A 57,671-nucleotide genomic window follows, 5' to 3' on the forward strand; every position below is an offset into this window, starting at 1 on the left:
CAGGCTGCCAGCGGCCCAAGCGCCAAGCAGCACGCAGGGCACCCACACAATCATGATGAAAACGGGGTGCAGTACGACCGGTACCTTAAAGCTGTTCGCGCTCTTGGCGGTCAGCCAATGCTGAAACAAATGGGGAAACATGCCGACTGAAAGTGGTACAAACAGGTAGGTGGTGAACTTCAGTTTGGAAATATCCACCCGAGTGGCTTTGTTCTCCGGGATGCTCTCGCCCAGAGCTTGCAGGTTGGCAAGAAATCCATCCTGCCCGCCAAGCTTGTTGGCCAGTACATAGAACGTGAGAATGCCAAGCACCATGAAAATGCAGGTCTGCAGCGCGTTGGCCCAGGCAGTGCCACGCATGCCACCAAAGAACACGTAGGTCAGCACGACGCCGCAAATGGCGAGCGACGCAAGTTGCTTGGGTACGCCCCCAGCCGAACCGGCGGCGAAAGTTTGTTCGCCGGACTGGCTCTCGCCGAGTTCCAGGAAGTCGGGGAATGTGCCTCGCGCGAAGGTGACCGTCTCGTCCACGACCTGGCCCTTGTCGATGCGTCCGGCGGTTACCTTGTTGATCACCGTGCCCGAGGCCATGACGCCAATCAGCAGGTACGGAATCACCAACGCCACCAGCACCGGGAAGAGCACCAGGCCGATGGAGTTGCTCTCCAGGCGATCGCGGAAGAACTGGATCTGCGTGCGGTAATGGTACTTGCGACCAAACTGCCACAGCTTCACGCCGAGGACGAAGAAACAGAGCGAGTGAATGATGCCACTACTGGAAGCAAGCATGCCGTAGACACCAATGCCGCGGGCAAAGGCTTCGCCCGTCGAACCCACCAGGGCGAAGGCGGTCATCGTGGTGCCGAACAACGACATCAATAACAGGAACGGGCCGATGGAGTGGCTCGCCAGCATGTAGTCGCTGGATGTTCCTCGGAACATGCGACTGGCAAACAGACCGAGCGAAAGGACGATACAAAGGTAGATCGCGATGATCACAAGCTGCGTCATTGCTGCGGACCTCCCTCGGTTCCTTCAAGCTCCGCAGGCCAGCTGTAGATGGTGGCCAGGTACCAGGTGATAGCCGCTGCCAGCGAAATGCACGCCTGATAGAACAAGCCGATCGGCATGAAGCCGAAAACCAGGTAGCCGTCGTCCCACCACCAGAAGTCCTGGTGCAGAATCAGCAGCGCAACGATCGTTATCCAAACCGCTTGCTTCATGTGGTAGTCACACTCCCGAATCGAGTTGCGGACGCAGGGGGCTGGCGAGCGCGCCAGTAGCGTGCGAGTGTACCACACCCGACAGCCGCGCTAAACAGCGTCGCCCGAATTCGATTCGGCGATCTGCTGCTGCAGCCAGGGATCGAGGTCGTCGAACATCGTCGCGACGCCTGGCTTGAAGATACGACCAATCAACAGATCGGTCAGATTCCCGTGATGATGTGGGTGCTCCGAAACGAACTTGCCCACGCGGAACTCGCCCGAATAGAAGGCGTGTACGAGCTTCCGTACCGAATTGGTGGCCGCTTTGAACTCAGGCTCCCATTTGCCCAGTTGTGCGGCGGACGTATCTCCCTGCTGCAAACCTTCGCTCACGGCGTCGGCGGCCAGGCAGGCAGACTGCAGGGCGAAATACACGCCGGAAGAATAGACCGGGTCGATAAAGCCCCATGCGTCGCCCACCAGCACCCAACCATCGCCGGCCGATTGTTCGGTCATGTAAGAGAATTCCTTGGCGACGCGCAAGTCGTCCATCGCCTCGGCGTCGGCAACTCGCTCAAGCACGCCACTGCACTTGGCAAGTTCTTCCTGGAAAGTCTGTTCGGGTTTGCCGCGACCCTTGAGCAGGTAATCGTTGTCGGCCACGCAGCCAACGCTCACCAGGTCGTCCGACTGCGGGATATACCAGAACCAGGCCTTTTTGTCGCTGGTGTGCAGAATGATGGTTTTTACACCACCGCCCGACTCGTCTCGTTGGGCACCGCGGTAATGTCGCCAGACGGCGGCCTTTTTCAGTTCGGGGTTTACGCGGCGAATTCCCAGCTTGCCAGCCAGCAAGGTTTGCTGCCCCGAGGCGTCGATAACCACCTTGGTGGAAACGCGGTGTTCGGTGCCACCCTCATGCGCCAAGTGTACGCCGGTCGCGCGGCCATCTTCCATCACGATGTCGACCGCCCGCACCTCGTCGCGGGTATGGGCGCCCTTGGTCGCGGCGTTGTCGAACAGCATCTTGTCGAACTCCGCCCGGTCGACGTGCCAAGTCTCGCTGCAGGGGCGGGGATCGTGCGAGCGAAAGAAGAAGGGTTGCGACTCGCGGCCTGTATTGTTGACGAACTGCACCCCCACTTTGCGTGAAAATCGCGAAGCGGTGAGTTGTTCGAGGACTCCCAGACGTTCGAACACCCAGTAGCTTTCGGGCATCAGCGATTCGCCCACGTGCTCGCGGGGCATCTTTTCGCGTTCTACCAACAGCACCGAGTGTCCCGCCTCGGCCACCAGGGCTGCAGCAGTTGAGCCAGCAGGACCACCGCCAATGACAACGCAGTCGTAACTTGGATTTATGTCTTGCATCTCGGATGTATCAAGGCGATTCGGCTGGCGGGACCGTGGGCTGGTCGGTAACGATCTCCAGCAAATCGACGGCCCGTGCACCCGACAGGTGGATGGCGGCCGAGCGACCGTAGACCACCCGTCCGGCCGGCACACCAAGGTTCCTGGCGAGTTCTTCGCCCGCGACGATGTGCCACAAAGCCAGCAATTCCACGTCCCGCAGCAAGTTGTTTTTAATCAGTACCCGGCCCAGCGGACCGCTGGCCGTTTCGATCGCCTGACGTACGCGGGGAGGCAGGTCCGTCAGGTCGATGCTCATAATGCCATATTGTACGACCGCACCATCAGAATGACGAGCAAGAAGGCTCTGACGGGCGTAGACAGCCCCGTCCAGTCGCTCCTGGACCACCCTCACGGCCACCAACGATTCCCAGTACGCCTCCAGCGTGACGGTCATGTGGTTGTGGTGCGCCAGCAGCGAGGCGTACGATTCTGGCAGGTCGTCTTCGCCCACGGGAGTAAACTTGCCAAGCTGGGCAAGATCGGTGGAAAAAATCGCCGCCCGCGCGGTGAGCTCCGCGGTGCGAGACTGGCTAATCTCGTGGGTGATACCAGTCGACTCCGCCATCGGTAGGTGCCTCGCTCGCGCGGCGGTTGTTCAAGATGCGTCCGGCCAGCTTCCGTCGCCGCGGACTTCGGCGAACAGGTACTCGACACCTCGCCGCACGATGGGATGCTTGGTTTGGCCAATGCTTGCCAGACTCATCAGCACCATGCCGGTAACCGGGACGCTGCGCGAAAAACTGCCGTCGTCCAATTGTGTCTGGTTGAGCCAATCGATCGCCCGACTCGCCGCACGCGATCGCCGCCAGTAGGTGATCGGATTGACCGGCTTGTTGAGATGGAAGCTGGCCAGACCCAGGGCCACGATGGCGGGCAGCACCGGTTCGCGGCCGGTCCAGAATTCGACTCGCGAATTCGTAGTCTCGAAGTTGGCCGATTCGATGGGGATCGAGGGCAACTGTCTCCAGTCCACCACTTCGGCCAGGGCGCTCGCGCCGCGGGCCAGTAGAGTACCGCTATGCAGCGGGCCCAACTGCAACTTCAGTTTCTCGACACCGCCCTGCTTCTTGATGAAGTTGTCCATGCGGGTGCCCAACTCGGCATAGGCCGCCGGAGCGCCCGTGAGCTGGAAGGCAGCGCGGACGATCATGGAGGTCATCAAGTCTGAGGGGTAGTTGAGCTCGGGGGCGTGACTCGTCCAGCCTCCGTCGTTGCGTTGGCGGCGGGCCAGCCAGTGCATGCTGCTGACGATCAGTTCGCTGAGGTCGCCCTGATAGGCCGAGTCGATGTCGGCCGGCTGGGTGATGTCGCCCAGTTGACCACCGTGCTGTTCGGAGAGCACCAGCGCACCAACTGCCACCGCGGTGGAGACCACGCGACCGTTCCACTCCTGCAGCCAGTCACTGGGCGCGGGCAGTGCCTTGGCGCCAAGCGCCGTAGCCACGCGGAAGGAAGGCCGCTCGGCGGAACCGCTCTTAGCGGCGACCGCTGATTGGTTGGTAGTGAACATAAACGTTCGACAGGCAGGGGAGACACGCTACGTGCCGCGTGTCGGGGGGCCGGCTCAACCGAGAGCCAGGCGGGTGGACCGCTATTTCCTTAACAGAGGTAGAGCATAGGCAGCCGCGCGGGGGCTGTCGAGGGGCAAGCTAGCCGACGCCACGGGCAGGGGAGGGGGCGTTTGCCGTGGCGCCGGCAGCTCACATTGCTCTGTAAGTGCTTATGTGCAAAGCACTTCTACAAGGCGGGAAATTACACGTGTGGACGCAAATTACCCAAATTTTTCCCATTGAGGCCGTTGGACCTCTCCTATCAGGCGTCGACGAACCCAGCAGCCACGCAGGCACGGGTCAGTTCGGCCACCGACTGTACGCCCATCGTCTTGTAGATTCGGCTGCGACGAGCCTCGACAGTGCGGATACAGACGTTCAGTTCGCGTGCGATTTGCTTATTCGGCACGCCGTCCAGAACGCGAGTCAGGACATCCCGCTCGCTGGGGGTAAGCTGATCCAGACGCGTGGCAGCTTCGCGGCGATTTGCCGAACGACGCAGCTGCTTGCGGTGTTCCGAAAGAGCCAGGCCAATGGCGTCACGCAGCTCGTTTTCGCAGCAAGGCTTGTCCAGCACGTTGACCGCACCCATCCGCATGGCGTCGACCGTCATGGGAGTCGTGGCGTACGCGGTAACGAATACGGCGGGGACCGGAACTCCTTCGCTGCGAAGCTGGCGGAGCAGCTCACAACCGCTGATTCCGGGCAGGCGCTGGTCGAGCAGCAGACAGCTCGGGTTGCGGGGTTCGTACGATTTCAGGAAGTCTTCCGCCGAGCGAAAGGCCTCGACGCGAGCTCCAGTGGGACGAATTAGCTCGCCAAGTGCTTCGCGGGTGCTGTCGTCGTCTTCGACGATGTACACGGTGTCCACTTGCGTCTGGTTTGCAACACCAGTGCCGCCGCCATTTTCCATGCCGATGAATGCCATCTTTCCGGTCTCCGAATTAGGGGTCTTTGCCAGCGCTACTGACAATTCACTACTTGTGTGGCATGCGTGCCATAATCTCACGCCCGCTCGTTCTTCAGCGAATTCCGTACGGACGTAACAGGGAGTCACCAGCGATGGCCAGAAGTTTTCTTCGGTCCACCGCGTGCTGACTGTATTAAGAATACGGGGCGGTTTTCGGCAAAAAAGATAGGGAATGCCGCGTAATACAGAGGGTTGCCGAAATGAGGATGTGGGCACCCACAAGTGGGCGGCGGCAGTCTGCAGATTTTACGATGAGTTTTTGGTTTTCATCACAATTTTGACCAATTCTGCGAGGGAATCCGCTTTCAACTTCGAGAAGACGTGTTGGCGTCTCACCTCGACGGTTCGCACGCTAATATCCAGCCGCGAAGCGATGGTCTTGTTAGGGATCCCGTCGACGATCATGTCCAGCACTTCGCTCTCGGCGGGAGTCAGTGAATCTATACGAGATTGTAGCTCCCGGAGCTCCAATTCTTGCTCGTAGTTTTCGACGTCCTTCGCCAGGCCTTCGCGGATGGCGTCCCACAATTCGTGATTGCGGGCGGGCTTCTGCAGCAAAGTGACGGCGCCGGCCTTGATGGCTCGCACGATAACCGGGGTGTCCGCGTAGCCCGTCACTACCACCACCGACAGGGTAACGCCACGGCGCTGCAGCTCCTCCTGCAGTTCCAGCCCACTCATCTCCAGCATCCGGACATCGGTCACCAGGCAACCAGGACGCTCTCCCTGGTAGCTTTCGAGAAACGCTTCGGCCGATTCGAACGATTGGTAAGCGACCTTCATCTCCGCCAGCAGCATTTCGACCGACTCGCGCGACGCGTCGTCATCGTCCACGATGTACACGGTGGGGGTGTCATTCATGCGAAGCATCCTTCTCGACGGGAAGTAGGACGGAAAAGGTCATGCCGTGATCTTTGTTCGCACTGCCATAAATCTTTCCGTGATGACTCGAGATAATCGAACGGCAAATTGCCAATCCGATGCCCATGCCGTCTTCCTTGGTGGTGGTAAACGCGTCGAACAGCGATTCGATTCCCACGTCGGCCGGCAGTCCCGTACCGTTGTCCACCACCTGCAGCAGGGCGTTGCCTTGATCCAAGGAGGTGGTCACACACACTCTCCGCGGTCGCGCCTGCGACGCATCTACGGCGTCGAAGGCATTGCGGAGCAGATTGACAATCACTTGTTGAATCTGCACGCGGTCACCAATGACCTTGGGCAGGAACTCATCCAAGCGAAATTCCACGCGGATGCTCTTGCGACGGGAAACGAATCCGAGCATCTCGGCCGTCTCCCGAACCAGCGTGTTCAGATCGAATCTCGCCATACGCACCGGCTGCGGTCGGGTAAATTCTCGCAGTCGCCGGATGATGTCGGCGGCGCGGTTAATCTGCGAGGAGATCTTCCGCCCCATTACCGTGACGCGTTCTTCGTAGCCTGGTTCCTTGTTTTCCAGGGCGGTCGACATGGCGTTGGCGAAAGTGGCCGCCGCGTGCAGCGGTTGGTTCACTTCGTGTGCGATGCCGCCGACCACTTCGCCCATGGTGGCCACACGAGCCAAATGAGCCAGGCGGGCGTCGGCTTCTTCCAGACGCTGCCGTCGCTCGACCTCTTGGGTGATGTCTCGGTCGATGCCCACCATCCGCAGGGGGGCGCCCGATTCGTCCCGCTCAATTACCCGCCCGCGGTCGAGCATCCACCGCTCGGAACCGTCCTGCAGCACCACGCGGTACTCGCACTCGAACACGCTGGTAAGGCCCGCCAGGTGTTCATTGGCTTGTTCGGAGACTTCCACGAGGTCTTCAGGGTGGATCGAGTCTTTCCACTCCTCCATGTCGCGGGTGTTATCACCCAGCGGCAGTTGTCGGCTGGCCAACCAGTTATTGCTCACGTAAACCTGGCCACTTGAAATGTCCCAGTCGTAGAAGCCGTCGGCCACGGCGTCGATGGTCAAGCTTAGCCGTTCTTCGCTGGCGGCCAAGGCTTCCAGGGCGGCCTTGCGGGCCAGGGCGTTGACGAACACTTCGCCCAGCAGGCGAAGGATGGCGGCCGTCTCTTTCGACCACTCTCGGCCCCGCTCCTTGCTGGAGATGCCCATGCAAGCGAACAGTCGATTTTCGAAAAACGTCGGCACCACAATGAAAGACTGGACGCCAATCATTTCCATGTTGCGGCGTAGGGCCTCGCTGCTGGCGGGCAACTCTTCCAGGCTGGAGAGCGTTACTGGATGACCTTGCTGCAGCGTCGGCATGCCCCAGGGATGATCGACGAATGATATTCGCTTCAACTCGGGCGGTGGACCGGCGGTATCAGGAGCCAACCACTCATAGGCCAGTTCGACCTGGCCTGCTTCCTCGTTGATCATGTAGATGTAGGAGCGTTCGCCACCAACAAACTCGCCCACTTGCCGGAGGGCATCGACGATCTTGTTGTCGAGTTCGTCTGGCTCCAGATTGATAAACCTGGATGTCAGATTCAGGATCAACGACTCGAGCTGTTGCCGGTAGATTAGTTCTTCCCGGTCTCGTTTCTGAGCCGTGATATCGCGGCCCACGGATTGGATTTCAACGACATTGCCATCGCAGTCGAACAGCGCCCGGTCCGACCATTCGTGCCACATCACCCGTCCGTTGGGCAGCAAAATACGGTGCTCGTCGACCATGGCGGGCCGATCGGCCGTGAGCGCGCCGATCTTGGCCTTCAGTCGATCGATGTCGTCGGGATGGATCAAAGTCCACACGTTCATGCCCAGAAGTTCTTCGGTGGTCATTCCGAAGTATCGGCACACTGCATCATTCACAAACGTCTGCGAGCCATCCGGTTTCCAGCGGGCGATGAATTCCGATTGGTCTTCGACAACCGACCGGTAGCGCTCGCGACTTGCTTCGAGTTCGCGAATGGTATTTTGCCGATCCATCGAGTTGACCACGATCTCGCCCACCATCTTCAGCAGGGCCATGCTCTTGTGGGACCATTCTTTCTTGTGTCCCACGCAGGAGAATCCCAGCATGCCGGTATCGCCATGCTCGAAGAACAGCGGCAGATAGAAGGCCGATCGGATGCCGTACTTGTCAAATAGCTGTTTGAGCAGAGCGGCTTCGGGCGGCAGTTTGTCCGCGTCGGGGATATGGACCGTCTGGTTATTGGCCAGTTGATCGGTTACCCAAGACAGGGGCGTCACATCCAGATCCTGCAGGTGATCTTTGAGGTTCGGGATGCCCTCGGCACACCACTCGTGGGTGAGCCGGGCTATCTTTGCACGCCGATCCGTGTATCGGTAGACAAAGCAGCGATCGACATTCGTATAGGTGCCCACCCGACCGAGGGCCTCCACAAGGCCTTCGTCGATCGACTCGATGGGAAGGTTGATGAACCGGGTGCTCAGCGAGGTGATCAGCTGCTCGAACGACGAACGGTAGTCCGTGGGGCGAAGCGTTTCGGCGGCGTCGATTTCGAGCGACATAGGGCAACAACCAGATTGACGCGAGGACCAGGGCTTGCCGAACCGAGGTTTCGGCTAACCGCACAGACTGGTGATAGTGTAACGTCAGGTGCCCAAGATTGGCAACTTGAAGTCACACGCGGGTGAACAGCGAACGGTAGATGGGAAGTCCATCCTTCCGTTTACGCCGTTCAAAGTGCGTAAGGTAGTCTAGGTCGTGCTCGGGCGATTTTTCTTCCACCGGCTCTGGCCCACGCAGCGAGGACACTTCGGCGAGCAGGTCGAGCGTGGTGAGGAAGTACTCCTCGACATCGGTCCAGAAGTGAAATAGTCCGCCCACCCGTAAGGTGCGCGATACATCGATCAGGAATTCGGGCGTAAGCACGCGCCGTTTGCGATGCCGCTTTTTCCACCACGGGTCGGGGAAATAGACGTGAACTGCCTCGAGGCTGCCCTCGGGCAGCAACTCGCGAAACAGCCGCAAGCCATCGCCTGAGACCATTACCGCATTGGCCAATTGACGCTTGGCGAGTCGAGAGGCAGCGAACCGGGCGTACTTGTGAGCGACCTCGATTCCCAAGAAGTTGTGCTCCGGCGTCGCTCGGGCGGCGTTCTGCAGGAAGAGTCCCTTGCCGCTGCCAACTTCCACCTCCAGCGGAGCCTGCCGTTCGAACAGTGCAACGGGGTCCCAGGGCTCGGGTAACTCGTCGTACATTTTGAGATGACGACTGAGGCTCAGCGAGGGATCAATGGAAGGAACGGCACGGCGGCCCATAGCAGATTTCGGTGCTTGATCGGAGGAAGGGAATGACTGGCAAAGGCGAATCGGTTTCGGATGGTCGAGGCGGTATGCCGCCAGGGTAGCCATGCGGTGCTCAAGGTTCGCGACAGTCTGGGAAAGCGCGACGATTTGGGCAGATTGCCTTGTGACCTCTGCGATCACCGCAGCGTGCTAGTGGACGGCGACGAAATGGTGGTGCGTCGTAGAGTGGTAGCATGGCATGTGCGTGAAGGCGGCTGGCTGCCCCGCTTCGTCCTTCTCGCGGCGTGGCCTACCGGTGGCTAGCGCTTGTTCGAATCCAAACCGTGGATGGCTTCGACCGGGATCGACACGCCTACCAGTTCGCCCTCGCCTACCAGGGCCTCGCCGACGAAGGCTTGAAACGCGCACCGAATCATGGCACGCGGCCGCAGTGCCAATCGCTTGCATACCAGCAGCAGCCGGTCTCCAGGGCGAACAATACCTCGGAATCGAACCTTGTCCAGTCCTCCGAATCCCATCATGTTCACATCCATCGACCCATGCTTCTGTACCTGGAAGGTGCAGAGTTGGGCGGCTGCCTCGCAAATCAGCACGCCAGGCAATAATGGCATCCCCGGCATGTGACCACGGATCCAGAACTCCTGGTCCGTCAGGTCTTTATAGCCAGCAATGACGCCAATCTCGGGGTCGTCATACAGCACCGCGGAGATTTGCTCCATCTCGTGGCGCTGTGGGATGTACTTGCGTATTTCCTCCATGTCCGCAAGTACGCGGTCCATGTCGAGTTCCGCCGGATTGAGAATCAAGTCCTTTTCGGGCACGCCAAATTCTCGGAGAGGAGGGGCAATTACCGGGTCGCAATGGTGCGATCGACCCCAATTGTTCACCGCCTGGGGGCGCATGCGCCGGGGGGGGGCGACTAGGTCTTCACCTTCTGGCGACGCTCTTTCCGCGGGCGGCTGCATGCCGGACGGGCACCGTGATTTGCTTTCTTTACTTTTCTTCCTGGCTTGGCCATCGAACTATCTCGCACATTTATCAGGGGTAAATCAGCAAGGCTTGCCACCAGCGACAGCCGCTGGCGCAGCGTAAGCCCCGCAATATAACACGTTGTCCGCTCTGGAGAAAGCGTCAATTACGCCTGCGGCGGACTGCCTCTACTTGGCTCGCAAGTCCCAGGCGTCCAGCCAGGTGAGCTCCACCGGCTTGAGGCCGAAGTCCTTCTCCAGCCGCTTTCCCATGTCGTCCAGGTGACCTGCACCATAGAAAACGCCCAGCTTCGTCTTGCCAGCGTCGATTTGCTCACGAAGTACCTCGAGGGCCGCTTTGTTACGCTCGGTGATCAGCGTCGAGCCTTCCTCGCCACCGAAAGCCGTGAGCAGAGACTCCATTTCGGCAAGCTGGCCGGCCATCGCGATTTTCAATCGGCGGGGCCGATCCTTGGCGAACAGGGCCTCCATCAAGTCGATATCCGGGGTGGCCCCTTCGGCTGCCATCGCATTCTGCTGGGCAATGGACTGACCCATCATGCGGAAATACATCTTCAGGAAGCTCTCCTCCCGGTTCTTCATGCTCTCGAAGAACTCGTCGGGCGACATGTCGGCGTGGACGAAGTTTGCCTTGGTGTAGTCGACCTTTTCCAACTGGTGCTCCAGCTCCAGCATCGACTTCATGCCGTTCTGCATGGCGCCCAGGGCGTGGCGATTCGACGCCTTGGTGCCGGGTTGGATGACCGTTCCCTCGGGAGCGACCAGTTCGTAAAGCAAGGCGTCATACTGCTCGAACTGCTTGTTCAGCTTGTCGTAATAGGCAATATCGCCCACGTGCACGGCCCCGATCAAATCGACCACTACCGTTGGCTTACCCTCCGCTGGAGCGGATTGATAGCGGATTATGGCCGTTTGCATGGCCTGGGGGGTCCCCTTGTCGTCCTTTTTTACACGCACCCACTCGGTGCCCAGTTTCTCGGTATCGGCTACCTCGGATTCGGCGGGGGCGGGGGCAACCGCAGGCTGCGAGTGGGCCAAGCTAGCGGCTAGCCATACGCTAGCGGCAAGTACGCCAATCGCAGGCGGAAGAGCGGAAAACTGTATGAAGCGGGCGGCTGGCTGTTTCATGCTGGTGGCTCGCGAACCGGGCTAATTGGCGAAAACTTGCCCTAAGTATACGTTCGCTACCCGTTGGGCGGCAATTCGCAGCCCCCGGCCGGATTATCGGGGACTCTGGCGCAGAATGGTCTCCCAGCGCCTGAAACTCGCGATTTTCGTTACTCCTTACCAAAGTTACTCAACTCCTACGACCGGCGGTTCCGATACTACCCACACAGACAAACTCCAATTCAGGGACGGCGCGGTAGCCACGCGCCGTCCTGCCGCGCCTCAGCAAAAGGGTAGTTAACGCACATGTCTGCCTCTTCACTCAAAACCACTTTATTGGCAGTGCTGATTGCGACAGGGCTCGCGTCACGTGCCGCCGCCCAGGTCGACTGCGCCTGCAGTCCGTTCTACTGTCCGTCGAACGACATGCGGTTCTTTGAACCCGTGGACCTGGACCTCGATTGCCGCGGCTGCGACTGCCACTGCGGCTTCTACTTCAACTATGACAAGTTGGCCTGGGCCACCACCGGTGAGCGATTCCAGGTCGGCGACCCGGACACCGTGCAACGATCGTTCGGTGCATGGGGCGGGGTGCCGCTCGATCCGGAGACTGGCGATCCCATTGTGCCGCCGCTGATTCGCAACAGCATCCAGTCGGCCGTGCCTCGCGCCGTATTCGACACGGGTGACCGCTATGAATTCGGTTACTGGAGCGAGGATGGCAAAGGTTGGCAGATGAGCGTGCTGAACGGCCCCGACAACATTCAGGGCATGAACCTGGGCCTCTTCCAGACGGTTCGTGGAACCGCCACGAATCCCGACAACGACGATGACGACGATCCGGATCTTCCCATCAACGATGGCAATCCCCTCGACGACGACGGACCACCCTACTCGCCGCTCGGATCCGTGTTCGTATCCTTCCGCACTGACCCGGGGTTCCTGGCTGGGTTCCTCGACATCGACGAAGGTGAAATCGGCAGCGACGTCCTGGATGACGATGACGTTGGGGATGGCTGGCTGGACGGCAACAACGAGGCCGACGACCGCAACAACAACGGCCAGCATGGTGCCCAGGGTTTTGATACCGACGGCGATGGCGAAGTGGATACCATTATCTTCGTTCCGCCAGACTACGGTGACCTGGTGACCTTGACCACCGACTATAACATTGTCACCACACGCAACACCCTAAAGATCAATGGCTTCGAATTGATGCGGAGCTACCGATTGAGCAACGACCACTTCCTGGTGCGGAATCAGAACAACCACTTCGAAGTGAGCTTTGGTGCCCGATACCTGCAATTCAAGGACGACTTCCTGTTCGAAGGCCAGGACGGATTCATCATGGGCGATGGCCGTTGGGACACCTTGATCGTGAATAACATCGTGGGTCCCCAGGTTGGCTTCGACTGGAAGCACGTGTTGGGACGCTGGACACTGCAGACCGACGGTAAGTTCATGTGCGGCTACAACATCCAGGATTGGTCGCAGGACGGCTACATCATGGAAGGTGCTGTGCCGGGCCGGAACAACCATCCTCTGTACGCTCGTGGCTATTCGTTCTCCTACGGGCGGAACGAGGACGACTTCTCGCCGGTGGGCGAACTGCGTTTGAACGCCAAGTACCGGCTGACGGACAACATTAACCTGAAGTTGGGCTGGACCGGCACCTACGCCGGTGCCGTCCGCCGGGCCAGCACCAGTGTGGATTATGCCCTGTTTGAGGACGGTAACGTCATGGGCTTCCGGACCGATGGCGAACAGAATCTGTTCACCAATGGTGTAAATGTGGGTGTCGAAATTCGTCAGTAAGCCAGCGGGGTGTGCAAAAACCTGCAGAAACGGCAAGCTTATCCTAGGGGCCGCTAGCTACCCATGTGTTGCTAGCGGCCCCTTCTTTGGTAACAATGTTGCTCTAACTGGTCATTTCCATAATGGTTGGCTGGCGATTAGGGCGGCCTGGCCGGAATGGCCGCTGAAGTTACCGTGATGTTTGCGACCCTTAGAGCCGTTTCAATAGGGCGAAAGTCCAACGATCGCCGCTGGAGGGCGTTAGTTGGACGATGATGGGAGAGCACGCGCTATGTCGGTGTGTTACGTCCCTCCCGTCAGTAATCGCCAAGCCCCCTGATTCAGTATGAACCTCTCCTCCGCCCCCAGTGCGGCTCGATCGCCCCGCGTGGCACTCCCCAGTTGGGGTAGCGGTCGGCCTATCGTCGATCGTCACGCCGCGGACTCCACGCAAGCCGCCATGCCGCATGAACTCGACCTGTCGTCCAGCACTCTGGTTGAATTGTTGCGTAACCGGGCCGCCCACCTCGGCGACCAGCGCGCGTTCAGCTACGCCGTGGATGGCGACCAAAAGCTCGAGCACCTTTCGTACAGCAAGCTCGACAAGCAGGCCCGGGCTATTGCCGCCCGCCTGCAGCAAGCGGGCCTTACCGGTGGGCGAGCCTTGCTGCTCTATCCTTCGGGCCTCGATTTCGTTGCGGCGTTCTTTGGCTGTCTGTACGCCGGCGTGGTAGCCGTGCCCGCCTATCCGCCCCGTCGGAACCGCAATGCCGATCGCATCGACCGCGTGGTCCAGGACGCGGACGCTTCGGTGGTGTTGTCGACCGAGCACGCCCTGTTGCGAACCGACGGCATGTTGGATTCCGAAGCCGTGTTGCGGCAGCTGCCATGGTGGGCGACGGACAAAATTCCTTCCGCCGAGGCCAGCAGTTGGAAGCCGGCCATGGGCGATGCCGACGATTTGGCCTTCCTGCAGTACACGTCCGGCTCGACGGGCGATCCCAAAGGCGTGATGCTCACGCACCGCAATCTCATCGCCAATGCCGCGGTAATTCTCCAAGGGTTCCGGACTTCGCGTAACGACCGTGCCGTTTTCTGGTTGCCCCTGTACCACGACATGGGCCTGATTGGTGGAGTAATCGAGCCGCTGTATGCAGGCACTTCCTGCATGCTGATGTCGCCCGCTCACTTCCTGCAGCAACCCATTCGCTGGTTGCAGATGATTTCGAGTGTTGGCGCCACGATCAGTGGTGGTCCGAATTTCGCTTACGACTTGTGCGTGGAGCGAATAACGGACGAGCAGGCCGCGGAGCTCGAACTCAGCAGTTGGAGCGTGGCGTTCAACGGCGCCGAGCCCATTCGTGCTGAAACGCTCGACCGCTTCGCCGAGAAATTTGCACCCTACGGCTTCCGCCGCGAGGCATTCTATCCCTGCTACGGTCTAGCCGAATCAACACTGTTGGTGGCCGGTGGCGAGCGGATGACCCCGCCGCGGACCAGCACGGTGGACGCCGCGGCGCTGCAAGCCGGGCGGTTGGAGACCGCCAATGCGGAGGAAGATACTCGCACCATGCAAACGCTGGTGGCTTGTGGAGACGGTCTGCTGGATCAGGAGGTCCGCATCGTTAACCCCGACACCGGGCGCGAGTGCCAGAGTGGCGAGGTCGGCGAAATCTGGGTGGCTGGCAGCAGCGTGTCGCAGGGCTATTGGAACCGCCAGCAACTCTCTGCCGACGTGTTCGCCGCCAAGCTAGCCGGCAGCGACAAGCGATATCTGCGCACCGGCGACTTGGGCGTGTTCGATAGCGCTGGGTTGTTCGTGGTCGGGCGCCGGAAGGATCTGGTGATCATTCGGGGCGTTAACTATTACCCGCACGACATCGAGCAGACGGCCCGTTCGGTGGACCCCCGCCTGGCGAGCACTCGTTCTGCGGCCTTCGCCGTGGATGGGGAAGCTGGCGAGCAATTGGTGGTAGTGCAGGAACTCGCGCGGCGGCAGAAGCAGCAAGCGGGCGAGTTAGCCCAGGAGATCTGCCGCCAGGTATCCGACGTGCACGAGGTATCTTGTGCCGATGTGGTGATGGTTGCACCGAACTCACTTCCCAAGACCTCCAGTGGCAAATTGCAGCGATACGCTTGCCGCCAGCAGTATCTCGCTGGCGAGTTAAGCATCGTCGCAACGGCCGCCGGAGCCACCGCCGTGGAGTTGGAAATGCACAAAGAGCCCACGTCTGGTGAGACTGCCGAATTGGTGCTGCAGGCTATCCGCGACGTGGCCGGCGACCGCGCCCGTCGGCTGGGTCTCGACACCGAGCTGATAACATTGGGCATGGATTCGCTGGAGCGCATGGAAATCGTCGCGGCACTGGAGGAAAAGACCGGTGGCCGCTTCTCCGAAGAGGCTGTACTCAGCATGCAGACACCCGCCGACATTGTCCATGCGATCGAATCGGAGTTTGGTGGCATTACCGAAAACCCCCGGCAGACTCGCGAGCTGCAACCCGGCGACTACGACTTTGCCCAGTCGCCCGAGTACCAGTCGTTGCAGAAGTCGCTGGCTCTGACCGAGCAAGTCGGACTTCCCAACCCATACTTTACGGTCCACGAGAGCGTGACCAACGACCGCACGACCATCAATGGCCGCCGACTGGTCAACTTTTGCAGTTACAACTATCTGGGCATGTCGGGCGATCCGTTGGTCGTGGCTGCTGCCCAGCACGCCACGGCACGCTACGGCACCAGTGTTTCGGCCAGCCGGTTGGTGTCGGGCGAGAAGCCGTTGCACGGTCAGCTCGAGATGGCCATTGCCGAATTTCTGGGAGCCGAAGCGGCAATCACGATGGTGGGTGGTCACTCCACGAACGAAACGACCATTGGTCATCTGTTTGGCCCCGGCGATCTCATCCTGCACGATGCTCTGTCGCATAACAGTATTGTGCAAGGCTGCAAACTTTCGGGTGCACGCCGCCGTGCCTTCCCGCACAACGACCCCACCGCCTGTCGTGAGTTGCTGGCCCAGTGCCGTAACGAATATCGTCGAGTGCTGATCGTCATTGAAGGCGTTTACAGCATGGATGGCGACATCGCGCCGCTGCCCGAGTTCGTGGAAATTAAAGACGAATTCAAGGCATATCTAATGGTCGACGAAGCCCATTCGCTGGGCACCATCGGCTCGGGTGGTCGTGGTATCACGGCGCATTTCGGGATTGATGCCCGTCGCGTGGATATCTTGATGGGCACCATGAGCAAGTCGCTTGGTAGTTGTGGTGGGTACATTGCTGCTCGCCGCGAGATCGTCGAGTACCTGAAGTACACCGCACCGGGCTTTGTCTACAGCGTAGGACTTTCACCTGCCAATACGGCCGCCGCTTTGGCGTCGCTCAAGCAAATCGAGCAACATCCCGAGCGAGTGACAAGGCTGCAGGAGAATTCGTCCTTGTTCCTGTCGCTCGCCAACGAAGCGGAACTCGATACGGGCGCAAGTCGTGGCACCCCGATAATTCCGGTCATCACCGGTAACTCGGCGGCTGCATTGCGGTTGTCCGATCGACTGTTCCGTGCAGGCATCAACGTGCAACCGATTCTGCATCCAGCTGTGGAGGAAGAAGCCGCCCGACTGCGGTTCTTCATCACCAGCGATCATACTCCCGAGCAGATTCGCACGACCGTGGCGCTGACAGTCAAGCATGCACGTGATCTGGCGACCGGCAATTCGGCGGCCTGATCGCCTCGGCAAGAGCCTTGAGCGAGATCGCCGAGGGAATGCGTGCAATGTTCCGGGTCGCAGGGCCAAATTTGCGGATGACTGTGCGGCTGCGCATTTGCTCGCTTGAGCTGCGCCACAGGGATATAATGGAATTCGCCCGTCTATTTCTACCATGCCGCGAGGTGCTGCCATGTCGCAAGCCATTGTCGATCCGAATGAACTGCGACGCTTTGCCGCGAACTTGAAGAAGTTCAATGCCGAACTCGAGGCGGGGCTCACCGCGCTGTCGGGGCAATTGCACTCGCTGAGCGCCACCTGGCGGGACCAGGAGCACAAAAAATTCGTCGAGGAGTTCGAGCAGCACATCAAGGCCATTGCCCGCACCATCGAAGCCACGAACGAACACGCCCCATTCCTGATTCGCAAAGCCGAGCGAATCGAGGACTACCTCACCCAGCGGTGACCTTCAGGCAGGATGATCGGGGGTTCTACCAACGGAGGCACGGAGCAACGTGGCCATGGTAGTCGGAGTGTTGTCCGATACGCACGATCAGCTTGACCGTACCCTGCGGGCGATATCGGTATTTCAGCGGTGCGAGGCAGAGGTCCTGGTGCATTGCGGAGACATCACTACCGGAGCGATTATTCAAGCTTGTTCGGCGATTCCCTGCCATTTTGTTTTCGGAAACCATGACAGCGATGTGGTGCCCGAATTGTTGCAAGCTGCTGAGCAGTGCGATGCGAACTGCCTGGAGTGGGGCGGCACTTTCGAGGTCAACAACACGGTCATTGGTGTGACCCACGGTCATCTCAGGTCGGATGTGCGGTCTGTTGTGGCCCGCAGTCCCCATTGGCTCCTCACCGGACACTTCCACGAGGGTGCCGATTGGATGGAAGGCCGTATTCACAGGATTTGTCCCGGGGCGCTGCACCGCGCTGAGATTTTTACCGTAGCGACAATAAACCTGGTGACAAACGCGGTAGAATTCCATCAGGTAGACTAAAGAACTCTTTCTTGCCCTTGGCGATGTAATCCTTATGTCCGGTCCAGCTTACGTCCACAACACGACAGCCATCGAGCAGGTGAAAGTGTCGCTGGCTAGCTTCGCCCACGAGATCGACGAGGGACTGACCGAGATTGCGGCCGAGAGCCGACGGCTGCTCGACTGGCTGGAACACGATCGTCCGCGGTACTGGAAGCACCAGGTTCGCCTGGCCTGGGACGCAGTGGAGCAGGCTAAAAAGGACCTACACCGCTGTTTGATGTACCCCGTGGGCGACCACCGGCCCAGTTGCACCGAGCAGCGAGCGGCTCTGAAAAAGGCCCAGGCCCATCTGGCCTACTGCGAACAAAAGACCGAACGGCTGAAGAATTGGTGTCGCGAAGTCCGCCACGAGTTGTTCGAATATGAAGGACGCGTAGCGCAGCTCAAGTCTTGCGGCGAGATCGACGTGCCTCAGGCGATGGCTGCTTTGGGGCGTCTATTGGCCAGGATCGAAGAGTACCACCAAATGGGCTCGGTCGGCGGAGGTGTACCGAAACTGGACCTGAATGCCGTGATGGGCGCAACAGAGGCCGATTCGGCCGATGAGGCGGATTCGCAGGACGAAGAGGCCTCCACCGAGCCCGAGAGCGAATAAACTGGAGTCGACTGAACGATGAAGTCATGTGATCTACAATCCGGCGCAGGTCGTATTCGACGTGCGCTGGAGCACTTGGAACTCGCTTGGGCCGAGGCCACCGACGAGTGGAACGACGAGGCGAGCCGCGCCTTCCAGGAACGTCATCTGGAGCCGTTGATCCCAGTGGTAAAGACTTCGTTGGACGCTATCGGTCGCATGGAGCTGTTGTTACGCGAGGCCCAGCGAGATTGCGAGCGATGAGTTGTTGATCGTGTTGTTTTGACGAGGCGTAGCCCGTCGGTTGTCGTTTACAGAGTGTCTTTAACCAGAACGCTGCATTGTTATCCACACGCCGCCAACTCGAATTGATGCGAGACCTGCAACGGCTCGCCAACCAGCGACAGCTCGAAGACGAACGCATTGCCCGCGAGCATCATCAGGCGAAGAAGGCAGCCACCGATCTTCACTCCAAACGCACAGAGCAAGCGGAGTCGCAATACCAGCAGCAGACCAAGGATCAAGAGTCGTCGCACAATGACCGCGTCGAAAGACTGCAGTCGGATTACGAGCAGAACCGCAGTCAGACACAGGCAGAATACAAGCAGATACGCGAGCAGACGGAGTCGAAGTACACCACCACCGTTCGCACCACCAAGGAAGACAAGAAGCAAGCGATCTGGCAATCGCTTGCCGTGTTCGACGCTTCAAAGAACAACCCGCGCGAAGCGCTGGCTGCCACGCAACAGGAACTCGCGGGCCAACAGGGCCATATCGATCAGTTGCACGCGGACGTGGAAGAGATCCTCGCCGCCCGGCGCCTGTGGCGACCGGAATTTACCTCCCTTGCACCGCCATCTCGGCCAGCACCAGAGGAGGTGGCAAAACCGAAGAACGTCGAGGTGGCCAAGGCGCTAATCGCCGAACGGATCGAATCCTCGCGGCAATTGGTGAGCGATCTGCAGAGTCACCGCAGCTCACAATTGTTTGAGGGGTTCACACCGTTTGCTCTCCCGTTTGTGGTGTGGTTGGTCCTGCTCGTTGCACTGGGATTTGTCGTGGGGTGGGCGAACTGGCCGGTCTGGTTGGTGGGCAGTCTGTTGGGCGCAGCGATCCTGTGTGGCTTGGGCGGTTTCATCCTGTACCGGCGGCTGCTCCATTGGGCCAAGCAGTCCTACGTGCAATTTGCTGACCAGACGTCGGGGGCCCGCGGAGCGATCGACCTGGCGGCCCTGGTGGCGCGCGATCAAAGCCGTCTCGAGGCGGCACAACTGATCGAAACACGCGACAACGAACTAGCCGAAGCCGAGACCACAGCTCGTACTACGCTGGCCGAAATCGAGAGCTGGAAGGACAGCACACTCGCGGAGGTGAATGACAAGTACCCAGCGCTGCTCACGCAACTGAAGGAAGATTACCAGAAAAACAATGCCGCCGCCGAAGCCGAGCACCGGACCAAGATGCTCGAACTTCGGGAGCAGCACGATGCCGTAGTTCAGGAAGCGAAGGTCGAACGTGACACCGCCTTGCAGGCGGCTCGCGAACGAAGAGATGCGGACTGGCAGGCAATGCGGGACGCCTGGTTCACCGGTTTCAAAGCGATTCGCAACGAACTGGACGAGATGCGCCAGCGGTGCGATGTTCTGTTCCCCAACTGGAACCATACCGACTACGCCTCCTGGCCGAAGCCGACCGATCCGACCGAAGCGATTCAATTTGGCCAGTCGGTTCTCGATCTGACCAAAGTTAAACACGCTGTTCCCAGCAATCCTGAGCTCCGTCCCGAAGTGACTCAGTTCGAGTTGCCCACCCTGGTCACGCTCCGCGAACAGCCCTCTTTGGTCGCCAGTGCCGACGGCGAGGGCAGGGCGGTGGCCGTGGAGTTGCTGCAGGCGCTCATGGTGCGTTTCCTCACGGCGATGCCCCCGGGTAAAGTCCGGTTCACAATCTGCGATCCCGTGAGCCTGGGCGAAAGCTTCTCGTCGTTCATGCATCTGGCGGATCATGACGAAGGGTTGATCAATGGGCGGATCTGGTCCGAATCGCGAGACATCGACGAGCAGCTCACCCGACTGACCGCCCACATGGAGACTATCCTGCAGAAGTACTTGAGGAACGAGTACGCCTCGATTCACGAGTACAACGACCAAGCGGGCGAGGTGGCCGAACCATTTCAGGTGCTTACGATCTCCAATTTTCCGCATGGTTTTACCGATACCGCAGCACGTCGCTTGTTGAGCTTGGTGGCGGGTGGTCCGCGTTGTGGCATCTACGTTCTGCTATCGCACGACCGTAAGCAGCGAATGCCGAACGACTTCGCGATGGACGACCTGATAGCGCCTTCGGTGTTCCTCGATTGGGTGGCGTCTGCTGGTCGTTTCGTGTGGCGTTATCCCGCGTTCGAGCAAATGCCGCTGACACTGCCCGAGCCAATGAAGAGCGAGGCCCTTGTCCGGCTGATCAAGCAAGCTGGCAAGGAGGCCAAGGACTCAATCCGTGTGGAGGTGCCGTTCGAGGTCGTGGCGCCAGAGCCGGAGAAGCTGTGGACCGGCACCTGCGATCGCGAACTGGCGATTCCCGTGGGCCGGGCGGGCGCCAATCGTCTGCAATACGTACGCCTTGGCAAAGGCACAGCACAGCACCTGCTGGTAGCGGGTAAAACCGGTTCGGGTAAGTCGACATTCCTGCACGCCCTGGTCACCAGCGGGGCGATGCACTTCAGCCCGGACGAGCTGCAGTTCTACCTGGTCGACTTCAAGAAGGGCGTGGAGTTCAAGTCGTACGCTACGCATAACCTGCCTCACGCCATGGTGATCGCGATCGAGAGCGAGCGCGAATTCGGGCTCAGCGTGCTGGAACGGCTCGACGAAGAACTGCGACGCCGCGGCGAGAAGTTCCGCGAAGCGGGGGTCCAGAGCCTGGCCGACTATCGCGCCGACCATCCGGGTGAGGCCATGCCGCGGGTGCTGCTGGTGGTCGACGAGTTTCAGGAGCTGTTCGTCGAGGACGACAAACTGGCTCAGGAGGCAGGCCTGCTGCTCGATCGACTGGTGCGGCAAGGTCGTGCGTTTGGCATGCACGTGCTGCTTGGCTCGCAAACCCTGTCCGGTGCCTACTCGCTGGCCCGTAGTACGCTGGGGCAGATGGCCGTGCGGGTGGCGTTGCAGTGCAGCGAAGCGGATGCGCATCTGATTTTGAGCGACGAACGCAACCAGGCCGCACGCTTCCTTAGCCGGCCGGGCGAAGCGATTTACAACGACCAGAATGGTTTGGTCTCCGGAAATCAGCCCTTCCAGGTGGTGTGGTTGCCCGACCGCGAACGTGCCCAGCATCTGGCCGAAGTTGATGAGGCCCGCAGCCGGCGCGGCTTGGCTGCGCACGAAGCCATTGTGTTCGAAGGCAACGCGCCGGCGAACCCGACCACCAATGTTGCGCTGGCGGGGCTGCTGGCGGGGGAAAAGTCAGACGCGGAGACCACCGCCGGTGGGCAACGTCCACCCACCGCGTGGTTGGGCTCGGCCGTGGCGATCAAGCCGCCCACCTCCGTGCTGTTTGCTCCGCACGGTGGCAGCAACTTACTGGTGGTTGGCCAACAACCGGCTGCTGCAATCGGCGTGATGAGCACCGCCGTCATCTCGCTGGCGGCCGCCGAGCCAAAAGCCAAGTTCTACGTCATGGACGGAACACGCCCAGGCGAGGTGGGCGAAGGTATTTGGCAGCGGGTGACCGACGCGGTCGGCGAGGCAGCCGAAATGGTCGAGCAGCGCAACGTGCCCGATATGCTGCAGCAAGTATCCAGCGAACTGACTCGCCGCGACGATGAAGGGGACGATTCGGCATCGCCGGTGTTCCTGGTGATTCACAATGCTTCACGATTTCGCGATTTGCGCAAAAGTGAAGATGATTTCAGCTTTTCGATGGACCGTGACAAGCCGCCTGCGGCGGACAAGCAGCTGGCGGAAATTTTGAAGAACGGGCCGCAGTGGGGCATTCATACGCTGGTGTGGTGCGATGGCTACAACGCGGTGACCCGACTGTTCGACCGACTTGCGCTCCGCGAGTTCGAAATGCGGGTGGTCTTTCAGATGTCGGCCGCGGACAGCAGCAACCTGCTCGACACGCCAGCCGCCAGCCGCCTCTCGCCACATCGGGCGCTGGTCTACAACGACGAGACAGGCGAGGCAGAGAAGTTTCGGCCTTACGGTCTACCGACCGATGAGTGGCTCGATTTGGCGTCCAGGGGGCTCCAGCAGCGGGAGCCGGTGGACAAAGCCTAGGCTCACCAGCGGCGCATGGAGGGGCTTCTACGGGGCCTGTGTGCAAGGCTGCTGCAAAGCCTGTTCTGCCATGGCCGCTACTCCAAATATGCGGGCTAGTAAAGGGCGGGAAATGGCACCAACTTTGTGGCCGGAAGTTTCGCCAACTAGATTGTCCCGCGGGGCGTAGCCGAACCAACAAAGCCGTGATACGCTAACAGTGCTGTCCACCCATCGGGGGGACGGACCTGCCGGCCTCGATTTTGCTGGCGGTGTGCGTGGGGAATAGCATACGCAGTCCGATTTACCACCACCCTGAAGTCGCGCCTGGGTTGAGTAGCCCCTGCCTGCTGTAAAAAATACATGTGAACAACTGCCGCTATGACCGCGACCAGCCGGTCCGATCACAAGGAGAAACATATGTCGACGCCAGCCAAACCATCCGCCCAAACCGCCGAACTGAGGATCGGCGACAAGTCGCTCGAACTTCCCGTCGTGGTAGGGACGGAGAACGAGGTGTCGGTCGATATCTCCGAATTGCGAGATAAGACGGGTGTCATCACGTTGGACGAAGGTTACCGCAACACGGGATCGGTGCGGTCTGACATCACCTTCATTAACGGCGAAGAAGGCATCCTTCGCTACCGCGGTATTCCCATTGAGCAGCTGGCCGAGAAGTCGACTTTCGTCGAGACCGCCATGCTGCTGATCTTCGGCGAACTGCCCAGCCAGGATCAGCTAGCCCACTTCCGCGAGTTGCTGTCGGAGCACGAGACCATTCACGAAGGAATGCGGAACTCGTTCCTCGGCTTTCCCTCCAGTGGCCACCCAATGCCGATACTGTCGGCGATGATCAACACGATGTCCTGCTACAACGATGACATCTGGGACATTGACGGCGACGCCGACGTCGAGAACGCGGCCGCTCGCCTCCTGTCGAAGATTCGCACCGTGGCGGCTTACGCGTACCGTACGTCGCTCGGCTTGCCGCTCATCTATCCAGAGCCCGACTATAGCTATTGCCGCAACTTCCTGCACTTGATGTTCTCGTCGCCGACGCACTCTAAGGAGTTCGATCCCGACATTCTGCGGGCGTTGTCTCTGTTCTTGATCCTGCACGCCGACCACGAGCAAAACTGCTCGACTTCCACCGTCCGCATGGTGGCCTCGGCCGGGGCGAATCTGTTTGCCTCGTGTGCTGCTGGCGTTTGTGCATTGTGGGGGCCACTGCATGGTGGAGCCAATGTGGCCGTGATCGAGCAACTCGAACGGTTGCACGAGTCGGAAACCAGCGTCGAGCAACTCATGGAAGACGTCAAACAGAAGAAGGAAAAACTGTTTGGCTTCGGCCACGGCGTCTACAAACACTATGATCCCCGGGCGATGATCCTCCGCAAGCAGACCGCCAAGGTGCTGGACAAGCTGGGACGTCAAGATCCGTTGATGGATATTGCCCGCCGGTTGGAGGAAGTCGCCCTGAACGACGACTACTTCGTCAGCCGCAACCTGTACCCGAACGTCGACTTCTATTCAGGTATTCTGCTGCGGGCGATTGGTATTCCGACGAACATGTACACCGTGATGTTCGCCATCGGCCGCATGCCCGGCTGGATTGCCAACTGGAAGGAAGTCCGCGACTCGAACAGCCGCATCTACCGTCCCCGTCAGGTCTACATGGGCCCCACCCAGCGGGACTACGTTGATCGCGACAAACGCTAGCGCGTCGCCGGCGGCAACAGTCGGTCCGCGCTGTCGTGGGTGAGTTGCTCGCTGCGTTTTCACAGTTGGTGGGGCCGGCGGTGAAACTCGAGAATCTCCATGCGCTCGAATCGTTGGACGAGCTGCCCGACGCTTTACAGGCGGAGCCTCCAGCACGCCTGCGGAAACAGCTGGGCAAAGCGTTTCTGAAACTCTGTCGGTATACGAATGCCGAAGAATGGAATTATGCTGTGCGCCAGTGCGAGGTGAATGGACTTTGGCAGTTTTGACGCTGCAAAAGGGCAGATGACCATAGAGCTCCGCTTCACCAGAGAGTTCAGCCAACAGTCGCCCAAGGAGCAGAAGCGAGAGTTCGCACAATACCTCTCGGACGCCGTGAGCGGCGCTGTGGTGCGGCTGAAGAAAAAGAAGCTGGACTACGATTTGGACCTGATGCAGGAAGACTTTGAGCGAATCGTTCAAGCTTGGGTTGGCTAGTCTGTTTCCCAGTGAACTGGCTCGGTTTCTTCCCAGTCGTGGTGCGCGGTGGGCGGGCCGCCGGCCACCTGCCAGATGAAGGTCCAGTGAAAGGCAATGCCGGCCAGCACCGCCAGATGCCATACTTCGTGGTAGCTGATGTATCCCGGCAGGGGCTCGGGCCACTGCAGGCCCAAGCACACAGCGCCCAGCGTGTAGGCGAGCCCTCCTGCCACCAGGTATCGCAGGTAGTACAGTCCGTAGCGGCGCCAGATCACCAGGGCCGCGGCGGCCCCCATCCAACCCATCGCCAGGAAGATCGTCAAGCCGAACCAGGGCGAAATGCTGTCAAAGAAGATCACCCGCAGCGTGAGCCCGGCAATCGCCACGGCCCACACCGAAAGCATCAACAGCAAGCGAGCTTTACCACTGAACAAGATGGCGTACAGCGGTGTGCAGGTGCCGGCTATTAGCACGAATATGGCCGCCACATCGAGCCGCTTCATGATTGGCCGCACGAAGCCACCTTCGTGGAACATGTGGTAAACGCTGCTCATGGAGAGGAGCAGTACGCAGCTAAAGGCGAACACAACCAGTGCCAACGGACTGCAGTGATGCCGCCAGCCACGTCGCACAAGTGCCGGCGCGTAGCCAAGGCAGAACACTGCGCCGATCAAATGCATGATGCTACTGACCGGCTCGCGAATTCCAGGGATGCCATATACTGGTACAACGTCAGACATCGCCGAATTGTAGCATGCACGGCTGCGAAGCTAATAGAGCACTGCCAGTGCCGCGGCGAAGGCCAAGCCAAAGGCCTGGCCTTCGCGAAGGAGATTTCGTTTCGCCAGGCAGCTATGCCGTGGCGTTGTTGGATCGCGGAGCACCAAAGTTCGACTTCTTGATGTCCTTCGCCTGGCGTGGCTTCTCGCCTGCGGGGACTTCGTCGCGGTCGATCTTGAACCAATCGGGGTTGAACTCGATTCGCTCCTTCTTCTCCATCGCCAGGTTACTGGTCAGAGCGATGATCGCGTCGGCCATTGCAACCTTCGGATGGCAGTGCAGCGTGGTGGCGGGTTCGTTGTTACGAATACACCAGGCCCAGTGCTCAATTTCTTCCTGGTAGCCACGGCTCACCTCGCCGGTGGGCACTGCAGCAGCGACCGAGGTGCCGCCACCCGTCTCGTAGGTGTCCTGGGCCGCGGCAGCGTCGACATTCACCTCGGTTGGCTTGTTGCCACCGATCAGGTAGGTGTCGCTCTCTCGCTCGAGGATCAGCGTGCCGTCGGTACCCATCACCACTTCGCCGTAGCCACCGTAGCCGTTGCCGTTGATCGACGAATAGGTGACCACCACCTTCTTGTTGGGGTCGACTACCTCCTTGGTGGGATCGTCATCCTTGAAGTAGCCCTTGCCCGGATACTCGAACGTGCAGTAGACGTGGTCGTCGATGTCACGGTTTTCATCGTACAGGTGGCGCCCACCGACGCCTGTGACACTTATCGGGTTCACCTTTTGGTGTCCCTCGAACTGAGCCGAAATGAAGATGCCCGAGGCGTCGAGTTGATGGCTGCCGAGTTCGGCCATCAGACCACCGCCCGTGCGATTCCACAGACGCCAGCGGACCAGCTCTTCCAGCGGCGTGCAGGTGTAACCACCGCTGAGCTCATGCGACTGATATCCGTACGCTTCGGCGTCAACGCCCGAATCCTCGATCAGCTTGTCGAGCTGCGCCAGACAATTCTGCCAGCCTTCGAGCTCCTTGCCGCTAAACTTACCGCTATTTACGCGGCCAGCGACGCTTTTGTGCTTGCTGACCACACCGTGTTCGTCGATGAACCCAGCCATGGCGATTTCGAGCATCGCGACCTTTTGCTTGTCGTTTGCCTTTTTGGCTTCGGCAATCTGCTTGCGGAAATCGCGAACCTTCAAGTCGAAATCACGGTACCAAAACTCGTCCTTCGACTCCGGCAGGGGCGGACGCCAGCTATCGGCCGTGCGGTGCCATTGGGCGCGGATGTGATGAATGTCGCCGATGATGCCCTGTTTAATGGTATCCACGGCATTGGCATACAACACGCTGTAGTGACGCTGGTGGCCGGTGGACAGCAGCACGCCTTCGGCCTCAGCGACCCGGGCCATTTCCTTGCATTCACCCACGCTATGGGCCATCAGCTTTTCGGTCAGCACGTGCTTACCGGACTTCATGGCGTCGATCGCGCATGGGGCGTGCAGCCACAGCGGCAGAGCGATAATCACGGCCTCGATGTCGTCGTCGGCCAGCAGTTCGTCATAACCGTTGGTGTAGACCTTTACCTCCTCGCGGGCATCCTCTTCCGTCTTCCAGCCTTTCGCTTTGCCGTAGACATTCACTAGGCCTGGCCGCGCGGGCTGCATTTTGCTGCTGGGCCAGTCGCCGTTGAACGCGCGCCAGACATTCGACGGGCGGATATCGCAGATTGCCTTGACGTCGACATAGTCGGGATTCAGGGCACCGATCAATACGTTGCCTTCGTCGCCAGTACCGATGATGCCGACACGCAGCGGCTCTTCGATCTTCTTGTAGCCGAAGTAGGCGGCCCCCAAGCCCAGTGCACCGGCACCCGCTGTGGCTGTGACCGTTTGCAGGAAACCACGGCGACTGACGCGCAATGTATCCTCGTAGTGGGCCTTGGCTTCTTTCTTTTGTTCGTCGGTCATTTGCATCGCCTGATAACCTCCAGCGATTTGAAGTAGGGCACCTTATGTGGTGCAGTTATTGGTATGGTGTCGCGGTGCGGAAGGGGCGAAGTACGCGACACCTATCGTGATTCACGTAGATCCGGATGTTCCGTTTATGCGGGCTTGGGTTCTTCCTCGCGGCGGAACAGCAGTCCATCGAGCCCGGCCCAGGTTCCTGCGCCGATTGCGGCTAACACCAAGAGGGCGACGAACTCAATTCCTTGGTACGCAGTGAGCAGCTTAATGGTTGGCAGCACGCCCTCGGCCCAGGGGGGTTGGGTCGAGATAATCGATAGGAGGAAACCCGCACCAACGATGGCCGCCAAACGAGTAAACAGGCCCAAAATCAGCAAAACGCCCACTCCCAGGGTCAACCAAGTGACCACGGTATCGATGGTCTCGATTTTTTGTGGGGGATAGAACGTTGCTTCCAGTTTTTGCTGGGTGGTGTTCGACTTCAATTGGTCCTCGGTCAGCATCGACTGCAGTTGCTCGTAGAATATGGCCTGTTCGGCGGCCAGGTCGGCGACCCACTTGCGCGGTGTCGTTTCTACTTCGGCCTCCTTCTTCTGGACCCGGTCTTCCATATAGCCAAGTTCAGTCTTGCCCGAATTGCTCTCTTCGACCATCTCGCGAAGTCGGTCAAGTTCGTGGTGATACTCGGCCATGATTGCCCGGCGGCTGTCGAAGTAGTTGGAGAGCCGCTCGAGCTGCCGCTGCAAGTAGTAGTCCGCGAGCTCGATTTGCTCGTCCGTCATGCTACCGATTTTCTTGAATTCTTCGGTCGTGTCGGTCCAGTCCTGGGCAATGCGATTAGCCCAGGGGCCATAAGCCTTGGTGGGGAAGGGGATATGACCGGTGGTGTCCTTCACGGCCTTCGAGCCGTCGGGCATCTTCGGTGGTTCTTCGCCTCGCGTAGGTTCGTACGGCTCTTCCTGCAAGCCATCGGGGCCTACGTAACGGCGGTCTTTTTCGTATTCGAATTCGCCGGGCCACTCTTCGACCACCAGTTGATCCCATTCGTGGGGCAGCGGGGCCATCGACTTATAGAAGTCCTCTAGAGGACCGTTAGCCGAACGCAAGAAGCCGGCGGATGTCCAGCCAGGCTCAAATTTCTCCAGGCCGGCCGAAAGGAAGTGCCAGCCGATGATCAGTCGCAATGCCACGATGGAAACCGCAGCCCACGCGCCAACGCGATAACCGTTGTTCGCCACGCTATATGCCCTATCTGGATGGGGAAGACCAGACAACACCGCTCGAGGCGGCCGCCTGCTGACATAGTGGGAGGGAGTTGCCGAAGTGCACGGGGCAGTGGCATACCATCGACAACTAGCGACGGCTCCAGCCAGTCGCTACAGAGTATGATAGCGAAGTCGACCACCAATTGCCAATACTGTTGGAAAAAAGGGATATTGAGTGACCGAAAAGCGGTCCTGATTTCACCCTTCTCTTCTCCTAGGCCAGTTCATACCCGAGGAGATGAATTGCAGATTTCGGCGGATTTGGACGCCTTGGAGCGGCGGCGGAGACAGTTCTGAACTCCAGAGAGTCGAAATGCAACCAGACGCATGGCGATTGGAAGTGGTTGTGGTAATTGTGAGCACGGATTCGTAGGGTCCCAAGTGATAAGGCATCGACGCCGTTTTTTGCCGCAATCCTCCATCGTCGAAGTCTGTTCTAACTGGCATAATACGGCCGTCTACCTACCCCGGCGCCTAACGTTCAATGTGCCGGATTTCCAGCACCTACCCCCGGAACCCGTTCCCCAGCCCTGTTGCCGCCGATGCGAATCGTCCTTTGTTACCCCGTGGAATCTCAACACATTGCCCAGATTCAAGCCGTCGCACCCGATTGGGAGGTTATCGACGCAGGCCAGGAGCGAATAGCCGAACTGCTGCCCACGGCCGACATCTACTGCGGCCACGCCAAAGTGCCGGTGCCCTGGGACGAAGTCGTGGCGGGGGGCAAATTGCAGTGGATCCAATCGTCCGCCGCGGGCATGGACCACTGCCTGGTGCCTCCAGTGGTGAAGTCCGACATTCTGGTCACCAGTGCCTCGGGCGTGCTGGCCAACCAGGTAGCCGATCACACCATGGCGCTGCTTTGCGGTTCGCTTCGCCGACTGCCGGTGTTCTTCGAGGCGATGGACAAACGCGAGTTCATTCGCCGACCAACCAAGGACCTGCACCACACCACCGTGGGTGTCGTAGGGCTGGGAGGCAACGGCCGGCGTCTGGCAGAGGTGCTCAGCGTGTTCAACACGACCATTCTGGCCACCGATTGGTTCCCAGTGAACAAGCCGCCTCACGTCGCAGAATTGCTGGCTGCCGACCGCCTGGACGAGATCCTGCCCCGCTGCGACTCGGTGATCCTGGCCGTGCCTTTGAATGAAGTGACTCGGGGCATGTTCGATGCGCGGCGAATTGGACTAATGAAGCCCGGTAGCGTGCTGGTGAACATGGCCCGCGGACCGATCGTGGTCGAAGAAGCCCTGGTCGACGCCCTGGAGAGTGGCCACTTGTGGGGCGCGGGGCTCGATGTGACGGAGACGGAGCCCCTGCCCGAAGGTAGCCGGTTATGGAACGCTCCCAACCTGGTGCTCACACCTCACGTTGGGGGCCAATGCAAGACACGCATTGAAGACATGACGGATTTCTTTTGCGAGAACCTCCGCCGCTACCGCGCTGGCGAGCCGCTGAAGAATGTGACGGACAAGGAGCTTGGTTTTCCGTTCCCCGTGGCAGAGTAGGCTTTATTGAGCGGCGTCGCGCAGGACGCCGGCAGAGATGTTTGCCATTCAACGCTTCGAACCTGCCGATTGGCCTGCCACATGGCAGGTACTGGAACCGGTGTTTCGTGCCGGCGAGACCTATCCTTACGCCATGGATATCTCCCAAGAGGAGTCTCGCAAGGCATGGATCGATCACCCCACGGCCACCTACGTCGCCACGGATAGCGAAGGAACGATTGTCGGCACGTACTACATTCGTCCGAATCAGCCACCGCTCGGCGCCCACGTAGCAAACTGTGGCTACGTGGTGGCCGAGTCCGCCCGGGGGCAAGGTATCGCCACGGCCATGTGTCAGCACTCACAAGTGGAGGCTCGCGGGCTGGGGTTCAAGGCCATGCAGTACAACTTGGTAGTGACCACCAACGAAGTGGCCGTGCGCCTCTATCAAAAGCAGGGCTTTACCGTAGTCGGCCGCCTGCCACAGGCGTTTCATCACCCTCAGCAGGGCTATGTCGATGCCCTGCTAATGTATAAGTTGCTCACCTAGCTGGGCGACATCCGCCGGGCATCACGCCACACTCAGGACAAAGTCGGGGTCGACCGGACGGGGGTCTCCCAACGGCCAATGGAACTTGTGATCGACCTCGCGAATGGCGAAGTCGTTGATGCTGGCTTCGCGTCGACGCATCAAGCCCTCGACATCAAACTCCCACAGTTCGTTGCCGTACGAACGCCACCATTGGTCATGGGGGTCGCGAAACTCGTACTGAAAGCGAACGGCAATCCGATCGTCCTCGAACGCCCAGAGGTCTTTCATCAGCCGATAGTCGCGCTCGGTTTCCCACTTGCGAGTGAGGAACTCCCGAATCTGTTCACGACCACGAATGAACTCGCCGCGGTTGCGCCACACGGAATCTTCGCTGTAGGCAAGCGACACCCGCGCGGGGTCGCGTGAGTTCCAGGCGTCTTCGGCGGCTCGTACTTTGGCGATGGCCATCTCGTGGGTGAATGGAGGGCAGAGGGCTGGGGGCAGCGACATGGTATAGCTCCTTGGTGTGCATAGAACAAAAAGCTCGGGTCGCCACGACTGGCGACCCGAGCCGATTGGGGCATCAGACGCTGCAACCCGAGTTGCAGGTTGCTCCAGCAGCGTGGCTCGGCTCCAGCGGTGCGGCCGCTGGGAAGTCGACATCCACTTCAGCCAGGTTGTTGAAGTAGTTGGTGTAGATATTCAGGGCTACGTGACCAACCACTTCGGCGATCGCATCGTCGCCAAAGCCAGCGGCGCGGAACGCTTCCAGTTCGCTGTCGGCCACTCGGCCTCGGGACTGCACGATCTGGGTTGCCAGACGAGCCACCGCTCGATTTGCGTCGTCCAGCCCATCGCCACGACGGGCGGCCTCAATGGCTTCAGGCGCCAGTCCACTCAGCTTGCCAAGCGTCGAATGTGCCGCCAGGCAGTACTCGCAGCCGTTGGCCTCGCCAACTGCCAGAGCGACGATCTCACGTTGCTGGGCGGTTAGGCCTTCTCCGGCACCCAGAGCTCCGGAAAGCTCAAAGTAGCCACGCAGCGCGGCGGGCGAGTTGCCTAAGACTCGCACCATATTGGGGACTTTGCCCAGCTTCGACTTGGCGGCGGCGAACAATCCGGCCTGCTGCGAGGTGGCCTGATTGTCTTGAATTTGGGGTAGGCGGGACATGGACTGCTCCTTGGATTCAGGGGTGGAGATTGGCCAAGATGGCCGGGTGAACTATGAATCCTCCCTAAGGCACACCCCGTGCCAAAGCCGTTAGCGTGTCGTAAGTGGTTTTTAGAAAAAGGGTTAAGTGCAATTGGATGGATTGCAGGTAGTAACGAATTATCGTTGTGTACTGAAATATCGTGGATCGCCAACGAAATGTCGTTATGTTTGTGGTATGGAAGCCATGTCCGCCCAAACGCCGCTGTTCGCCGATCCCAAGCAGCTATTGCTCGACTTGGCGCAAGAAAGAGAGCTTTCGTCGTTGCTCCATTTGCTGGTGACGCGTATCGGTGACTCTGAAGCGGTCGCGCTCGCGCGATTGTGGTTGATTCGACCGGGGGCAGGGTGTGACAGCTGTCCCATGCGGGACGAGTGCCCCGATCGATCGGAGTGCCTGCACCTTGTGGCGAGTAACGGACGTTCGCTGCTCCAGCCACCCGACGATTTGTCGCGGCTCGATGGCCGCTTTCGACGGTTTCCTATCGGTGTCCGCAAGGTTGGCCATATCGCGCAAACCGGCGAAGGACTCGAAGTGCCCGACCTTTCCGAAGCACCCGAGTGGGTCGTCGATCACGAGTGGGTTCAGCGTGAAGGCATCACTGGCTTCGCCGGTCAGCCGCTCATCCATCATGGCGTGGTGCTGGGCGTGATCGGCCTGTTCAGTCGGGTAAAGATTGGATCGGCGTGTCTCGATTGGCTGCGAATGATTGCCGACCACGCGGCGACCGCCATCGCCCACTCGCGGGCCTGGGAAGAAGTGCAACGGCTCCGCACCCGGTTGGAAGAAGAGAATGAGTACCTGCAGGAAGAAGTTGCCGTCGAGCAGGGGTTTGGCGAAATGCTCGGCACGAGCCCAGCTCTGCGGAACGTTACGCAACAGATCGAGTTGGTTGCTCCCACCGATTCGACCGTGCTGGTGCTGGGCGAAAGCGGCGCTGGCAAGGAGCTAGTTGCTCGAGAGCTCCACCGCCGCAGCCAGCGCGCGTCGCGGCCGCTGATCAAGGTAAATTGCGCGGCCATTCCTCGCGAGCTGTTCGAAAGCGAGTTTTTTGGTCACGTGAAGGGAGCGTTCACCGGCGCGCTGCGCGACCGGGCGGGTCGGTTTGAATTGGCTGACGGGGGGACGCTGTTTCTGGACGAAGTGGGCGAAGTGCCACTCGACCTGCAGAGCAAGCTGCTCCGAGTGTTGCAGGAGGGGGAAATCGAACGCATCGGCGAGGAGAAAACCCGTCGAGTCGACGTGAGGGTGATTGCGGCCACCAACCGCGACCTCCGCGAAGAGTCGCGCCATCGCCGTTTTCGCGAAGATCTGTACTACCGTTTGAGCGTATTCCCGATCGAAATACCCCCACTGTGCGAACGTCGAGAGGACATTGGCCTGCTGGCCGATCACTTTCTGCAGCAGGCCGCCCGGCGTTTCGGGGTCGACGCGCCGCGCATGACCAAGGCTGTGGTACGTCAGCTGGAGCAATACGCCTGGCCTGGCAATATTCGTGAGTTGCAGCACGTGATGGAGCGGGCCGTGATCCTGTCGCGTGGCGGACCACTGAAGGTGAATCTCGAAGCAGCTCCGTCACCACCGGCGTCGCCTGCTGCTGCTAAGGATGCTGAGTTGCTCACTGACGCGGAGATTCGCGACATCGAACGGGCGAACCTCGAGCGTGCCCTGGAGCGGGCAGGCGGCAGGGTCTACGGTGTGGGCGGGGCGGCCGAATTGTTGGGGCTAAAGCCCACGACGCTTGTCTCCAGGCTCAAGGCCCGAGGCGTCCGCTACAAAGGCGACTCGTAGGGCCACATTTAACTGTGTGGTTGCTCGGCCGCGACTGGCATCGGCGATGCGCATTCTCATTGCCTGGATGCGCGATACTGTTGCTCCGCTTTCGGTGTGAACGATTCAGTTTTTCGTCTCACGTCGTGGCAGCAAGCACCGGGACCTGATACGCTTTGAGTTCTGCGTGATCCGAGGAAGGATCGCGGTTCAAATGGCGAGTTGGCCATTCAAGGTGCTCGGCGGATGATTGGTAAGAACACCTGGACTCAATCCAAGAGGCGACAACGATGAATATTCTGCGGCGGATATCAGCGTTAGCGACAGCGCTACTAATCACGTTCTCGACTAGTGCTTGGGCACAGGGGCTGGCGGACTTGGCTCGACCTATCGAGGGTCGCAGTATGCGAGCCACTTCGGCGCATCGAATCGGGGAAGATGGCAAATATGATCCGGAAGGGGAGTTCGATCCCAACAGCAACTGGGACAACAAGAAGCTCGAGCCCGGCAAGACGCGCGTCTTGATGGAGGCGAACGGGCCGGGGGTGGTCACACACATCTGGATGACGTTTCTGGGGCCAGAGAAGCACAACTGGGCCAAAGATGGCTCGGCTAATCACCAGGAGATGCTGCTCCGCATCTACTACGATGGCAGCGACCGTCCCGGTGTCGAGGCACCGGTGGGCGACTTCTTCGCCAATTGCTTCGGCAAGAGGAGTGAAGTGATCAGCGTGCCGGTGGTGGTGGAAGATGCCGACTCGTACAACTGCTTCTGGCACATGCCGTTCCGCAAGTCGATTCGTATCGAGGTGGTGAACCAGAGTGAAAAACCGGTCAGCTTGCTGTATTACAACATCGACTGGATCAAGAAAAACTCGCTAGCCGAAGACGTACCTTACTTCTACGCCCAGTACAAACAAGAGTATCCGGTGAAGCAGGGCAGCGACTACGTGATCCTGGAGACCGAGGGCAAAGGGCACTACGTCGGCACAGTGCTGGCAGTGCGATCGCGGAGTCCGTCCTGGTTCGGCGAAGGCGATGAGAAAGTGTACATCGATGGCGAGGAGAAACCTTCGATCTGGGGAACCGGCACCGAAGATTATTTCCTCTCGGCCTGGGGACTCAAGACCACTAGCACGCCCTATTTTGGCACGCCCTATTTCGATCAGTGGGGCATCGTCGGCGGCCACACCAGCGCGTATCGCTGGCACGTAAACGACCCCTGGGTGTTCAATCACAGCATTAAGGTCACCATCGAGCACTTCGGCTGGATGTCGCCCGATGAGAACCCGAAGTACGAGTCGAATAGCTGGAACGAACGCCAGGACGACTATTCCAGTGTTGCCTTTTGGTATCAGACTGGCACGCCGACCTTCAAAGCCCGGGCGCCCCACGCCAAAGAGCGTGCGCTACCGAGTATCGAACGCGAGACAGTCTATGCTGCTGCGAAGCTCGACTCACTTAAGCATGGTAAGGGTGAATTCCGCAAACAGGATCTCAACAACTATCCCGAGGGACACGTGCTCTTCAAGCCCGAAAGCCAGGACGAGGGATGGATCGAGATCCCCTTCACCGTGGAAGAAAGGGAGCCACTACGGTTGTTGATCAACGCTACCCGAGCGGAAGACTATGGTAAGTATCGTGCTACGCTCGATGGAGTGCCCATCGGAGGAACGATGGACTTCTACCATGATGGCATCGACCAATGGGAGTACCATCTGCTCGATTTCTGGCCTGAACCGGGGCAGCATGTGCTGCGACTGCAGTGTGTCGGCAAAAGCCCAAAGTCGTCGGGCAATTTCCTGGGAGTCGAGTCGGTCCGCTTGCGTGAGCGCAGGCCCCGGGTGCTCGAGATGGCACACGACAAGGACAAGGACTGGAAGGAAGACCCCAAGCTGTACAACTAATTATGCGGTTCGCACGGCTGGCAGCGATTCATCAAGGAGGCTTCTGGCCATGAGTTTCCCCACGGTTCTTCCGGTTCGCGAGCAGGCTCGCATCGTGAACCAGACGCTCGCCAAACGGTTCGAGCGATTGCTGCCGGCAGTGATGCGCGAGACGGGGTTCGATGCCTGGTTAATTATTGGCCATGAGGACAACCACGACCCGGTGTTTTACACCATTGTGCCCATGGAAGTCTGGGCGCCCATCCTGCAAGTCGTGTTGTTTTTCGATACTGGCAGTGAAGTGGAGCGTATCAATCTATCCCGTACCAACATGTTGGGCCTGATGCCGCCATCGCCGTGGGGTCCGCTGGGAGAGAAGGACCAGTGGCAAGTGCTTCGGGAAGTGCTCGAGCAGCGCTCGCCCCAGCGGATCGGCATCAATACGTCCGACGTCATCTGGGCGGCGGACGGTTTGACTGCTTCGCTCAAGGACCGGCTGTTTGAATCGCTCGGCAGCGATCTGGCCTCACGATGCGAGTCGGCCGAGCCGCTCGCCATCCGCTGGCTCGAAACGCGACTGCCGGAAGAGTTGGAGTTGTACGAACAAGCGTGCGCGATCGCCCATGCCATGATCCGCCACTGCTTTTCGCGGCAAGCCATCACGCCCGGTGTCACCACGACCGAGGACCTGGAATGGACCTACTGGCAACTGGCCACAGATCTGGGATTGCCCCTGTCGTTCAAGCCGTTCTTCCGGCTGTATCGCGATGAACGCACGACTCCCGCTGAGGGCACGAACTCGAAAGTCATCCAGCCGGGCGACATGCTGCACTGCGACGTGGGTGTCGAGTATCTGCGACTCACAACCGATCACCAGGAACTGGCCTACGTCCTGCGGCCCGGAGAAACCGAGGCCCCCGAGGGACTGCGGCGCGGGTTGCGGGAAGCCAATCGCCTGCAGGATGTGTTTACGCAGAGCTGGGAGTGCGGTCTGAGTGGAAATGCCATCCTCGAGCGAGCACTACAGCGGGCAGATGCCGAGGGAATCAGCCATCCAAAGATCTACTCGCACTCGCTGGGGCACCTGCTCCACGAACCCGGTCCGTTGATGGGACTTCCCTGGCAGCAAACCGCCATTCCCGGCCGCGGCGACGTGGTGATGCACGAGAATACGGCCTACACCGTGGAACTGCGGGTTGACGTGGAAGTACCCGAGTGGGGCGGCCAACTCGTGGCTTTTCCGATCGAGCAAGATGCTGCGATCACGGCCAATGGAGTGCACTATATTGACGGGCGACAGACGGATTTGCATTTGGTGTGAAATGAACGGTTCAACACAGTTTCGAACAGCCCCGATGTGGCTGCGTATAGGTTTCGCGGCAACGTGCGCGGCACCAATCTCCTTGATCGCACCGCTTGTGTTGTGGCTTGCCGCGGTATCCCTTGTTCAGATTTTTATGGGAGCGTCCGAGGCATTGGTCCCCCTCATCGTTTCCATTGCTGGGGTCTTTGGTGCCGGTTGTGCCTGGGCGTTTGTCATCGACGAGAACTGCGATAGACGGCGTGGGATTATCAGGCTGTTGGGGCTGGTGAGTGGCGTAATTTCGCTCGGAATCGTCGAATACGTTTAATTCACCAATGCGATTGAACAAGTGCCGACGTTCTTGATCTTCATCGGTTTGCTGCCAATAGTGGCGGCTGCACTCTGTTCACTTTGGATATGGGGACGTTTGTGGAGTGAAGCTAACGAGCATGGAGAGTCGTGACGGGCACCCATCAATCCAGTGGTCGCTCGCTCCCTAACTCCCTCGATACGTCGAATAGCCAAACGGTGAGAGCAGCAGTGGCACGTGGAAATGCTGCGAGGCGTCGCTCACGGTGAAGGTGATGTCGACTTGTGGGTAGAACGATGCGGCGAAATGCTGCTCGGCGTAGGCCGTGAGATTGAAGGAAAGGCGGAAATCGCCAGCCGCCAGCGGTGTTGCCCCCAGTAGGTTGGCCACCCGGCCATCGGCGTCGGTGACGCCGTGAAACGTGTCGGCGACCAGCCCTGACTCGTCGAGCCGGGCGAGGGTGACCGGAATATCCGCGGCCGGTTTGCCCCGCGAGGTGTCGAGCACGTGGGTCGTGATTCCGCTCATACTTGTCCTCGATCAATTGGCGTTGGCTGCGAGCTTGTCGATTCGCAGATGGGTGATCTTCCGCTGCTCGGCCGCAGCAATGTCTATCTCGGTATCCGGTTCGTTTTGAAGGCGGCCTTCGAGGATTTGTAGCATCTCGTCTGCGCTCTTGCCAGTTGCACAGACGACAAACGTGTAACCGAATTTCTCGAAGTACGCATCGTTGCCCAACTTCAGTTGCCGCAACACGTCGTCCTCCGCCATGGCCACGCTTGACTGTTCGCCGGACGACCACTGCTTGTTACCCGCAAACTTCATCTTCAGCGACTCCAGGTCGCCAATCCGCGGGTGGCTGCCGATCGCTTCGAGCCAATCGTCATGCGACATCTGGTCGAATACCTGGTCGGCCACGGTGTGGAACTCTTCCATGTTGGCGTAAGGCCGCCGGGTTGCTAGCTGCTCGCTCCACCATCGCGCCCCGCAGCAGGCCAGGAGTTTATTGCGGGCGGCGTCATGAGAGAGTCGGTTGAATTCTGGGATGAACGGTTGACTCACAGAGGCTGCCCCCTGCCGATCGAAGAAGGCCTGCCGCGCAGGTAGGTTTGTTTGACCACGCCAGTGAGCGTTTTACCTTCATAGGGGGTGATTGGGTGGCGGTGCAACAACTGGTCGCCGTGAACGGTGAATATCGCTTCGGTGTCGAAGGCCACCAGGTTTGCTTCGGCTCCAACCTCGATGCCGTTGGGCCGGCCGATGAATCGAGAGGGCGTGAGAGACAGCCACCGGGCGACATGTTCCAGGTCGATGCTGCGCTGTTTGGCCATGGTCCACACCACCGAGAGCATGAGTTGCACCGAGCTAATGCCACCCCAGGCCAGGTCAAAGCGTCCCTCGTCGAGGCGTTTGTCGGCGGGAGGGCAGGGGGAGTGGTCCGAGGCGATGAAGTCGATGTCGCCTGCTTCTAGGGCCTGCCACAGTAGTTCGCGATTCGCCCCGTCCCGAATCGGTGGCGCGCACTTGAACTGGCAGGCGCCGTCGGTGATCGTTTCGCCCGCAAAGTACAGATAGTGGGGACAGGTTTCCACCGTAATCGGCAGCCCTTCTTCCTTCGCCCTGCGCAGCATCGGTAGACTGTCAGCGTCCGCCAGATGGACAATGTGAGTGCGGCATTCGGTCTCGCGGCACAGGCTGATCAGCATGGCGATGGCATCTTGCTCGAACCGCGGGGGACGCGTGGCGAGGTAGTCGGAGTAGCGACGCGGATCGTCCATCGCGGGTACCGGCGTCACCAGTTCAGCGTGAACGAGTAGCGGCGCTCCCCGCTCGGCGAGCACTGGCATCGCCGCACGCAGTTCTCGCTCGGTCGCCGCGGGGAATTCGTCGATGCCGCTAGGGCACAAAAAGGCTTTCATGCCAAGTGCGCCGGCATCTAGCAACGCGGCCACGTTGGTTTCACTGCCGGGAACTAGTCCTCCATAGAATCCGACGTCCGAAGACAGCTTGCCTGAGGCTGCCAGTCGCTTGGCCGAGAGGGCCTCGACGGTGGTCGTCACCGGCGAACTATTCAGCGGCATGTCCACTGCCAGTGTTACTCCCCCCGCCGCGGCCGCCGCAGTGCCGGATTCCAGCCCTTCCCACTCGGTGCGTCCAGGTTCGTTGAAATGGACATGTACGTCCACTACACCGGGAAGCAGGGCATCGTCGCCATGATCGACGTCGGTATCCGTACAGTACGGTTCGATCGCGGCGATTCGGCCATCGCGGATGACGAGCGTTGCGGGCCGTATACCATCGGCGAACACAACCCGGCGGCTGCTAAGTGTGGTTGCGGTCGGCGAATTGTAATTGTCGGCTGGCATCGTTGGCGGAATTCACACTATCATGTGCCTGTCGGTGTGGGTGCCGCGGGCGCGCGTCGTCGGTGGCGGCGAGCTTAACGAGGATCGACGGCGAATCGACGAAATACTCACATTCAATACCACACCAGCTGGCAAATATACCAGGACCCCGACGAGGTTGATATGGCTGCAAAACTGGCGAAGCACACCTACGGCAAGCATCGAGTTCGCGTGAGCAAGGTGCGTCGACCTCGCAAAGCGGCACCAAAAAACGAGACGCACGAGTTTGTCGAGGTATCGGTAGACGTCGAGCTTGAAGGTGCGTTCGATGCGGCGTACCTAAAAGGAGATAATCGAGCCGTCGTGGCGACCGATACCTGCAAGAATACAATCTATGTGCTTGCTAAGGGCGACCCCATAGACTCTGTCGAGTCGTTTGGAGTGACCATCGCCCAGCACTTTCTTGATGAATATGACCACGTGACCGCCTGCCACGTGACGCTGGAGGAGCGAGTGTGGAAGCGGCTGCTCGATTCGCCTCATTCGTTTGTCGCCAGCGGTGCTATGACACCAACCGCCAAAGTGACTCAGTCGCGGGGTGAGGCGCCCCAGGTTTCCGCGGGGTTCGAGCACTTGTTGATTGCCAAGACCACTGAGACTGGCTTCGCCGATTTTCACCAAAGTCGCTATCGTACGCTTTCCGACACCGACGACCGGATTCTGGCCACCGATGTGACGGCCGCGTGGGACTACGATGGTTCACAGGTCGACTACCTGGCAGCCCGGCAGGCTATCGTCGAGGCGTTGCTCGGAAAGTTCATCGATCACTACAGCCGCAGCGTGCAGGAGACTCTGTACCTGATGGGAGGGGCGGCGCTCGAAGCCTGTGACGCCGTGACGAACATCACGCTCACGCTCCCCAACAAGCATCACATTCTGGCTGACCTCGCTCGGTTTGGCTTGGAGAACGAGAACGAAGTGTTCGTGGTGACCGATGAGCCCTTCGGTTACATCACGGCCACCGTGGCCCGTTAGCTAGCACGGTTGTCTAGCTGGCAAGTTGTGCCAGGGTGAGTGCGAGCGTTGCCACGCCTGCTTCCATGTGTTCGGGCGAGGCGTATTCATCAGGGCGATGCGACACTCCGCCTCGGCAGGGGATGAAAATCATTCCCGTCGGTGCGATGCGGGCCATCAACAGCGAGTCGTGATAGGCCCGGCTGATCATGCGGCGGTGAGCTAGTTGGAGCCTTTCGGCCGCTCGCACGGCGGCCTCAACGATTCGCTCATCGCATACCGCAGGCGGATCGGCGTTGAGAACCTGGTGCGAGATCTCGACGCGGCGCTGGGAAGCAATCTGGGTACAAGCGGCAACGACCGATTCGAGCACCTCGTCACGGTTATCGCCATCGATATCGCGGAGGTCGAGCGTGAAGCGAACACGACTGGGGATGGAATTTACAGCGCCGGGGTGGACGTGCAGTTCGCCGACGGTGGCAACCAGGTCGGGGCTGCGGCTATCGAGCGCTAGGCGTTCGATGGCGAGCACCATGCCGGCGGCCGCGGCCAGCGCGTCGCGACGCATGGGCATCAACACCGCACCCGCGTGGCCTCCCTCGCCGGTGACTTCGAAATGCACGGTGGAAGGTGCGGCGATGGCCGTGACCACACCAATCGACTCTGCGGCTTGTTCGAGTAAGGGACCTTGTTCGATATGCAGTTCTACAAACGCACTGTAGGCATTGGGTGCGAGCAACGCAGTCGAAAGCTCACCCGTGAATCCTGCTTGCGTGCGCGCCTGGTCGTACGTGCTGCCAGATTCGTCGCGCAAGCTGGCTAACTGCGCCACGGACAGGGCGCCGCTCATTAGTCGACTGCCCGTGCAGCCAACGCCAAAACGCGTCGGTTCTTCGGAGGTGAACATGACCACGTCGATGGATCGCCGAGGGCGAAAGCCACTTTGCTGAAGTGCGCGAATCGCTTCCAGCCCGCCCAATACGCCGACCGTTCCATCGTACATACCGGAATGAGGGATAGCATCGGTGTGGGAGCCCGTTCCCACTGCTGGCAAGTCTGGTTCGCTGCCTTCCCACCGGGCAAAGGTGTTGCCCACCGCGTCGGTCCGCACGGCGAGTCCGGCCGTTTCGTAGAGTCCCCGCAGGTACTCCCGGGCTTTCACGTCGGTTTCGGTGAACACCACGCGAGTCACCGCGGGAGATGGCTCGCTGCATTCAGAGAACGTGGCGAGCTGCTCCAACTCGCAAACCAGCCGCGTCGTTTCAACCTTCAGTTTGGGAAGATCCATAGCTTTGGCCAATCTAGGTGGCAGGCTGGTGAAGTAGCGGGCGATGGATGTCTTTGTAGTAAATGTACGACGCGTTCTCTTTGCCCATGGCGACAAACCACTGCGGGCAATAGGAAGCCATCCAGATCGAGTCGCCTTGCTGAACCGGGTACCAGCGGTCGCCGAGTCGATACACCCCCTGGCCCGATCGCATGTAGAGCCCGTGCTCCATGACATGTGTTTCGACAAAGGGTAGCGTTGTACCCGGCGTATATTCGAACACGTTGACGGCCATGTCGAAACCCGGCTCAACCGGCAGCAGCGTGGCCAGCATCGCTTCGGGATCGCCCAGGAAGGGAGCTTTGGGAGATGCTGCTAGCGAGCCTGTCATCCGTTGAGGGACCTTGTTGCCTGACAATGGCTCGTACACTTTTTCGAAGACGAGCACCCGCGTCGACTCGGGGACTTCCAGCCTGTAGCGGTCGTTGGGGGGGAACCAGGCGAACGAATCGGCCGCCAGCGAGTCGCCATCGAGCGTGGCCGCACCTTCGAGCACGTAGACGAGCCGCTCGACGTTCACCTCGGCGTGATGCGTCTCGCAACTGCTGCTGCCATCGACCATGTACTGCACGAATCGCGGGGCTGCGGCGCCGTGTCCCATCGTGGGCGAGATCAGCACCACTGCCTGAGCGTTGTCCCAGCATACCAGGGGCGAAACGACGTGACCGTCGGGGGCGATCAACGCGTGGTTGAATTCGACTCGCGTCCGAGTTTCACCAAAGGGGGATTGCTGCATGCTAAGCGCTCTCGTGCTGAGAAAAATCACTGGCCAACCGCAGGACATATTGTCCGAGGACTTCGATTGCCGTGGCGACGTCGTTCAATTCTACCCTCTCGTCAGGGTGATGACTTACACCACCTGGATGGCGCAGAAACAACATTGCCATGGGAAAAACCTGGCCCATGATCGCCGCATCGTGTCCTGCGCCGCTTTCCAATAGCACCGGCCCACCATGACACTCCTTGATCGTATCACTTAGCATCGTCATCAGCCGTGCGTCGGCATTCACCGAATGTTGAGCTGTTTCCTCAAGAACCTCGAACGTACAGTGTTCGGCCTCTGCGAGAGAATGCCCGGCGTCGACGAGCGTGTCGACCCCGTAGCGCCGCACGTCGTCCGCCAGATGCCTGACGTCTAGCGTAAGTTCCACAACGCCGGGGATTACGTTCGAAGCGTTCGGGCACACTCGCAGCGAACCTACCGTTGCCTTCAGTCCATCAATCGACAGCGCCGTATCGCGCACTGTCTGGACAAAAGCTGATGCTGCCACCAGTGCGTCTCGGCGACCGGACATCGGTGCGGTGCCGGCGTGACCCGCTTCGCCACGGAAGGCCAGTTGCAGCCGACTCTGCCCAACGATGCCGGTTACCACACCCACGGGCTGCTCCAGCCGTTCGAGGACTGGTCCTTGTTCTAGATGGGGTTCGACGAATCCGATCACTTCGCTTGGCGTGTACCGGCACGACTCGAGTTCGTCGGGCGAGAGTCCAAAGGAGGCCATCGCTTCGCGCATGCTGGTCTGTTTGTCGTCCTCGCGTAGCAGCCATTCGGGGTCGAATCGACCGGCCACCGCGGCGCTTCCGAGATAGGGCATCTTGAAACGCACCCCTTCTTCTTCGCTGAATCCCATGACATCGAAGTGAAACGGCAAATCGCACCCGGCCAGCCATTCGCTCACCGCTACGCCGATCAGTACCCCCAGTACGCCGTCGTAGCGACCGGCGCCAGGAACCGAATCGAGGTGCGAACCAACCAGCAGTACTTTCTCCCCCGTCTGACTTCGCAAGCGACCGATGCAATTGCCCGCGTTGTCGACGTGTGGTGACAAACCCGCCTGATGCATCCACTCCGATAAGCGGACGTGAACAGCCCGCATCGGCTCGTCGAGGTATAGGCGTGTGATCCTTCCCGGTTCGCTGGAGCACTGTCCCAACTCATCGCAGCGCGACATGACTTGTTTGGCTAAGGTGGTAGCACGTGAAGTCATAGAGAAATGCAGGGGAGGAACGCCAGTAATGTTCGAGTTGACGACCGCGATGGTTCGTTCTAACGTGTAATCTAGTATCGACTTAGATCATAATTGGTGGTAAGCTGAGAGACAATCTGCTGCCGGCGGAAAGCGATTGTCGTCAGGTACCACAGGAGAAGCTGCCTCCGCCATGCGCGACTCGATCGTACTTTACGTAAACGGCACAAGAAGAGAAGTCGGCGTGGACGCCGCGCTGCAGACGCTGTCCGACTATTTACGCCTGTGCTATCACCCGCCGGACGATGAGCGGTTGACCGGTACGAAGATCGCGTGCTCCGAAGGCGACTGCGGCGCCTGCACCGTGCTGATGGGGACGCCCAACGAGAGCGGAACTTCTATCGAGTATCAGTCGGTCGATTCCTGCATCGCGTTCGTGTTTCAGATGGACGGATGTCATGTGGTGACCGTCGAGGGGTTGCGAAACGCGGGCGGGCTGACAGGTATTCAGCAGGCGATGGTCGACTGCCACGGCAGCCAATGTGGCTTCTGCACGCCTGGCTTCGTAATGGCAATGCACAGCATGGTCGAAGAGCACCATCAGCAGGGCAGCCAGGCCAGCCACTTGGAGGAGGACGAGATTCGCCTCGGTCTATCGGGCAATCTCTGCCGCTGCACGGGGTATCTGCAGATCCTGCAGGCGGCGACTGCAGTCGACCTCAAAACGGCGGTTGCAATGGAGCAACTGTTCGAGTCGCAGGCGATGCTTGAAGAGCTCGTCAGGCTGTCTCGAAGTTCGGTCTGTATCAAACCAACCAAGGGCGACCCACGGGCCGTGGCCGTTCCGCGGAGTCTGCCCGATCTACTTCAGTTTCGCACCGACTATCCCAATGCCCGTCTGGTGGCGGGCGCGACCGATGTGGGAGTGCAGTACAACCATGGTCGCTACGAGCCACAGCAAGTCATCGCGACAAGCAAGGTACCGGAAATGCAGACGCTGGGAATCGAAGATGGTGAACTCGTCTGCGGTGGTGCGGCGACGTGGTCCGAGGTCGACAAGGTGATTGCCGACCGCCTTCCAGAACTGCATCAGGTGCTGTTGCGATTTGGCAGCCCCCAGGTCCGGCATCTCGGCACCATAGCAGGCAACCTGGCGAATGCTTCGCCCATCGCCGATTCCATTCCGTTTCTGTTCGTGGCCGAGTCCTCGCTCATCCTGGCCAGTCGTCGAGGCCGGCGCGAGGTGCCGATCTGCGATTTCTATCAAGGATATAAGCAGGTCGACTTGGCGGGGGATGAAGTGATTGAAAGTGTGCGGACACCGCTGCCCCCGGGCGAGGTGGCCATCAAGTTGTATAAAATCTCGAAACGCCGCGACATGGACATCAGCACGGTCACTGCCGCGTTCTGGCTGGAACTGGACGGCGAGCAAATTACCGAAGCACGCGTCGCCGTGGGTGGCGTGGGGCCGACGGTTGTTCGCCTGCCCCAGGCCGAAGATTCGCTGGCTGGCAAGCCGCTTGCGCTTGCCACGCTTGCGCAGGCGGGAAGAATTGCGCGTGGGCTGGTGCAACCGATTTCCGACGTCCGTGGCAGCGCCGACTATCGCTCGCAGTTGATCGAAAACCTGTTTGCCAAGTGTTACTACGATCTCTCTTCCACTCTATCCGTCCCTGTTAGCTGACCATGCCCGAAGTTGGTAACGCTATCCCGCACGAATCGGCCGCCGGTCATGTCACGGGCACGGCTGCCTACCTCGACGACTTACCTCGTCGCGAGCGGGAGCTTTGCGTAGTGTTTGTGGGCTCACCCGTGGCTGCCGGCCGACTGAAGCAAATTAAAGGTCTCGATGCAGCTAAGGCGACCCCCGGAGTACGGTGCGTACTGACTCACAAAGATCTGCGCGGGCCAAATAACTTCGGGCCCATCCTTTCCGACGAGCCGTTTCTCGTCGAGGACGAACTCAGCTACATCGGCCAGCCGGTAGTGGTCATCGGGGCCGACACCTCCGAGGCGGCGGTCGAGGCGCGTGGGTTGATTGAACTGGTGTGCCGAGAAGCGAAGCCGATACTAACGATCGACGAGGCCATCGCGCGAGAGTCGTTCATCGGTCCCCACCGACACATGTTCAGTCCCGGTTCTGAGGACGACCAGCTGTTCCAGGCCGCCTTCGACAAGGCTCCGCATACCATAGCCGGACGTTTCCGCTCTAACGGGCAGGAACAGTTCTATTTCGAAACGCAAGCCGCGCTGGCCGAGCCCTGCGAAGAAGGCGCAGTTCGAGTGATCTCCTCCACGCAGAATCCTACCGAAACTCAGGTGGTCGTGGCCGAAGCCCTCGGATTGGGCATGCACCAGGTGGTTTGCGAATGCCCGCGGATGGGAGGGGGCTTTGGCGGGAAGGAAACGCAGTCGGCACTCACCGCGGTGATGGTGTCGATGGTGGCTACAACCACTGGCCGTCCAGCGAGACTGGTGCTGTCGCGGGCCGTCGATATGGCCATCACCGGTAAGCGGCACCAGTACCAGTGCGACTATCGCATCGGCTTCGATGCGGCGGGGAGAATATTGGCGGCCGAGTTCGCGTTTCACTCGAACGGCGGAGCGTTTGCCGACCTTTCGACCGCCGTGCTGGAGCGAACGATGCTGCATGCCGACAACGCCTACAGCATCCCGGTGATGCGTGTGACAGGGCAGGTCTGCCGCACCAACTTGCCACCCAACACCGCTTTCCGTGGCTTTGGCGGGCCGCAGGGCATTGCGGCAATCGAAAACGGCATTGAGCAAGTTGCCGCGCAATTGGGCATCGACCCGTTGACCGTTCGCAAGGCGAACCTCTATCAAGATGGCGTCGCAGGGCGGCAGCAGACGCACTACGGCCAGATTGTTCGCGACCACGTTCTCGACGAAATTTTCGAGCAGCTGGCCGAAAGCTCTCAGTACGAGCGCCGTCGCGGCGACATCGAAAAGTTCAATGCCTCCAGCGCCACGCAGGCCAAAGGGATCGCCCTGTCGCCAGTAAAGTTCGGCATCTCTTTCACCACAAAGTTCCTCAATCAGGCCAACGCACTGGTAAATGTCTATACAGACGGGACCGTGCAGGTGTCGACCGGCGGTACCGAGATGGGGCAGGGGCTGAATACTAAGCTCAAGCAGATTGTGGCCGATGAATTTGGTCTTTCGGTCGATCGCGTACGGCTAATGACCACCAGCACTGAGAAAAACAACAACACGTCGCCCACTGCGGCGAGTGCCGGCGCCGATTTAAATGGGGCGGCCGCAGTGAATGCGTGCAAGAAAATCAAGCGACGAATACGCGAATACGCCGCGACGCTGTTGGCCAATGTCGAGAAAGGCTTCGTGGCGTCGCCCGAGCATATTCGAATCGAAGGTGGCATGGTCTTCGACGATCGCGATCTCGATCCGAGGGCGCGGTTGGAGTTTGGCGAGTTCTGCGGCATCGCCCGCCGCGACCGAATCGATCTGGGGGCACGCGGTTTCTTCGCCACGCCGGGGGTGGACTATAACCGGGAAACCGGACGCGGCAATCCGTTCTTCTACTACACTACGGGCGCGGCGGTCGCCGAGGTGACAATCGATCGGCTGACAGGCGAATTGGTATTCGATCGGGCCGACTTGCTGATGGACGTTGGCAAGATGATCAATCCAGGGATTGATCGCGGGCAGGTTATTGGCGGCTTCATGCAGGGAGTTGGCTGGGTCACCAATGAGGAGTTGCTGTTCGACGACAGCGGACGCCTGCTATCGACCGGCCCGACTACGTACAAGATCCCTAACATCACCGATCTGCCGGGGACGTTCCACGTCGACTTCATTGCCAACACCAAGCACGTAAAGAACGTGCGACTCAGCAAGGCAGTAGGCGAGCCGCCGCTGATGTTGGGGTTGGCCGTGTGGTTGGCGGCTCGCGATGCAGTTGCGGCGGTTGCCGGCGGCAAGCCGTTTGAACTGGCTCTGCCAGCCACTGGCGAGGAATTGTTGATGACATTGACCAAGCTCTCCGTGCCCTCCGAACCGCGCGGGACAAAACCCTCTGTAAACGGAGCCCCGACGAATGGAGCCGGTGCCAGCAAGTCCGCTGCGAGGCGACGATGACTGACCGCACGCCTCGGACGCCAGGTGAAGTTCTGCAGCGTTGTGCCCAACTCGTTGCCGCGGGCGAACGCTGCGTCTTGGTTACCTTGGCCGAGGCCACTGGATCGACTCCAGCGGATACCGGCGCCAAGATGCTGGTTACGGTCGATGGTTTGGAAGCCGGCACCGTGGGCGGAGGGCGCGTCGAAGCCAAAGCCATGGAGCAAGCACGCGAGATGCTGGCTACCGAGTCTGCGGGTTGCCACTGGGTCGATTGGAATCTGAAGGCCGATGTCGGCATGACCTGCGGTGGCCGCGTGAAGATGTTGTTCGAGTGCTTTGGTGGCTCGGCGTGGGACATCGTTGTTTTCGGTGCGGGGCACGTTGCCCAGGCGCTCACTCAGCTGCTGGTCACGTTGCCGTGTCAGGTGACGTGTGTAGACTCGCGTAGCGAGTGGTTGGCGAAGTTGCCACCACAGGTCGAAACCGTCGAGCTGGCGAAGCCCGCTGACTACGTCGACACGCTCTCGTCTCGGACGTACGTGTTGTGTATGACCCAAGGCCATCGCAGCGATGTGCCGGTGCTCGAGCGACTTTTGGCCCGTGAGGGCACGTTTCCGTTTTTGGGCGTGATCGGCAGCAAGGCCAAGGCCGCGGTGCTAAAGAAGGACCTGCTTGAAGCAGGGATTCCCTCGGAAAGAATCGAATTTCACTGCCCGGTGGGGCTGCCGATTGGTACGAATCATCCCAGTGAAATCGCTGTAAGCATTGCCGCGCAGCTGCTCGAAGTGCGTGACGCGGTTACGCGAGAATCCCTTTGACCACGTGTGCTTGTTCGACTCCAGTCAGCCCGACGTCGAGCCCACGGAATCGGTAGGTGAATCGCTCGAAATCGAGCCCCAGGCAATGCAGCAGCGTGGCGTGCATGTCGCGTAGATGCACTGGGTTTTCAACAATGTTGTAGCAAAAATCGTCGGTGCTGCCATACTCCATGCCAGCCCGTACACCACCCCCCGCCATCCAGATGGTGAAGCAGCGACCATGATGGTCACGCCCGGCGGCGGGTGCCTCGAACTTGCCTTGAGTAAACACCGTTCGGCCAAACTCCGTGGCGAATAGCACGAGTGTGTCGTCGAGCAACCCTCGTTGCTCTAGATCGTTAACCAGGGCGGCCGTGGGCTGGTCGATGTCCTGGCACTGCCGTGGCAACTGTTGCGAGAGGGCGATGTGCTGATCCCAGCCGCGGTGGAATAGCTGCACGAACCGCACGTCTCGCTCGAGCAATCGCCGAGCCAATAGGCAGTTCGCGGCGTAACTGCCCGGTCGCAGGGCGTCGGGACCATAGCTTTCTAGCGTGCTTGGCGATTCGCCACTAAGATCCATCAATTCGGGAACCGACATCTGCATTCGAAATGCCATCTCGTAGGCATCGATGCGGGCGAGCGTCTCGGCATCCGCCATTCGCTCCGCGGCCAGGTGATTGAGTTGCCCCAGGTCGTCGAGCAATTCCCGCCGCTGCCCGCGGGAAACGCCCGGCGGATTGTCGAGGTACAGTACCGGGTTAGCGCCCGGTCGAAGTCCCACGCCCTGGTGGGTGGAGGGCAGGAACCCGCTGCCCCATAGTCGCGAGTAGATCGGTTGCCCGGGATACTTGCCCGATCCTTGGGAGGTCATGGTGATAAACGTGGGGAGATTGCGATTCTCGCTGCCCAGGCCGTAGCTAGCCCAAGCGCCCATGCTTGGATAGCCCGGTTGCTGGTTGCCGGTGTTTACGAAGGTGATGGCCGGATCGTGGTTGATTGCCTCGGTGTACATCGATTTAACGATGGCGATCTTGTCGGCGATCTGTTGCGTGTGTGGTAACAGGTTGCTGATCCAAGTGCGATGCTCGCCACAAAATTGGCCGGAGGAGATGGGCCGAGTGACCGGATAAGCCGACTGGCCGCTGGTCATGCCCGTCAGACGTTGATCGCCCTTCACGCTGGGAGGAATCTCTTGACCGTGAAACTTGGAAAGTGTGGGCTTGTAGTCGAACAGATCGACGTGCGAAAGACCGCCCGCCTGAAACAGGCAAACTACCCGCTTCGCCTGTGGCGCGAAATGAGGGACCAGATCGGCCACCGCGGAGTTGGCCGAAGCCTCGTCGGCGGCCAACATAGTGCCAAGTGCCACGGCACCGACGCCGCGTGCCGAATGACCAAGGAATGCTCGTCGGGTGGTGTTGAGGGCCTGATCGTAAATCGGGTCGTTTATCATCACATCAGTTCCGGGTGATGGCTTCGCTCAGATTCAACAGCAGCGTCGCAATCTGCGTCCAGGCGGCATGCTCTTCGACCGGAATCGATTCATCGCGTGCAGATTCGCCCACGTCCAGCAGTTTCTCGGCGGCAGGCCGGTCGCTGGCGTAACTTTCTCGTTCGCGAGACAGGGCGGCCATCAAAATACCGAGTTCGGCATCCGTTGGCGGTCGTGACAGCATCTCCATGGTTGCCCACCGCAAGCGTGACTCGTCGGTCGAGTCGTGCGCATAGATTCGCTCGGCGAATGCCCGCGATGCCTCGACGAACTGTGTGTCGTTCAGCAAAACCAAGGCTTGTAGTGGGGTATTGGTTGCTCCCCGGTTGACGACACACGTTTCGCGGTTGGGGGCGTCGAACGCCGCCATATTGGGCGGCGGCACAGTCCGCTTCCAGTAGGTGTATAGCGACCGACGGTAGAGTTTCTCGCCATGATCCTGCACGAAGGCCTGCGCCGTGGCATAGGTACTGCCGTAGTGGCTGACCTCGCGCCACGGGTCGCCTGGTGTGTATGGATTGACGCTCGGACCGCCCAAGCGATCGACCAGCAGCCCACTGGTCTTGAGTGCCGAATCCCGAACAAACTCCGCCGGCAGTCGGAAACGTGGTCCACGTGCCAGCAGTTCGTTCAGCGGATCGCGCCTAAGTAACTCGGCCGGTGCGGCCGCGGATTGGCGATAGGTACTGGAAGTGACGATCATACGCACCAGGCGTTTGACATCCCAGCCGTGCTCGACAAAGTCGACGGCCAGCCAGTCCAGTAGTTCCGGATGAGTCGGGTACGCGCCCTGCACGCCAAAATCGGCGGGAGTTCGTACCAGCCCGGCGCCGAATAGTTGCTTCCAGACGCGGTTCACTTCCACGCGGGCGGTTAGCGGATGGTCGGGCGCGACGAGCCACTGGGCCAGGCCCAAACGGTTGCTAGGGGCGGCCTCGTCCATGGCGGGAAGAACCTCGGGCGTCCCAGGCGTAACCACTTTTCCAGGCTGCGAGTAGTCGCCCCGCGCCAACACGTACGTAGTCCGTGGCTCTTCTGCCTGGTCCATGATCATGGTGGAAAATTTCCCAGTAACCACGCCGAGCCGCTCTCGGGCGTTGGCCAGGGCCGTGCGTAGTGACTGCGTTGCCGAGGCGTGCTGAGCATAGTAATCTGCCAATGCCTGCTGCTGCTGTTCCGATCTCTGGTTGACCGGCGTCCGGACGATGGAAATCATCTCAGCAGGGAGTGGACTGCCATCGTCGTTACCTGTAATGACGTCGATTTCCGTCCTGGCTGCGATTCGTCGGCCGCCTTTACCGTAGTTCAGCTGCACTGTGAGGTAAGGTGTCTGTCCTGCATCGATCGGCGATTGGAAAGTGTACGTCAAATGCTGTGGAGCGGATGATTCGAGCTTCGGCGACCAACCGTTTTGGCGACGTGGGTCGAGCACGTTTTCGGCACGGTATCCTTCGCGCCAGCTACTTGCAGTTACTTGCCGGGCTGGGATCAAGCGATGCAGGTTAACTACCTCCCCTGGCGCCGCGTCGGCACTCATCGAAAGGGCGGTAAGTAGCAGTGACTTCTGCGTGTCGCCTGCTTCCAATTTGCCGTGGCCGAGCGCCCCGTCGAGCTCATCATCAGGCAGCATGCGAACGCGAATGCCCGTGATCGGTTCGTCGATGGAGGGAAGTTGCAGCAAGACGTCATAGGCCGCAATATCCGGAGCATAAGTAATATGTATGACTCGCTCGTTGTCGATGCCGAAGCCGCTGCCAGAATTGGGAGTGCTGATTTTCAAAGCGCGGGTCGGCAGGATCACCAATCCCACTGCACGACGATCCAATTCCTCGCGCTGTCGGTCTTCCCACTTCGCCATATCGGCTTCGCTGGGGTTGGCCAATTGCTGCTCCAGATGGGCGATTGTTTCCCGCAGTACCGGCTCTTCCCCTGTCTGCAGTACTGTCTGGGCTTCGAAGAATGGGCGTGGATTTACGCCGCCGCTGCCATCGAGTCCCTTGTCGCTGAGGGTGTTGAAGAACGCGAACAGCCGATAGTAGTCCCGCTGCGTGATGGGATCGTACTTGTGGTCGTGGCACTGAGCGCATCCCAGGGTGAGTCCCATGACCGCTTCGCCCAGGGTTTTCACGCGATCGGCGTTATAGTTCGTCAGGTTCTCTTCTGGAATTGTGCCGCCTTCATGCGTCACCATGTTGTTGCGTTGCATTCCGGTAGCGATTAGCTGTGCATCGGTGGGGTTCTCCAGTAAATCGCCGGCCAGTTGTTCCACCAGAAATTGATCGTAAGGCCAGTTCTGGTTAAAGGCGTTGATCACCCAGTCTCGCCACAGCCACATGTGTCGACCACCATCGATTGAGTAGCCGTTGGTATCGGCATAACGCACGGCATCCAGCCACTCGAGCGCCATCCGTTCACCAAAGTGTGGGCTTGCGAGCAGCCGATCGACCAATCTCTCGTAAGCGCCGGCCGATTTGTCCGCAGCAAACGCTTCGACCTCTTCGGCCGAGGGAGGTAGTCCGGTTAAATCCAAGTACAACCTGCGGATCAGGGTATAGCGATCGGCCTCATTGTTTGGAGTAAGCCCTTGACCTTCAAGTTTCGCGAGGACGAACCGGTCAATCGGTCCGGCGGGCCAGTCCTTGTTCTCCACTTCAGGTGGCATCCGCTTTTGTGGTGGCATGAAAGCCCAGTGTTTCTCGTATTTTGCTCCTTCGGCGACCCATTGCCGCAAGATCTCGCGTTCAGCTGGCGAAAGCTGTTTTTTCGCGGTGCGGGGCGGCATTACGCTGTCGTCGTCCGCCAAGATACGTTCAACCAGCGTGCTCGATTCGGGCTGGTGGGGAACAATGGCGCCGTAGTCAATCGCTTCGCCGCGGACGTCCAAACGCAGGTCGGCTTGGCGAGCGTTTTCGTCGGGACCGTGGCATTGAAAGCATCGATCGGAGAGCAGCGGTAGCACTTCGCGCTGGAAGTCGACCGCCTTGGACACCGAGCCGACCAAGGTCAGTGCCAAAGCAATGTGCAGAAATTTGCTGATGAGCATAAACAATGCTGGGGCTGGAACACGGAAGGCGTTGGGCTGCCCTCATTGGGTTCGACCGGGGAGAACAAAGTGGGAACTATCAACCACTTCCGGCAAATAGTCCTGATTTGTCTGCGCCGCTTCGTTATACCGGAGTCGGCTGTAGTTCGCGAGGAAAAAAAGTCTCAACCACTTGATGAAATTCCTCACGAGTGGTGACTTTTGCGACGTGTTTGCGGAAATCGCGAGCGCCGTGTCTGCCTTGCGCATAGCAACACGCATATTTGCGCATCAATACGGTGCCCTTCTGCACGCCGAAACGATCGCACACCAAATGATAGTGCTGCATCATCAACTGTCGCTGTTCTTCAAGCGAGGGCTCGGCGGGGATGGGTTCGCCGCGTAGCGCAGCGGCGGAGTGGGCGAACAGCCATGGTTTGTTGAGGCTGGCGCGGGCGATCATCACGCCATCGACGTCGAAATTCTGAAACGCTCGCACGACCTTCTCGGGCGTATCGAGATCGCCGTTTCCGATTAACGGAATCTTCTTCAGATAGGGTTTGATTGCCGAGATCATCTCCCAGTCGGCTTCGCCCCGAAACATGTCGGCTGCCGTGCGACCATGCACGGTCAACGCCGCCGCCCCGGAACCCTCGACCACTTGGGCGATATCCGTCGCGTTGATCTTGTCGCGCGCGCAGCCGAGGCGAATCTTGGCCGTGACCGGTGTGGGAGCACAAGCGGCCACGACTTGTTCGATGATCTGTCCCATTCGCTCGGGCTGGCTGAGCAGGTACGAACCGCTATGGGCTTTCTGAGTTACCTGCCTGACAGGACAACCAAAGTTGATGTCCACCACGCTGACTTGGTACTCTGTAGCCAACCGCCGACCGACCTTCGCCAGGGTTGGGGGGTCATTGTCCCAGATTTGCACTGCCAGAGGACGCGGTTCGTCGGCGACGCCCCACAGGCGATCCGGGTGCGTGGCTTCCTGTTCGTCGAGCCACACGAATCCCTTGGCGTTTACCATCTCGGTCGCCAACAATCCCGCACCACCAAATTGGCGAACAATCTGCCGAAACGGAAAGTTGGTAAACCCCGCCATGGGTGCTTGCAGGATGGGTGGATCGACCTTTAGCGGGCCGATCCAGATCGGTGGCGCAAGCGGGCCGGTCGTATTGTCGTGGTGTGTGGTCATCAACACCAAGATAAACGGAGAAAGCCCGCGTTGCGAGCGGCCTATTCGGCGTTGCGGCGGCGGAGGACGGATACTTCGCCTGGTGCGATCTTCTCCACCATGTTCGGCTCTTCGCCGCTAGTGGTCATGACTTCTTCGTCCAGACGAGGTGCGGTGCTATTGAGCGGGTTCGCGTCCTGCTGGAACGTATGCGGTGGAGCACTCTCCGAGCGGTCCCGCAAGCTGGGGCGTGTCGGCGAAGAAGTGCGGCTTGCCACGCTGCCGTTGGTCTTGATCAGCATCGACACCAATCGATTTGCCCCCACGTCGCCAGGACGAGCCAATTCCGTATACCGGGCCACTCGTTTGTTGTAGTCGCGAGCGATCTGTACGAACGCCCGACGCTTTAGCGCCAAGCCCTCTAGTTGCATCAAGAGCTCCACGCCCTGGTCGTTCATTGGCCGGTCAGCGATGCTGTTAAAGTACTTTTCGGCCTGCGATACGGCCGCCGCCGACTCGAGTAGTTCGGCATGGCGTAAAGGCAATAGTTGGTTCAACTCAGCGGCTTCAGGGGAGTTATCCGTCGGAAAGTACTGCGAGTAACGCGTGTGGTAACCGGCACATAGGGGCATGTCCCCGGGCAACGGCAGCGGAGCCGACTGGTCCCGATTCATTAGGGATGCCAGCCGACGCTGCGAAGCGCGGGCGGCAGAGAGTGCCGTATCTCGGCGTTTTTCCAACTTTGAAAGTGCTTGCTGAAGAAGTGGTGTCTGCCCACCCCGGGCTACCAAGTTTTGCAGGTCGTTCTGTTCCCGCAAACTCAAATAGTAGTCGGATACAGCACTGCAGAGATCCCAATAGGCGCCGATGCATTCCGACTGTTCGCTGCGCGAACCGACAGGGGCTACCACCTCGGGCAGGAAGACGGGAGTACCTGAGAGTTGCGTGTTGCTGGGCGGCGTGAGTGCCGAGTCCATCAGCCGCTTGGCGTAATCGGTGTCGACCGTCGCGGAGGTTCGAGCGGGTGGCTCGGCCGCAGCCGAGGCTGAAGTTCCGTAGGAAGGTTCCCCCGTATAGGTGTTGGGAGGCGTCCCTACCGGGGGTTGGCTCGGCTGGGCAGTTCCGGGGGAGTCGAGCGGCTGTGCCGCGGGCAACTCACTGGCGGGTTGGCTGCCGCCTTGGCCGCCCGGCGGGGATTCGAAGCCACCCAGCAAGTCGCGCATGTCACTCGCGGCGGTTGCTCCCCCGCCGTTCGGATCGGGAGGTGGACCAACCGGTTGACGAGAGTAGCGATCTTGCGACCAAGCCACAGAGGCGGGCAGCAACAATAAGGCAGCAAGCAATCGCATCGGTCAGATCCTTCCTGACATAGGTATTGCGTTGGGCGCTCGGCGTTTCACTCGCTGCCTGGAGTAGGTCAGTCGAGTTCTTCCAGCCACACCCGCATTTCGTTTTCGTACTCGCTAGCCAAGTCGCCTCGCACTAGAGTGCGTTCAAACTCGGCCAGACCATCTTCGCAAGTAATCGCCTCTTCAGCGCTGCCATAACGCAGCATCGGGTCGGGCGAAGTCAATCGGCGGCAAATGGTCATTAACAATTCGCTGTCGCGGACTTCCGGCGGAACGACTTTCTCCAGCCGCTGTGGCAGGGTCCGCTTGGCTTCGAGCATGGCCGCGTAGTCTTTGATGCCCGCAAACAGGGGGCGCCCCGAAAGTGCTTCGACAAGCACGTAGCCGACGCTCGCCAAGTCGGAGCGAGGAGAGACGTCTTCGCGCTCCAGGATTTCGGGCGCGGCATATTGTGGGGTACACGTGCGCTGTGGCGGCAGATTGGAAAGCTCGACGGCCGAACCGATGTCAATGATCTTCGGATGGCCTGTTCGCTTGACCATAATGTTCGAAGGCTTGATGTCGCCGTGCACAATTCCTTCGCGGTGCAAGGCTGCAAGTCCGGCGAGCACTTCATGCAGCAACGCGACCGCCATCCCCGGCTTCAAGCGAGGACGGACGGGACCTCGGGTTACGATAACGTTGTTGATGTACTCCCACCGCTCCCAACTCACTTGCTGGCGAGCCCGTTCGAGCATGGCAGGCGTAAGCAGGATGTCGAGGTCGTAGCCGTCGACCCACTCCATCTCAAGAATACGGACGCGGTTGCGCTCAATAAAGTTGTAAACATCCAGCAGATTATCATGCTGAATCTTCGACACATGGCAGCCTACCTGGGCCATCCGACGCATTGCTTCCACGTAGTCACGCTCGCCCTCGAAACGTTCGGGAGAGAAGAACTTGAGGGCGACCGGCAGCGTGAAGCCGTCCGAGCCACGCCGTTCGCTCAAGTAGACCTGGCCCTGACCGCCGGTTCCCAGCAGTCGTCGTAGCCGCAAATGCTCGGTCCAGCCAAGTTTGCTTCGCTGGATGAGTTCGCCATAAGATCGAAGAATCTCTTCCACGTCATGGCCAGGCGGACGTTCGCTTGGCCCCACCGTACGCGGAGAGTGGAGAATCGTTGTACTGCTGTCCATTGTGGTCGTGTCGCTCCACCTGATGAGTCGCGGCGTATTCCTTTTCCAAGGGACAGACCTCTTATCACTGGGCTGCCGTTGGTGGGATGAATCAATATCCCCGCCACGTTCTTCGATTTTACTTCGCCGCTAGCAGAAATGTCTAGCTGGAAATGGACAACTAAGTCCAAGCTATCGAGGGGGCAAAGCAAGCAAAGCGTAACGGCTTTTTTCACACTTTTTTGAGAATTGTGGTCAGAACTTGTTGTCTCACTTTCAAGCCCTTACTCCTTCGTGCGCGGATGACCGAAGCGACCGTGCGGGTTGATGACAGCTCGCGGGTGCACCGCTCCCACGCGCGCTGAAAATGGCGACGGTTTTCGCAACCAAGTCCGCCGCCAGCAAAACGTCGGCTATGCGTGGCGGAAAAGTACCCGCCAGTGGTGTGGCTCGATCCGCCATGCTCCAGCAATCACGT

46 protein-coding genes (1 of these 46 running past the window's edge) are annotated in these 57,671 nt (G+C 59.7%); 18 read left to right on the forward strand and 28 right to left on the reverse strand.

The window, feature by feature from the left end; all coding sequences use genetic code 11:
- From NG895_RS20620 to NG895_RS20670, 12 genes are all read right to left on the reverse strand, one after another.
- A protein-coding gene (locus NG895_RS20620; RefSeq protein WP_252854423.1) for a sodium:solute symporter family protein crosses the window boundary here: on the reverse strand, positions 1–1,011 show its 5' portion. The gene continues 615 nt to the left of window position 1, outside the view; only the first 1,011 of its 1,626 coding nucleotides appear in the window; the start codon lies at positions 1,009–1,011; the stop codon falls past the left edge of the window.
- On the reverse strand, positions 1,008–1,223 hold the full coding sequence (locus tag NG895_RS20625) for a DUF3311 domain-containing protein (protein WP_252854424.1): 216 nt from the start codon (positions 1,221–1,223) through the stop codon (positions 1,008–1,010). The genes NG895_RS20620 and NG895_RS20625 overlap by 4 nt, the downstream gene beginning before the upstream one ends.
- A gap of 90 nt (positions 1,224–1,313) precedes the next feature.
- Complete coding sequence (locus NG895_RS20630; RefSeq protein ID WP_252854425.1) at positions 1,314–2,573, reverse strand: NAD(P)/FAD-dependent oxidoreductase; 1,260 nt, start codon at positions 2,571–2,573, stop codon at positions 1,314–1,316.
- A gap of 10 nt (positions 2,574–2,583) precedes the next feature.
- Positions 2,584–3,180 carry a hypothetical protein gene (locus NG895_RS20635; protein WP_252854426.1) on the reverse strand — a complete coding sequence of 199 codons (597 nt, stop codon included), beginning with the start codon at positions 3,178–3,180 and terminating at the stop codon, positions 2,584–2,586.
- Positions 3,181–3,210: 30 nt separating this feature from the next.
- A complete protein-coding gene (locus NG895_RS20640) occupies positions 3,211–4,125 on the reverse strand; it encodes a hypothetical protein (RefSeq protein WP_252854427.1) in 915 nt (304 codons plus the stop codon).
- 302 nt (positions 4,126–4,427) lie between these two features.
- On the reverse strand, positions 4,428–5,093 hold the full coding sequence (locus NG895_RS20645) for a response regulator transcription factor (protein WP_279676579.1): 666 nt from the start codon (positions 5,091–5,093) through the stop codon (positions 4,428–4,430).
- Between the two features lie 288 nt (positions 5,094–5,381).
- The gene (locus NG895_RS20650; protein ID WP_252854428.1) at positions 5,382–5,996 is read right to left on the reverse strand and encodes a response regulator transcription factor; all 615 of its coding nucleotides are present in this window, start codon (positions 5,994–5,996) and stop codon (positions 5,382–5,384) included.
- Complete coding sequence (locus NG895_RS20655) at positions 5,989–8,598, reverse strand: PAS domain-containing protein (RefSeq protein WP_252854429.1); 2,610 nt, start codon at positions 8,596–8,598, stop codon at positions 5,989–5,991. The genes NG895_RS20650 and NG895_RS20655 overlap by 8 nt, the downstream gene beginning before the upstream one ends.
- A 112-nt stretch (positions 8,599–8,710) precedes the next feature.
- Positions 8,711–9,352, reverse strand: a complete 642-nt coding sequence (gene trmB, locus NG895_RS20660) for a tRNA (guanosine(46)-N7)-methyltransferase TrmB (RefSeq protein ID WP_252854430.1) — start codon at positions 9,350–9,352, stop codon at positions 8,711–8,713.
- A gap of 287 nt (positions 9,353–9,639) precedes the next feature.
- Entirely contained in the window at positions 9,640–10,161 is a 522-nt protein-coding gene (locus NG895_RS20665) for a 3-hydroxyacyl-ACP dehydratase FabZ family protein (protein ID WP_252854431.1), read from the reverse strand.
- A 98-nt stretch (positions 10,162–10,259) separates the two neighbouring features.
- Positions 10,260–10,358 (reverse strand): 50S ribosomal protein bL37, encoded by a 99-nt coding sequence (locus NG895_RS30945; RefSeq protein ID WP_425267245.1) that lies wholly within the window; start codon positions 10,356–10,358, stop codon positions 10,260–10,262.
- A gap of 139 nt (positions 10,359–10,497) precedes the next feature.
- Positions 10,498–11,457, reverse strand: coding sequence for a hypothetical protein (locus NG895_RS20670; protein WP_252854432.1), 960 nt, complete (start codon positions 11,455–11,457; stop codon positions 10,498–10,500).
- Positions 11,458–11,742: 285 nt separating this feature from the next.
- On the opposite strand from NG895_RS20670, the gene NG895_RS20675 reads away from it, so the two are divergent.
- From NG895_RS20675 to NG895_RS20715, 9 genes are all read left to right on the forward strand, one after another.
- Complete coding sequence (locus NG895_RS20675) at positions 11,743–13,251, forward strand: BBP7 family outer membrane beta-barrel protein (protein ID WP_252854433.1); 1,509 nt, start codon at positions 11,743–11,745, stop codon at positions 13,249–13,251.
- Positions 13,252–13,576: 325 nt separating this feature from the next.
- Complete coding sequence (locus NG895_RS20680) at positions 13,577–16,954, forward strand: aminotransferase class I/II-fold pyridoxal phosphate-dependent enzyme (RefSeq protein WP_252854434.1); 3,378 nt, start codon at positions 13,577–13,579, stop codon at positions 16,952–16,954.
- Between the two features lie 172 nt (positions 16,955–17,126).
- On the forward strand, positions 17,127–17,399 hold the full coding sequence (locus NG895_RS20685; RefSeq protein WP_252854435.1) for a WXG100 family type VII secretion target: 273 nt from the start codon (positions 17,127–17,129) through the stop codon (positions 17,397–17,399).
- A gap of 55 nt (positions 17,400–17,454) precedes the next feature.
- Positions 17,455–17,940, forward strand: coding sequence for a metallophosphoesterase family protein (locus NG895_RS20690; protein WP_261361673.1), 486 nt, complete (start codon positions 17,455–17,457; stop codon positions 17,938–17,940).
- A gap of 34 nt (positions 17,941–17,974) precedes the next feature.
- Positions 17,975–18,577, forward strand: coding sequence for a hypothetical protein (locus tag NG895_RS20695; RefSeq protein ID WP_252854437.1), 603 nt, complete (start codon positions 17,975–17,977; stop codon positions 18,575–18,577).
- An 18-nt stretch (positions 18,578–18,595) separates the two neighbouring features.
- Positions 18,596–18,820: a hypothetical protein gene (locus NG895_RS20700; RefSeq protein ID WP_252854438.1), complete on the forward strand. Its 225-nt coding sequence runs from the start codon at positions 18,596–18,598 to the stop codon at positions 18,818–18,820.
- A gap of 77 nt (positions 18,821–18,897) precedes the next feature.
- Entirely contained in the window at positions 18,898–22,833 is a 3,936-nt protein-coding gene (locus NG895_RS20705) for an FtsK/SpoIIIE domain-containing protein (protein ID WP_252854439.1), read from the forward strand.
- Positions 22,834–23,232: 399 nt separating this feature from the next.
- Positions 23,233–24,531 carry a citrate synthase gene (locus NG895_RS20710; protein WP_252854440.1) on the forward strand — a complete coding sequence of 433 codons (1,299 nt, stop codon included), beginning with the start codon at positions 23,233–23,235 and terminating at the stop codon, positions 24,529–24,531.
- Between the two features lie 285 nt (positions 24,532–24,816).
- On the forward strand, positions 24,817–25,008 hold the full coding sequence (locus NG895_RS20715) for a hypothetical protein (RefSeq protein WP_252854441.1): 192 nt from the start codon (positions 24,817–24,819) through the stop codon (positions 25,006–25,008).
- On the opposite strand, the gene trhA is transcribed toward NG895_RS20715, so the two are convergent.
- The 3 genes from trhA to NG895_RS30660 all read right to left on the reverse strand — a co-directional run bounded on the left by trhA (position 25,005) and on the right by NG895_RS30660 (position 28,922).
- Positions 25,005–25,730: a PAQR family membrane homeostasis protein TrhA gene (gene trhA / locus NG895_RS20720; protein WP_252854442.1), complete on the reverse strand. Its 726-nt coding sequence runs from the start codon at positions 25,728–25,730 to the stop codon at positions 25,005–25,007. The two genes, NG895_RS20715 and trhA, sit on opposite strands and share 4 nt — an antisense overlap.
- Before the next feature lie 112 nt (positions 25,731–25,842).
- A complete protein-coding gene (locus NG895_RS20725) occupies positions 25,843–27,687 on the reverse strand; it encodes a Gfo/Idh/MocA family protein (protein ID WP_252854443.1) in 1,845 nt (614 codons plus the stop codon).
- 134 nt (positions 27,688–27,821) lie between these two features.
- Positions 27,822–28,922: a DoxX family protein gene (locus tag NG895_RS30660; protein WP_252854444.1), complete on the reverse strand. Its 1,101-nt coding sequence runs from the start codon at positions 28,920–28,922 to the stop codon at positions 27,822–27,824.
- Between the two features lie 569 nt (positions 28,923–29,491).
- Here NG895_RS30660 and NG895_RS20735 point away from each other — a divergent pair.
- A complete protein-coding gene (locus tag NG895_RS20735) occupies positions 29,492–30,457 on the forward strand; it encodes a D-2-hydroxyacid dehydrogenase (protein ID WP_252854445.1) in 966 nt (321 codons plus the stop codon).
- Between the two features lie 37 nt (positions 30,458–30,494).
- Entirely contained in the window at positions 30,495–30,986 is a 492-nt protein-coding gene (locus NG895_RS20740) for a GNAT family N-acetyltransferase (RefSeq protein ID WP_252854446.1), read from the forward strand.
- Positions 30,987–31,007: 21 nt separating this feature from the next.
- Here the strand turns inward: NG895_RS20740 and NG895_RS20745 are convergent, their stop codons facing one another.
- Positions 31,008–31,478: a nuclear transport factor 2 family protein gene (locus NG895_RS20745; protein WP_252854447.1), complete on the reverse strand. Its 471-nt coding sequence runs from the start codon at positions 31,476–31,478 to the stop codon at positions 31,008–31,010.
- A 73-nt stretch (positions 31,479–31,551) separates the two neighbouring features.
- On the reverse strand, positions 31,552–32,139 hold the full coding sequence (locus NG895_RS20750) for a carboxymuconolactone decarboxylase family protein (RefSeq protein WP_252854448.1): 588 nt from the start codon (positions 32,137–32,139) through the stop codon (positions 31,552–31,554).
- Positions 32,140–32,365: 226 nt separating this feature from the next.
- Here NG895_RS20750 and NG895_RS20755 point away from each other — a divergent pair, with 226 nt between their 5' ends.
- From NG895_RS20755 to NG895_RS20765, 3 genes are all read left to right on the forward strand, one after another.
- Positions 32,366–33,970 carry a sigma-54-dependent Fis family transcriptional regulator gene (locus NG895_RS20755; protein WP_252854449.1) on the forward strand — a complete coding sequence of 535 codons (1,605 nt, stop codon included), beginning with the start codon at positions 32,366–32,368 and terminating at the stop codon, positions 33,968–33,970.
- Positions 33,971–34,353: 383 nt separating this feature from the next.
- A complete protein-coding gene (locus tag NG895_RS20760; protein WP_252854450.1) occupies positions 34,354–35,856 on the forward strand; it encodes a glycoside hydrolase family 172 protein in 1,503 nt (500 codons plus the stop codon).
- Between the two features lie 49 nt (positions 35,857–35,905).
- Positions 35,906–37,156, forward strand: a complete 1,251-nt coding sequence (locus NG895_RS20765) for a M24 family metallopeptidase (protein ID WP_252854451.1) — start codon at positions 35,906–35,908, stop codon at positions 37,154–37,156.
- A 478-nt stretch (positions 37,157–37,634) separates the two neighbouring features.
- Here the strand turns inward: NG895_RS20765 and uraH are convergent, their stop codons facing one another.
- From uraH to allB, 3 genes are read right to left on the reverse strand one after another with little or no spacing between them, the layout of a single operon-like run.
- Positions 37,635–37,976 carry a hydroxyisourate hydrolase gene (uraH, locus tag NG895_RS20770; protein WP_252854452.1) on the reverse strand — a complete coding sequence of 114 codons (342 nt, stop codon included), beginning with the start codon at positions 37,974–37,976 and terminating at the stop codon, positions 37,635–37,637.
- Between the two features lie 12 nt (positions 37,977–37,988).
- Positions 37,989–38,510: a 2-oxo-4-hydroxy-4-carboxy-5-ureidoimidazoline decarboxylase gene (uraD, locus tag NG895_RS20775; RefSeq protein WP_252854453.1), complete on the reverse strand. Its 522-nt coding sequence runs from the start codon at positions 38,508–38,510 to the stop codon at positions 37,989–37,991.
- Entirely contained in the window at positions 38,507–39,814 is a 1,308-nt protein-coding gene (gene allB, locus NG895_RS20780) for an allantoinase AllB (protein ID WP_252854454.1), read from the reverse strand. Before allB ends, uraD begins: the two co-directional genes overlap by 4 nt.
- Positions 39,815–39,976: 162 nt before the next feature.
- Between allB and pucL the strand changes: the two genes are divergently transcribed.
- Positions 39,977–40,828: a factor-independent urate hydroxylase gene (pucL, locus tag NG895_RS20785; protein WP_252854455.1), complete on the forward strand. Its 852-nt coding sequence runs from the start codon at positions 39,977–39,979 to the stop codon at positions 40,826–40,828.
- Positions 40,829–40,841: 13 nt separating this feature from the next.
- Here pucL and NG895_RS20790 read toward each other — a convergent pair whose 3' ends face one another.
- From NG895_RS20790 to NG895_RS20800, 3 genes are read right to left on the reverse strand one after another with little or no spacing between them, the layout of a single operon-like run.
- Positions 40,842–42,095 (reverse strand): M20 family metallo-hydrolase, encoded by a 1,254-nt coding sequence (locus NG895_RS20790; protein ID WP_252854456.1) that lies wholly within the window; start codon positions 42,093–42,095, stop codon positions 40,842–40,844.
- A gap of 13 nt (positions 42,096–42,108) precedes the next feature.
- The gene (allE, locus tag NG895_RS20795) at positions 42,109–42,870 is read right to left on the reverse strand and encodes a (S)-ureidoglycine aminohydrolase (protein ID WP_252854457.1); all 762 of its coding nucleotides are present in this window, start codon (positions 42,868–42,870) and stop codon (positions 42,109–42,111) included.
- A 1-nt stretch (position 42,871) separates the two neighbouring features.
- On the reverse strand, positions 42,872–44,122 hold the full coding sequence (locus tag NG895_RS20800) for a Zn-dependent hydrolase (RefSeq protein ID WP_252854458.1): 1,251 nt from the start codon (positions 44,120–44,122) through the stop codon (positions 42,872–42,874).
- Positions 44,123–44,294: 172 nt separating this feature from the next.
- Between NG895_RS20800 and NG895_RS20805 the strand changes: the two genes are divergently transcribed.
- Genes NG895_RS20805 through xdhC form a run of 3 tightly spaced genes read left to right on the forward strand, consistent with a single transcriptional unit; the run spans position 44,295 to position 49,017 of the window.
- On the forward strand, positions 44,295–45,785 hold the full coding sequence (locus NG895_RS20805) for a xanthine dehydrogenase small subunit (protein ID WP_252854459.1): 1,491 nt from the start codon (positions 44,295–44,297) through the stop codon (positions 45,783–45,785).
- 2 nt (positions 45,786–45,787) lie between these two features.
- The gene (gene xdhB, locus NG895_RS20810) at positions 45,788–48,217 is read left to right on the forward strand and encodes a xanthine dehydrogenase molybdopterin binding subunit (protein ID WP_252854460.1); all 2,430 of its coding nucleotides are present in this window, start codon (positions 45,788–45,790) and stop codon (positions 48,215–48,217) included.
- The gene (xdhC, locus tag NG895_RS20815; protein ID WP_252854461.1) at positions 48,214–49,017 is read left to right on the forward strand and encodes a xanthine dehydrogenase accessory protein XdhC; all 804 of its coding nucleotides are present in this window, start codon (positions 48,214–48,216) and stop codon (positions 49,015–49,017) included. The genes xdhB and xdhC overlap by 4 nt, the downstream gene beginning before the upstream one ends.
- On the opposite strand, the gene NG895_RS20820 is transcribed toward xdhC, so the two are convergent.
- The 5 genes from NG895_RS20820 to NG895_RS20840 form a co-directional block, all read right to left on the reverse strand.
- Positions 48,998–50,452 (reverse strand): DUF1501 domain-containing protein, encoded by a 1,455-nt coding sequence (locus NG895_RS20820; protein WP_252854462.1) that lies wholly within the window; start codon positions 50,450–50,452, stop codon positions 48,998–49,000. The genes xdhC and NG895_RS20820 overlap by 20 nt on opposite strands.
- Positions 50,453–50,456: 4 nt before the next feature.
- Positions 50,457–53,534, reverse strand: coding sequence for a PSD1 and planctomycete cytochrome C domain-containing protein (locus NG895_RS20825; protein WP_252854463.1), 3,078 nt, complete (start codon positions 53,532–53,534; stop codon positions 50,457–50,459).
- Positions 53,535–53,658: 124 nt separating this feature from the next.
- Entirely contained in the window at positions 53,659–54,711 is a 1,053-nt protein-coding gene (dusB, locus tag NG895_RS20830; RefSeq protein ID WP_252854464.1) for a tRNA dihydrouridine synthase DusB, read from the reverse strand.
- 41 nt (positions 54,712–54,752) lie between these two features.
- Positions 54,753–56,039: a hypothetical protein gene (locus NG895_RS20835; RefSeq protein ID WP_252854465.1), complete on the reverse strand. Its 1,287-nt coding sequence runs from the start codon at positions 56,037–56,039 to the stop codon at positions 54,753–54,755.
- A 68-nt stretch (positions 56,040–56,107) separates the two neighbouring features.
- Positions 56,108–57,214, reverse strand: a complete 1,107-nt coding sequence (locus NG895_RS20840; protein WP_252854466.1) for a serine/threonine-protein kinase — start codon at positions 57,212–57,214, stop codon at positions 56,108–56,110.
- Between the last annotated feature and the right edge of the window lie 457 nt (positions 57,215–57,671).

Source organism: Aeoliella straminimaris (assembly GCF_024054565.1).
Lineage (GTDB): Bacteria > Planctomycetota > Planctomycetia > Pirellulales > Lacipirellulaceae > Aeoliella > Aeoliella straminimaris.

Bases quoted from the DNA above. Each gene is read 5' to 3' on its own strand.
- NG895_RS20625 (WP_252854424.1), bottom strand. From the start codon at position 1,223: ATGAAGCAAGCGGTTTGGATAACGATCGTTGCGCTGCTGATTCTGCAC.
- NG895_RS20630 (WP_252854425.1), bottom strand. From the start codon at position 2,573: ATGCAAGACATAAATCCAAGTTACGACTGCGTTGTCATTGGCGGTGGT.
- NG895_RS20635 (WP_252854426.1), bottom strand. From the start codon at position 3,180: ATGGCGGAGTCGACTGGTATCACCCACGAGATTAGCCAGTCTCGCACC.
- NG895_RS20640 (WP_252854427.1), bottom strand. From the start codon at position 4,125: ATGTTCACTACCAACCAATCAGCGGTCGCCGCTAAGAGCGGTTCCGCC.
- NG895_RS20645 (WP_279676579.1), bottom strand. From the start codon at position 5,093: ATGGCATTCATCGGCATGGAAAATGGCGGCGGCACTGGTGTTGCAAAC.
- NG895_RS20650 (WP_252854428.1), bottom strand. From the start codon at position 5,996: ATGAATGACACCCCCACCGTGTACATCGTGGACGATGACGACGCGTCG.
- NG895_RS20655 (WP_252854429.1), bottom strand. From the start codon at position 8,598: ATGTCGCTCGAAATCGACGCCGCCGAAACGCTTCGCCCCACGGACTAC.
- trmB (WP_252854430.1), bottom strand. From the start codon at position 9,352: ATGGGCCGCCGTGCCGTTCCTTCCATTGATCCCTCGCTGAGCCTCAGT.
- NG895_RS30945 (WP_425267245.1), bottom strand. From the start codon at position 10,358: ATGGCCAAGCCAGGAAGAAAAGTAAAGAAAGCAAATCACGGTGCCCGT.
- NG895_RS20670 (WP_252854432.1), bottom strand. From the start codon at position 11,457: ATGAAACAGCCAGCCGCCCGCTTCATACAGTTTTCCGCTCTTCCGCCT.
- NG895_RS20675 (WP_252854433.1), top strand. From the start codon at position 11,743: ATGTCTGCCTCTTCACTCAAAACCACTTTATTGGCAGTGCTGATTGCG.
- NG895_RS20680 (WP_252854434.1), top strand. From the start codon at position 13,577: ATGAACCTCTCCTCCGCCCCCAGTGCGGCTCGATCGCCCCGCGTGGCA.
- NG895_RS20685 (WP_252854435.1), top strand. From the start codon at position 17,127: ATGTCGCAAGCCATTGTCGATCCGAATGAACTGCGACGCTTTGCCGCG.
- NG895_RS20690 (WP_261361673.1), top strand. From the start codon at position 17,455: ATGGTAGTCGGAGTGTTGTCCGATACGCACGATCAGCTTGACCGTACC.
- NG895_RS20695 (WP_252854437.1), top strand. From the start codon at position 17,975: ATGTCCGGTCCAGCTTACGTCCACAACACGACAGCCATCGAGCAGGTG.
- NG895_RS20700 (WP_252854438.1), top strand. From the start codon at position 18,596: ATGAAGTCATGTGATCTACAATCCGGCGCAGGTCGTATTCGACGTGCG.
- NG895_RS20710 (WP_252854440.1), top strand. From the start codon at position 23,233: ATGTCGACGCCAGCCAAACCATCCGCCCAAACCGCCGAACTGAGGATC.
- NG895_RS20715 (WP_252854441.1), top strand. From the start codon at position 24,817: ATGACCATAGAGCTCCGCTTCACCAGAGAGTTCAGCCAACAGTCGCCC.
- trhA (WP_252854442.1), bottom strand. From the start codon at position 25,730: ATGTCTGACGTTGTACCAGTATATGGCATCCCTGGAATTCGCGAGCCG.
- NG895_RS20725 (WP_252854443.1), bottom strand. From the start codon at position 27,687: ATGACCGACGAACAAAAGAAAGAAGCCAAGGCCCACTACGAGGATACA.
- NG895_RS20735 (WP_252854445.1), top strand. From the start codon at position 29,492: ATGCGAATCGTCCTTTGTTACCCCGTGGAATCTCAACACATTGCCCAG.
- NG895_RS20740 (WP_252854446.1), top strand. From the start codon at position 30,495: ATGTTTGCCATTCAACGCTTCGAACCTGCCGATTGGCCTGCCACATGG.
- NG895_RS20745 (WP_252854447.1), bottom strand. From the start codon at position 31,478: ATGTCGCTGCCCCCAGCCCTCTGCCCTCCATTCACCCACGAGATGGCC.
- NG895_RS20750 (WP_252854448.1), bottom strand. From the start codon at position 32,139: ATGTCCCGCCTACCCCAAATTCAAGACAATCAGGCCACCTCGCAGCAG.
- NG895_RS20755 (WP_252854449.1), top strand. From the start codon at position 32,366: ATGTCCGCCCAAACGCCGCTGTTCGCCGATCCCAAGCAGCTATTGCTC.
- NG895_RS20760 (WP_252854450.1), top strand. From the start codon at position 34,354: ATGCGAGCCACTTCGGCGCATCGAATCGGGGAAGATGGCAAATATGAT.
- NG895_RS20765 (WP_252854451.1), top strand. From the start codon at position 35,906: ATGAGTTTCCCCACGGTTCTTCCGGTTCGCGAGCAGGCTCGCATCGTG.
- uraH (WP_252854452.1), bottom strand. From the start codon at position 37,976: ATGAGCGGAATCACGACCCACGTGCTCGACACCTCGCGGGGCAAACCG.
- allB (WP_252854454.1), bottom strand. From the start codon at position 39,814: ATGCCAGCCGACAATTACAATTCGCCGACCGCAACCACACTTAGCAGC.
- pucL (WP_252854455.1), top strand. From the start codon at position 39,977: ATGGCTGCAAAACTGGCGAAGCACACCTACGGCAAGCATCGAGTTCGC.
- NG895_RS20790 (WP_252854456.1), bottom strand. From the start codon at position 42,095: ATGGATCTTCCCAAACTGAAGGTTGAAACGACGCGGCTGGTTTGCGAG.
- allE (WP_252854457.1), bottom strand. From the start codon at position 42,870: ATGCAGCAATCCCCCTTTGGTGAAACTCGGACGCGAGTCGAATTCAAC.
- NG895_RS20800 (WP_252854458.1), bottom strand. From the start codon at position 44,122: ATGACTTCACGTGCTACCACCTTAGCCAAACAAGTCATGTCGCGCTGC.
- NG895_RS20805 (WP_252854459.1), top strand. From the start codon at position 44,295: ATGCGCGACTCGATCGTACTTTACGTAAACGGCACAAGAAGAGAAGTC.
- xdhB (WP_252854460.1), top strand. From the start codon at position 45,788: ATGCCCGAAGTTGGTAACGCTATCCCGCACGAATCGGCCGCCGGTCAT.
- xdhC (WP_252854461.1), top strand. From the start codon at position 48,214: ATGACTGACCGCACGCCTCGGACGCCAGGTGAAGTTCTGCAGCGTTGT.
- NG895_RS20820 (WP_252854462.1), bottom strand. From the start codon at position 50,452: ATGATAAACGACCCGATTTACGATCAGGCCCTCAACACCACCCGACGA.
- NG895_RS20825 (WP_252854463.1), bottom strand. From the start codon at position 53,534: ATGCTCATCAGCAAATTTCTGCACATTGCTTTGGCACTGACCTTGGTC.
- dusB (WP_252854464.1), bottom strand. From the start codon at position 54,711: ATGACCACACACCACGACAATACGACCGGCCCGCTTGCGCCACCGATC.
- NG895_RS20835 (WP_252854465.1), bottom strand. From the start codon at position 56,039: ATGCGATTGCTTGCTGCCTTATTGTTGCTGCCCGCCTCTGTGGCTTGG.
- NG895_RS20840 (WP_252854466.1), bottom strand. From the start codon at position 57,214: ATGGACAGCAGTACAACGATTCTCCACTCTCCGCGTACGGTGGGGCCA.